This is a genomic window from Sphingobium sp. SA2 (genome assembly GCF_032227065.1).
In the GTDB taxonomy this organism is placed as follows: Bacteria; Pseudomonadota; Alphaproteobacteria; order Sphingomonadales; family Sphingomonadaceae; genus Sphingobium.
The window spans coordinates 610,001-663,810 of record NZ_JAPMXX010000001.1 but is presented as its reverse complement, the minus strand read 5'-3'; the positions used below and the strand labels follow the sequence as shown (position 1 = coordinate 663,810).

At 60.3% G+C, this 53,810-nt stretch carries 63 protein-coding genes, 1 tRNA gene, 2 rRNA genes and 2 pseudogenes (2 of these 68 running past the window's edge); 31 read left to right on the top strand and 37 right to left on the bottom strand.

The window, feature by feature from the left end; translation table 11 throughout:
* The 3 genes from OVY48_RS03345 to OVY48_RS03335 form a co-directional block, all read left to right on the top strand.
* Window positions 1-1,195, top strand: partial view of an OmpP1/FadL family transporter gene (locus OVY48_RS03345; protein WP_036526777.1) — the 3' portion only. The gene continues 113 nt to the left of window position 1, outside the view; the window shows 1,195 of its 1,308 coding nt (coding positions 114-1,308); the start codon falls outside the window, past its left edge; the stop codon is at window positions 1,193-1,195.
* The gene (locus OVY48_RS03340) at window positions 1,195-2,871 is read left to right on the top strand and encodes a long-chain-fatty-acid--CoA ligase (protein ID WP_409592838.1); all 1,677 of its coding nucleotides are present in this window, start codon (window positions 1,195-1,197) and stop codon (window positions 2,869-2,871) included. The genes OVY48_RS03345 and OVY48_RS03340 overlap by 1 nt, the downstream gene beginning before the upstream one ends.
* 81 nt (window positions 2,872-2,952) lie before the next feature.
* Window positions 2,953-3,423: a MerR family transcriptional regulator gene (locus OVY48_RS03335; protein ID WP_017503287.1), complete on the top strand. Its 471-nt coding sequence runs from the start codon at window positions 2,953-2,955 to the stop codon at window positions 3,421-3,423.
* Window positions 3,424-3,482: 59 nt separating this feature from the next.
* Here OVY48_RS03335 and OVY48_RS03330 read toward each other — a convergent pair whose 3' ends face one another.
* Window positions 3,483-3,755 carry a hypothetical protein gene (locus tag OVY48_RS03330; RefSeq protein WP_017503288.1) on the bottom strand — a complete coding sequence of 91 codons (273 nt, stop codon included), beginning with the start codon at window positions 3,753-3,755 and terminating at the stop codon, window positions 3,483-3,485.
* Window positions 3,752-4,633: a DUF6796 family protein gene (locus OVY48_RS03325; RefSeq protein ID WP_313921850.1), complete on the bottom strand. Its 882-nt coding sequence runs from the start codon at window positions 4,631-4,633 to the stop codon at window positions 3,752-3,754. The genes OVY48_RS03330 and OVY48_RS03325 overlap by 4 nt, the downstream gene beginning before the upstream one ends.
* Between OVY48_RS03325 and istA (OVY48_RS03320) the strand changes: the two genes are divergently transcribed.
* From istA (OVY48_RS03320) to OVY48_RS03305, 4 genes and pseudogenes are all read left to right on the top strand, one after another.
* Window positions 4,533-6,047, top strand: a complete 1,515-nt coding sequence (gene istA / locus OVY48_RS03320; RefSeq protein WP_313921615.1) for an IS21 family transposase — start codon at window positions 4,533-4,535, stop codon at window positions 6,045-6,047. The genes OVY48_RS03325 and istA (OVY48_RS03320) overlap by 101 nt on opposite strands.
* Window positions 6,034-6,681, top strand: a complete 648-nt coding sequence (istB, locus tag OVY48_RS03315; RefSeq protein ID WP_313921849.1) for an IS21-like element helper ATPase IstB — start codon at window positions 6,034-6,036, stop codon at window positions 6,679-6,681. The genes istA (OVY48_RS03320) and istB (OVY48_RS03315) overlap by 14 nt, the downstream gene beginning before the upstream one ends.
* Window positions 6,682-7,110: 429 nt before the next feature.
* Complete coding sequence (locus tag OVY48_RS03310; protein WP_037473055.1) at window positions 7,111-9,204, top strand: recombinase family protein; 2,094 nt, start codon at window positions 7,111-7,113, stop codon at window positions 9,202-9,204.
* Window positions 9,205-9,208: 4 nt separating this feature from the next.
* Window positions 9,209-9,313, top strand: a pseudogene (locus tag OVY48_RS03305) (ATP-binding protein); the annotation flags it as partial.
* 69 nt (window positions 9,314-9,382) lie between these two features.
* Here OVY48_RS03305 and OVY48_RS03300 read toward each other — a convergent pair.
* The 6 genes from OVY48_RS03300 to OVY48_RS03275 form a co-directional block, all read right to left on the bottom strand.
* The gene (locus OVY48_RS03300; RefSeq protein WP_313921848.1) at window positions 9,383-10,378 is read right to left on the bottom strand and encodes a DUF2493 domain-containing protein; all 996 of its coding nucleotides are present in this window, start codon (window positions 10,376-10,378) and stop codon (window positions 9,383-9,385) included.
* Between the two features lie 372 nt (window positions 10,379-10,750).
* Complete coding sequence (locus OVY48_RS03295; protein ID WP_130754541.1) at window positions 10,751-11,125, bottom strand: DUF6915 family protein; 375 nt, start codon at window positions 11,123-11,125, stop codon at window positions 10,751-10,753.
* A 12-nt stretch (window positions 11,126-11,137) separates the two neighbouring features.
* On the bottom strand, window positions 11,138-11,626 hold the full coding sequence (locus OVY48_RS03290; RefSeq protein WP_313921847.1) for a DUF6878 family protein: 489 nt from the start codon (window positions 11,624-11,626) through the stop codon (window positions 11,138-11,140).
* Window positions 11,627-11,784: 158 nt separating this feature from the next.
* Window positions 11,785-12,048: a DUF6117 family protein gene (locus tag OVY48_RS03285; RefSeq protein WP_313921846.1), complete on the bottom strand. Its 264-nt coding sequence runs from the start codon at window positions 12,046-12,048 to the stop codon at window positions 11,785-11,787.
* Between the two features lie 30 nt (window positions 12,049-12,078).
* Window positions 12,079-13,092, bottom strand: a complete 1,014-nt coding sequence (locus OVY48_RS03280; protein WP_313921845.1) for a DUF2493 domain-containing protein — start codon at window positions 13,090-13,092, stop codon at window positions 12,079-12,081.
* Between the two features lie 76 nt (window positions 13,093-13,168).
* Window positions 13,169-13,672, bottom strand: coding sequence for a DUF736 domain-containing protein (locus OVY48_RS03275; protein ID WP_119749426.1), 504 nt, complete (start codon window positions 13,670-13,672; stop codon window positions 13,169-13,171).
* A gap of 347 nt (window positions 13,673-14,019) precedes the next feature.
* On the opposite strand from OVY48_RS03275, the gene OVY48_RS03270 reads away from it, so the two are divergent.
* On the top strand, window positions 14,020-15,453 hold the full coding sequence (locus tag OVY48_RS03270) for a DUF6880 family protein (RefSeq protein ID WP_313921844.1): 1,434 nt from the start codon (window positions 14,020-14,022) through the stop codon (window positions 15,451-15,453).
* Between the two features lie 17 nt (window positions 15,454-15,470).
* Here OVY48_RS03270 and OVY48_RS03265 read toward each other — a convergent pair whose 3' ends face one another.
* From OVY48_RS03265 to OVY48_RS03225, 9 genes are all read right to left on the bottom strand, one after another.
* Window positions 15,471-15,677: a hypothetical protein gene (locus tag OVY48_RS03265; RefSeq protein WP_313921843.1), complete on the bottom strand. Its 207-nt coding sequence runs from the start codon at window positions 15,675-15,677 to the stop codon at window positions 15,471-15,473.
* Window positions 15,678-15,827: 150 nt separating this feature from the next.
* Complete coding sequence (locus OVY48_RS03260) at window positions 15,828-16,115, bottom strand: type II toxin-antitoxin system RelE/ParE family toxin (protein WP_313921842.1); 288 nt, start codon at window positions 16,113-16,115, stop codon at window positions 15,828-15,830.
* Entirely contained in the window at window positions 16,115-16,384 is a 270-nt protein-coding gene (locus tag OVY48_RS03255) for a type II toxin-antitoxin system ParD family antitoxin (RefSeq protein ID WP_043150469.1), read from the bottom strand. The genes OVY48_RS03260 and OVY48_RS03255 overlap by 1 nt, the downstream gene beginning before the upstream one ends.
* 104 nt (window positions 16,385-16,488) lie before the next feature.
* Window positions 16,489-16,812 (bottom strand): hypothetical protein, encoded by a 324-nt coding sequence (locus OVY48_RS03250; protein ID WP_313921841.1) that lies wholly within the window; start codon window positions 16,810-16,812, stop codon window positions 16,489-16,491.
* A 44-nt stretch (window positions 16,813-16,856) separates the two neighbouring features.
* A complete protein-coding gene (locus tag OVY48_RS03245; RefSeq protein WP_313921840.1) occupies window positions 16,857-18,524 on the bottom strand; it encodes an ATP-binding protein in 1,668 nt (555 codons plus the stop codon).
* Between the two features lie 127 nt (window positions 18,525-18,651).
* Complete coding sequence (locus OVY48_RS03240) at window positions 18,652-19,056, bottom strand: hypothetical protein (protein ID WP_152542604.1); 405 nt, start codon at window positions 19,054-19,056, stop codon at window positions 18,652-18,654.
* Window positions 19,057-19,125: 69 nt separating this feature from the next.
* A complete protein-coding gene (locus OVY48_RS03235; RefSeq protein WP_313921839.1) occupies window positions 19,126-19,338 on the bottom strand; it encodes a hypothetical protein in 213 nt (70 codons plus the stop codon).
* Window positions 19,339-19,439: 101 nt separating this feature from the next.
* Window positions 19,440-20,636, bottom strand: coding sequence for a DUF932 domain-containing protein (locus OVY48_RS03230; protein ID WP_313921838.1), 1,197 nt, complete (start codon window positions 20,634-20,636; stop codon window positions 19,440-19,442).
* Window positions 20,637-20,758: 122 nt separating this feature from the next.
* Window positions 20,759-21,430, bottom strand: a complete 672-nt coding sequence (locus OVY48_RS03225; RefSeq protein ID WP_313921837.1) for a hypothetical protein — start codon at window positions 21,428-21,430, stop codon at window positions 20,759-20,761.
* Between OVY48_RS03225 and OVY48_RS03220 the strand changes: the two genes are divergently transcribed.
* Complete coding sequence (locus OVY48_RS03220; RefSeq protein WP_130754522.1) at window positions 21,429-22,397, top strand: MucR family transcriptional regulator; 969 nt, start codon at window positions 21,429-21,431, stop codon at window positions 22,395-22,397. The two genes, OVY48_RS03225 and OVY48_RS03220, sit on opposite strands and share 2 nt — an antisense overlap.
* A gap of 109 nt (window positions 22,398-22,506) precedes the next feature.
* On the opposite strand, the gene OVY48_RS03215 is transcribed toward OVY48_RS03220, so the two are convergent.
* The 5 genes from OVY48_RS03215 to OVY48_RS03195 all read right to left on the bottom strand — a co-directional run bounded on the left by OVY48_RS03215 (window position 22,507) and on the right by OVY48_RS03195 (window position 30,637).
* Window positions 22,507-22,743, bottom strand: coding sequence for a hypothetical protein (locus OVY48_RS03215; RefSeq protein WP_119750480.1), 237 nt, complete (start codon window positions 22,741-22,743; stop codon window positions 22,507-22,509).
* A gap of 55 nt (window positions 22,744-22,798) precedes the next feature.
* On the bottom strand, window positions 22,799-27,115 hold the full coding sequence (locus OVY48_RS03210) for a strawberry notch-like NTP hydrolase domain-containing protein (RefSeq protein WP_313921836.1): 4,317 nt from the start codon (window positions 27,113-27,115) through the stop codon (window positions 22,799-22,801).
* Window positions 27,116-27,238: 123 nt separating this feature from the next.
* A complete protein-coding gene (locus OVY48_RS03205) occupies window positions 27,239-29,308 on the bottom strand; it encodes a ParB/RepB/Spo0J family partition protein (RefSeq protein WP_313921835.1) in 2,070 nt (689 codons plus the stop codon).
* Window positions 29,305-30,255: a toprim domain-containing protein gene (locus tag OVY48_RS03200; RefSeq protein WP_313921834.1), complete on the bottom strand. Its 951-nt coding sequence runs from the start codon at window positions 30,253-30,255 to the stop codon at window positions 29,305-29,307. Before OVY48_RS03200 ends, OVY48_RS03205 begins: the two co-directional genes overlap by 4 nt.
* A 4-nt stretch (window positions 30,256-30,259) precedes the next feature.
* Window positions 30,260-30,637 carry a sigma factor-like helix-turn-helix DNA-binding protein gene (locus OVY48_RS03195; RefSeq protein ID WP_313921833.1) on the bottom strand — a complete coding sequence of 126 codons (378 nt, stop codon included), beginning with the start codon at window positions 30,635-30,637 and terminating at the stop codon, window positions 30,260-30,262.
* Between the two features lie 272 nt (window positions 30,638-30,909).
* Between OVY48_RS03195 and OVY48_RS03190 the strand changes: the two genes are divergently transcribed.
* From OVY48_RS03190 to OVY48_RS03165, 6 genes are all read left to right on the top strand, one after another.
* Window positions 30,910-31,491, top strand: a complete 582-nt coding sequence (locus OVY48_RS03190; protein WP_313921832.1) for a helix-turn-helix transcriptional regulator — start codon at window positions 30,910-30,912, stop codon at window positions 31,489-31,491.
* A gap of 55 nt (window positions 31,492-31,546) precedes the next feature.
* Window positions 31,547-31,882, top strand: coding sequence for a hypothetical protein (locus OVY48_RS03185; RefSeq protein ID WP_313921831.1), 336 nt, complete (start codon window positions 31,547-31,549; stop codon window positions 31,880-31,882).
* 50 nt (window positions 31,883-31,932) lie between these two features.
* On the top strand, window positions 31,933-32,373 hold the full coding sequence (locus tag OVY48_RS03180) for a hypothetical protein (protein WP_313921830.1): 441 nt from the start codon (window positions 31,933-31,935) through the stop codon (window positions 32,371-32,373).
* Entirely contained in the window at window positions 32,277-32,945 is a 669-nt protein-coding gene (locus OVY48_RS03175; RefSeq protein ID WP_313921829.1) for a RadC family protein, read from the top strand. The genes OVY48_RS03180 and OVY48_RS03175 overlap by 97 nt, the downstream gene beginning before the upstream one ends.
* Before the next feature lie 156 nt (window positions 32,946-33,101).
* Window positions 33,102-33,476 (top strand): MarR family transcriptional regulator, encoded by a 375-nt coding sequence (locus tag OVY48_RS03170; RefSeq protein ID WP_313921828.1) that lies wholly within the window; start codon window positions 33,102-33,104, stop codon window positions 33,474-33,476.
* Window positions 33,477-33,525: 49 nt separating this feature from the next.
* Window positions 33,526-34,119, top strand: coding sequence for an alpha-ketoglutarate-dependent dioxygenase AlkB (locus OVY48_RS03165; protein WP_313921827.1), 594 nt, complete (start codon window positions 33,526-33,528; stop codon window positions 34,117-34,119).
* Window positions 34,120-34,129: 10 nt separating this feature from the next.
* On the opposite strand, the gene OVY48_RS03160 is transcribed toward OVY48_RS03165, so the two are convergent.
* Window positions 34,130-34,321: a DUF6961 family protein gene (locus tag OVY48_RS03160; RefSeq protein WP_313921826.1), complete on the bottom strand. Its 192-nt coding sequence runs from the start codon at window positions 34,319-34,321 to the stop codon at window positions 34,130-34,132.
* 338 nt (window positions 34,322-34,659) lie between these two features.
* On the bottom strand, window positions 34,660-34,935 hold the full coding sequence (locus tag OVY48_RS03155; RefSeq protein ID WP_313921825.1) for an HU family DNA-binding protein: 276 nt from the start codon (window positions 34,933-34,935) through the stop codon (window positions 34,660-34,662).
* A gap of 193 nt (window positions 34,936-35,128) precedes the next feature.
* Between OVY48_RS03155 and trxC the strand changes: the two genes are divergently transcribed.
* Together trxC and OVY48_RS03145 are read left to right on the top strand one after the other, a co-directional pair.
* Window positions 35,129-35,584 (top strand): thioredoxin TrxC, encoded by a 456-nt coding sequence (gene trxC / locus OVY48_RS03150; protein ID WP_313921824.1) that lies wholly within the window; start codon window positions 35,129-35,131, stop codon window positions 35,582-35,584.
* Window positions 35,554-35,910: a hypothetical protein gene (locus tag OVY48_RS03145; protein WP_313921823.1), complete on the top strand. Its 357-nt coding sequence runs from the start codon at window positions 35,554-35,556 to the stop codon at window positions 35,908-35,910. The genes trxC and OVY48_RS03145 overlap by 31 nt, the downstream gene beginning before the upstream one ends.
* On the opposite strand, the gene xth is transcribed toward OVY48_RS03145, so the two are convergent.
* Both xth and OVY48_RS03135 read right to left on the bottom strand, forming a co-directional pair.
* Window positions 35,880-36,701, bottom strand: a complete 822-nt coding sequence (gene xth / locus OVY48_RS03140; RefSeq protein WP_313921822.1) for an exodeoxyribonuclease III — start codon at window positions 36,699-36,701, stop codon at window positions 35,880-35,882. The two genes, OVY48_RS03145 and xth, sit on opposite strands and share 31 nt — an antisense overlap.
* 75 nt (window positions 36,702-36,776) lie before the next feature.
* On the bottom strand, window positions 36,777-37,073 hold the full coding sequence (locus OVY48_RS03135; protein WP_313921821.1) for a GNAT family N-acetyltransferase: 297 nt from the start codon (window positions 37,071-37,073) through the stop codon (window positions 36,777-36,779).
* A 398-nt stretch (window positions 37,074-37,471) separates the two neighbouring features.
* Between OVY48_RS03135 and OVY48_RS03130 the strand changes: the two genes are divergently transcribed.
* Window positions 37,472-37,645 carry a DUF6771 family protein gene (locus tag OVY48_RS03130; RefSeq protein WP_313921820.1) on the top strand — a complete coding sequence of 58 codons (174 nt, stop codon included), beginning with the start codon at window positions 37,472-37,474 and terminating at the stop codon, window positions 37,643-37,645.
* 58 nt (window positions 37,646-37,703) lie between these two features.
* On the opposite strand, the gene OVY48_RS23845 is transcribed toward OVY48_RS03130, so the two are convergent.
* The 5 genes from OVY48_RS23845 to OVY48_RS03110 form a co-directional block, all read right to left on the bottom strand.
* The gene (locus OVY48_RS23845) at window positions 37,704-37,889 is read right to left on the bottom strand and encodes a DUF6961 family protein (protein ID WP_409592830.1); all 186 of its coding nucleotides are present in this window, start codon (window positions 37,887-37,889) and stop codon (window positions 37,704-37,706) included.
* Window positions 37,886-38,086, bottom strand: a complete 201-nt coding sequence (locus OVY48_RS03125; protein WP_313921819.1) for a DUF5818 domain-containing protein — start codon at window positions 38,084-38,086, stop codon at window positions 37,886-37,888. The genes OVY48_RS23845 and OVY48_RS03125 overlap by 4 nt, the downstream gene beginning before the upstream one ends.
* Window positions 38,086-38,508 carry a hypothetical protein gene (locus OVY48_RS03120; protein WP_313921818.1) on the bottom strand — a complete coding sequence of 141 codons (423 nt, stop codon included), beginning with the start codon at window positions 38,506-38,508 and terminating at the stop codon, window positions 38,086-38,088. The genes OVY48_RS03125 and OVY48_RS03120 overlap by 1 nt, the downstream gene beginning before the upstream one ends.
* Window positions 38,509-38,518: 10 nt before the next feature.
* Window positions 38,519-38,704 carry a hypothetical protein gene (locus OVY48_RS03115; RefSeq protein ID WP_313921817.1) on the bottom strand — a complete coding sequence of 62 codons (186 nt, stop codon included), beginning with the start codon at window positions 38,702-38,704 and terminating at the stop codon, window positions 38,519-38,521.
* A 150-nt stretch (window positions 38,705-38,854) separates the two neighbouring features.
* Window positions 38,855-39,046 carry a DUF6771 family protein gene (locus OVY48_RS03110; RefSeq protein ID WP_037472503.1) on the bottom strand — a complete coding sequence of 64 codons (192 nt, stop codon included), beginning with the start codon at window positions 39,044-39,046 and terminating at the stop codon, window positions 38,855-38,857.
* Between the two features lie 76 nt (window positions 39,047-39,122).
* On the opposite strand from OVY48_RS03110, the gene OVY48_RS03105 reads away from it, so the two are divergent.
* The 6 genes from OVY48_RS03105 (at window position 39,123) to OVY48_RS03080 (ending at window position 44,111) form a co-directional block, all read left to right on the top strand.
* Window positions 39,123-39,713 carry an SOS response-associated peptidase family protein gene (locus OVY48_RS03105; RefSeq protein ID WP_313921816.1) on the top strand — a complete coding sequence of 197 codons (591 nt, stop codon included), beginning with the start codon at window positions 39,123-39,125 and terminating at the stop codon, window positions 39,711-39,713.
* Window positions 39,714-39,788: 75 nt separating this feature from the next.
* Window positions 39,789-40,202 (top strand): translesion error-prone DNA polymerase V autoproteolytic subunit, encoded by a 414-nt coding sequence (locus OVY48_RS03100; RefSeq protein ID WP_313921815.1) that lies wholly within the window; start codon window positions 39,789-39,791, stop codon window positions 40,200-40,202.
* Window positions 40,199-41,470, top strand: coding sequence for a Y-family DNA polymerase (locus OVY48_RS03095; RefSeq protein WP_313921814.1), 1,272 nt, complete (start codon window positions 40,199-40,201; stop codon window positions 41,468-41,470). Before OVY48_RS03100 ends, OVY48_RS03095 begins: the two co-directional genes overlap by 4 nt.
* A gap of 175 nt (window positions 41,471-41,645) precedes the next feature.
* Window positions 41,646-42,038, top strand: a complete 393-nt coding sequence (locus OVY48_RS03090; RefSeq protein WP_083216991.1) for a polyhydroxyalkanoic acid system family protein — start codon at window positions 41,646-41,648, stop codon at window positions 42,036-42,038.
* Window positions 42,039-42,116: 78 nt separating this feature from the next.
* On the top strand, window positions 42,117-42,923 hold the full coding sequence (locus OVY48_RS03085) for a S1/P1 nuclease (RefSeq protein ID WP_313921813.1): 807 nt from the start codon (window positions 42,117-42,119) through the stop codon (window positions 42,921-42,923).
* A gap of 360 nt (window positions 42,924-43,283) precedes the next feature.
* Window positions 43,284-44,111, top strand: coding sequence for a 23S rRNA (adenine(2030)-N(6))-methyltransferase RlmJ (locus tag OVY48_RS03080; protein WP_069064226.1), 828 nt, complete (start codon window positions 43,284-43,286; stop codon window positions 44,109-44,111).
* Window positions 44,112-44,194: 83 nt separating this feature from the next.
* Here OVY48_RS03080 and OVY48_RS03075 read toward each other — a convergent pair.
* Window positions 44,195-44,368: pseudogene (locus tag OVY48_RS03075) on the bottom strand (integrase); the annotation flags it as partial.
* A 198-nt stretch (window positions 44,369-44,566) separates the two neighbouring features.
* On the opposite strand from OVY48_RS03075, the gene OVY48_RS03070 reads away from it, so the two are divergent.
* Window positions 44,567-44,812, top strand: coding sequence for a type II toxin-antitoxin system ParD family antitoxin (locus OVY48_RS03070; RefSeq protein WP_069064224.1), 246 nt, complete (start codon window positions 44,567-44,569; stop codon window positions 44,810-44,812).
* 2 nt (window positions 44,813-44,814) lie between these two features.
* Entirely contained in the window at window positions 44,815-45,117 is a 303-nt protein-coding gene (locus OVY48_RS03065) for a type II toxin-antitoxin system RelE/ParE family toxin (RefSeq protein WP_313921812.1), read from the top strand.
* 314 nt (window positions 45,118-45,431) lie between these two features.
* On the opposite strand, the gene istB (OVY48_RS03060) is transcribed toward OVY48_RS03065, so the two are convergent.
* Together istB (OVY48_RS03060) and istA (OVY48_RS03055) are read right to left on the bottom strand one after the other, a co-directional pair.
* Window positions 45,432-46,160: an IS21-like element helper ATPase IstB gene (gene istB / locus OVY48_RS03060; protein ID WP_313921616.1), complete on the bottom strand. Its 729-nt coding sequence runs from the start codon at window positions 46,158-46,160 to the stop codon at window positions 45,432-45,434.
* Window positions 46,147-47,661 carry an IS21 family transposase gene (gene istA / locus OVY48_RS03055; RefSeq protein WP_313921615.1) on the bottom strand — a complete coding sequence of 505 codons (1,515 nt, stop codon included), beginning with the start codon at window positions 47,659-47,661 and terminating at the stop codon, window positions 46,147-46,149. Before istA (OVY48_RS03055) ends, istB (OVY48_RS03060) begins: the two co-directional genes overlap by 14 nt.
* Before the next feature lie 95 nt (window positions 47,662-47,756).
* Here istA (OVY48_RS03055) and OVY48_RS03050 point away from each other — a divergent pair, with 95 nt between their 5' ends.
* From OVY48_RS03050 to OVY48_RS03030, 5 genes are all read left to right on the top strand, one after another.
* Window positions 47,757-48,209, top strand: coding sequence for a hypothetical protein (locus OVY48_RS03050; RefSeq protein WP_313921811.1), 453 nt, complete (start codon window positions 47,757-47,759; stop codon window positions 48,207-48,209).
* A 63-nt stretch (window positions 48,210-48,272) separates the two neighbouring features.
* Window positions 48,273-48,647 carry an IS66-like element accessory protein TnpA gene (gene tnpA / locus OVY48_RS03045; protein WP_313921603.1) on the top strand — a complete coding sequence of 125 codons (375 nt, stop codon included), beginning with the start codon at window positions 48,273-48,275 and terminating at the stop codon, window positions 48,645-48,647.
* Window positions 48,644-48,991 carry an IS66 family insertion sequence element accessory protein TnpB gene (gene tnpB / locus OVY48_RS03040; protein ID WP_096064158.1) on the top strand — a complete coding sequence of 116 codons (348 nt, stop codon included), beginning with the start codon at window positions 48,644-48,646 and terminating at the stop codon, window positions 48,989-48,991. The genes tnpA and tnpB overlap by 4 nt, the downstream gene beginning before the upstream one ends.
* A 63-nt stretch (window positions 48,992-49,054) precedes the next feature.
* Window positions 49,055-50,683: an IS66 family transposase gene (tnpC, locus tag OVY48_RS03035; protein ID WP_313921664.1), complete on the top strand. Its 1,629-nt coding sequence runs from the start codon at window positions 49,055-49,057 to the stop codon at window positions 50,681-50,683.
* Complete coding sequence (locus OVY48_RS03030; protein ID WP_313921605.1) at window positions 50,683-50,979, top strand: hypothetical protein; 297 nt, start codon at window positions 50,683-50,685, stop codon at window positions 50,977-50,979. The genes tnpC and OVY48_RS03030 overlap by 1 nt, the downstream gene beginning before the upstream one ends.
* Window positions 50,980-51,074: 95 nt before the next feature.
* On the opposite strand, the gene OVY48_RS03025 is transcribed toward OVY48_RS03030, so the two are convergent.
* The 3 genes from OVY48_RS03025 to OVY48_RS03015 all read right to left on the bottom strand — a co-directional run.
* Window positions 51,075-51,151 (bottom strand) — tRNA-Met (locus OVY48_RS03025).
* A gap of 106 nt (window positions 51,152-51,257) precedes the next feature.
* A 5S ribosomal RNA gene (gene rrf, locus OVY48_RS03020) occupies window positions 51,258-51,372 on the bottom strand.
* 163 nt (window positions 51,373-51,535) lie between these two features.
* Window positions 51,536-53,810, bottom strand: a 23S ribosomal RNA gene (locus OVY48_RS03015) (it continues 521 nt past the right edge of the window).

Sequence of the window (53,810 nt, the reverse complement as noted above, 5' to 3'; positions counted from 1 at the left end):
GTCCAGAGGTGCCGGACGAGCCTTTTCGGGCGAGGTCGCCGACCAGGGCGTACAGTCCCTCTGGTGGAATCCGGCTGCGATCGCAGGCATGGAAGGAGTCGATGCCCACCAGGCCGTAAGCGTAATCCTTCCCAAAGGGTCGGTTGACAATGTCAACACGCTCATTGTCCGTCCCGGGCAGTCGGCTGCGGCTGTAGGCGGGAGCCAACGCTCTCGTGATCCGATCAATAATGGCGTACTACCCTCCGGCGCGATAGCCGTCGGCCTGACATCACGGCTCGCTTTGGGGCTGACCGTCGCCTCCCCTTATAGCTTCACAACCAATTATGATGCCGACAGCTGGGCACGGTATAGCGCCGACAAGACCAAGCTGCGAACATACGACATCCAGCCATCGATCGCCTACCTCGTTACGCCAAATCTCAGCATCGGCGCCGCGCTTAATATCGAATATGCCGACGCATCATTGTCCAACTATCTGCCGAACCTATCGCCTCTTCTCGCCGACGGCCACCAGGAGCTGAAAGGCAATGGTTGGGATCTTGGCTGGTCGGCCGGGCTGCAATATCGCGCCGGCCCCATGCAACTGGGCGCCAGCTACAAGTCGAGCGTGAAGCATAATCTCGACGGTTCGGTGACGACGACCGGTCTTCTTGGTCCGCTCGCCGGGCAAAACAGCGTAGTGAATGCAAACGCCACGTTCGAGACCCCCTGGCAGGCGATCTTCGGAGCGCGCGTGGCGGTGTCGCCCAAGGTCACCCTCAACGGTCAGGTGACCCGCATGGGTTGGTCGAAATTCGACGCTATCCGGCTCGGCGCGCCGCTCAACGTTTCAATCCCGGAAAATTACCGGGACACTTGGAGCTTCGCAGGCGGCATCGATTACGCGGTCACACCAGCCTGGACCGTTCGTGCCGGCGTTCAACACGCCCAGACCCCGACGCGCAACGGCAATCGGGACGCTCGAGTGCCTGACAGCAACCGTTGGAATTTCGCTGCCGGCACAAGCTATGCCGTGTCTTCCCGGTTCACGCTCGATGCGGGCGCAGCGTATATTACGTTCAAGGATACGACTATTGATCGCACGACAGCGGCCTATGCCGGCACGGCCGTGCAGACGCCGATCCTGATGGACGGCAAGCTCGAGGACGCGCACGCCGTCGTGCTGTCGCTCGGCGGACGTTTCCACTTCTGATGCTGGAGATCGCCATGCCCCAGCCCGCCATCAGCGCCTTCCCGTCGATACCGGAACCGGCAATTCCGCCACGGCTCCTGACCGACCTCCTCGACAATGCGTTGAACCTTTATCCCGAACGCGTCGCCATCGACTTTCTCGGGCGAACCTGGACTTATGCGCAGGTGGGGCAACTCGTTCGCCGTGCAGCACGTGGATTGCAGGATCAGGGGCTGCGCAAGGGCGATCGGTTCGGCCTGTGCCTGCCGAACTGCCCCTATTTCGCGATATTGTACTTCGCGGCGCTGCGCGTGGGTGCGATCGTGGTCAACTTCAACCCGCTCTACACGGAGCGCGAACTGGAGCATCAGATCCGGGACTCGGGAACGCGCATGATGGCGGTACCGGACGTCCGGATAATCCACGAGAAAGTGCAAGCCGTCGCGCCACGTGCCGGGCTGGACAAGATCGTGTTGTGCAGCATGAGGGATATGCTGCCCTGGCTGCAAGGCCTGGGCTTTGCGCTATTCAAGCGAAAAGACCACGCGCGGATACTCGACGAAGGCCTTCATGTCCGGCTCAAGGCGCTTCTCGCCCATGATGCCGAACCTGACGCGGTAGAACGTCACCCTGATGATGTCGCGGTCCTTCAATATACCGGAGGCACAACCGGCGTGCCCAAGGGCGCAATGCTGACCCACGCCAACCTCACGGCGAACAGCGCCCAGATGGTGGTGCATGTGGGAGGACTTCGCCCGCAGCAGGAGAGAACTCTCGGCGTCCTGCCCATGTTTCACGTCTTCGCACTCACGACGGTGCTCAACTTCTCAGTCGAAATCGGCGCCGAAATCGTCCTGCTGCCACGGTTTGAGATGAAGCAGGTTCTCAACACGATGAAGCGCAAGCCGCCGACACAGTTCTTCGGCGTGCCTACGATCTATGTTGCCCTGAACGCGCTTCCGGACGACGAGATACCCGATCTCTCGGCCGTGCGCGCCTGTATATCCGGCGGCGCACCGCTCCCGCTCGAGGTACGCGAGGAGTTCGAGGCACGCACGCGTGCCAGGGTCGTGGAAGGATATGGGCTCTCCGAAACCGCCCCGATCATCGCCTGCAACCCGTTGTTTGGGACGGTGAAGGACAATAGCTGCGGCCCAAGTTTCCCCGGCACCATCATCGAGATCCGAGATCCGGAGAATCCCTCGCGGGTTCTTCCCCAGGGAGACCGCGGAGAAGTGTGCGCCCGCGGCCCTCAGGTGATGAAGGGCTATTGGCAGCGCCCTGCAGAAACCAGTGCTGTCTTCGTCGATGGCGCGCTACGAACCGGCGATATCGGCTATTTTGATGAGGATGGCTATCTCTTCCTCGTCGACCGCATCAAGGACATCATCTTCTGTGGCGGATATAATGTATATCCCCGGATCATCGAGGATGCGGCCTACCAGCACCCGGCGGTAAAGGAGGCGATCGCAATCGCGATCCCTGACGCCTACAGAGGTCAATCTCCCAAGTTGTTCATCGCGCTGCACGAGGGATCGAACCTGACCGTCGATGAACTCAAGGTCTTTTTGCAGGATCGCCTCAGCAAGATCGAGATGCCCAAGGCCTTCGCATTCCGGGACAGCCTGCCCAAGACGTTGATCGGCAAACTTTCGAAGAAGGATTTGATCGAGGAGGAGAACAAAAAGCTCGCCTGAGCCTCTATCCCCTGTCAAGCTACGAGGCTTATGCGCTTGAGTGGTAGGGTAGCCGTGATTGGAGGACAGGGAGTGGATGGCATGGGGAACTCGCTCCACCTCGCCGAGGACGATGAAACGCTTAAGGACGCGGATCGCGACAACCCCACGCACAAGGGGAGAACCCGCGCAAAGGATGCGGATTTACAAGTGTACGGCATCCAGGATGTCGCTCAGGAACTCGGACTGACACTTCGCACGCTACGCTTCTACGAAAAGGAGGGGCTTATCGCCCCTCAACGGGTAGGCAGTACCCGGGCATATTCCAGGCGTGAGATCGGACGCATACAGCTGATTTTGCGCGGCAAACGCCTTGGCTTCTCCATCAAGGAAATCAAGGAGTTTCTCGATCTCTACGATGCCGATCCCGAGCATAAGGAGCAAATGGAGCGATTGATTGCCCGCATCCGGGAAAGGTTGGTCGACTTGAAGACGCAGCGCTCTGCGCTCGACCTGACAATCGACGAGCTTACAACCATCGAAGTGGAAGCGATGGCAAAGTTGCAGCGATAATTTGGTCATCCCATTCTCTAACCGAGCGGTAACGCTTGATCGCGGCGCCCCCGATCCAATCAAGCCGTCAAGCGACGAGCGCCGCGCCGATCGCTAAGGCCGCCCCAGAACCGCGCCATGATCATCCAGGCGATGCCCGACGCGGTCATCGCCCCGCCGACCTGCCATGGCTCGAGGCCAAGCACGCGCGCGATGGGGCCCGCGAGCGCCACGAACGACATCATCGCCATCGAGCAGACGAAGGTCTCGAACATCAGTGGCTTCATGCTGAAAGCGCCTGATGCTTCCTCCCCCACTTGTTCGTCGCCTGTCGCTGTCGCAGCTTCGGTCATGCTGCTTCGTCCCGTGATGCGACCGGCGAACGGCCACCATTCCAGAGCAGCGCCGTCGAGACGGCATAGACAACGAGCCAGCCGAGGTTGAACGCGGCGCCGTCAAGCCAGGTGTGCGCCGGCTCGGGCAGGATGCGCGCGATCAGCATGCCGATCGCGACCAGCGAGACGGGATTGGCCAGCGCTGCGAACCAGCGTGGCCAGGCGGTGCGGCCCAGCGCGATGACGATCCCGAGGAGCAGCAGCGCCAGGCCCAGCGTCACGATCGGCATCAACCAGGCGATGAGCAGGACATGGTAGAAGTGCTGGCCGAGATCGAGCAGCGCGCCATGGGCCGCGGCCGGCGTTTCGAGGATCGTCTTGTAGGCCATGCCGACATAGTAGAAGCCCGCATGGCCGAGCGGAGACCAGGCGTTGCCGGCGACCAGCAGGACGAAGGTCAGCCAGCGCCACCAGCCCATCGCCGGACGCAGCCCTTCGAGCAGATGCCAGCAGCCCGCGAGATAGAAGACGATGCCGGCATCGGCCACCAGCGCGCCCGCGGCGAGCCGCGCCTCGGAGGATGGAAGCATCAGCGCGACACCGTCGAACTGGATGCGATCGGCATAGGTCTTCAGGATCAGCGGATAGTCGTCGGGACTTGCCCTAGCCCCGATGATCAGCGCTGTGGATCGGCGTGCAAAAAGGACCCCGTTAGCGGGGTGATCGGCGTCTAAAAGGGACCCCTCATTTCGATGGTTTAAGCAGCCGGCTGGATTTTCAGGCGGCGAGATCGGGATGTTGGTTTTGGAGACAGTTTTACGGATCCGGCGCGAGTATGCCGGAGGCAAGGCGATCAAGGCGATCGCACGGGATCTGCATGTGTCGCGGAAGGTCATCCGCAAAGCGGTCCGAGCGCCGGAGGGCGCCTTTGATTATCAGCGCAAGGTTCAGCCGCTGCCCAGGATCGGTCCGTTTCAGGAGCGCCTGAACACGCTGCTGGAAGAGAACGAGCTGCGCGGCAGGCGTGACCGGCTGCGGATGACGCGGATCCATGACCTGCTGGTGCGCGAAGGCTTTGAGGGTTCTTACGATGCGGTGCGGCGCTATACGACGCGCTGGAAGATCGAGCGGCGCAAAGATGCCGGCGATGGTGTCACGGCCTTCATCCCGCTGATGTTCAGGCCAGGCGAGGCCTACCAGTTCGACTGGAGCCATGAAGATGTTGAGATCGCCGGGGCACCGATGCGGGTGAAGGTCGCGCATATGCGACTGTGTGCCTCACGCGCGGTCTATGTCCGGGCTTATCCTCGTGAGAGCCAGGAGATGCTGTTCGACGCGCATGCGCGCGGCTTTGCTTTCTTCGGCGGCGTGCCAGGGCGCGGCATCTACGATAATATGAAGACGGCTGTGACGAGCGTGTTCACCGGCAAGGAACGCGTCTTCAACCGGCGGTTCCTGATCATGACCGACCATTATATGGTCGAGCCCACGGCCTGCTCGCCTGCGGCGGGATGGGAGAAGGGTCAGGTCGAGAACCAGGTGCAGACGATCCGGGGTCGCTTCTTCCAGCCCCGGTTGCGGTTCGCCAGTCTCGAAGAGCTCAATGGCTGGCTGGAGGCCGAGTGTCGGCGCTGGGCGGAACGGCAGCCCCATCCCGAACAGGGAGAGCTGACCGTGGCGCAGATGCTGGAGATCGAACGATCTGCGCTGCAGCCGATGCTGGGACCGTTCGACGGCTTCAATGAGAGCGAGCATGCTGTGACCGGCACCTGCCTGATCAGCTTCGACCGCAATCGCTACTCGGTGCTATCGACGGTGGCACGACGCACGGTGCAGGTCCGCGCCTATGCCGATCGCATCGTCGTTCGCTGCGGCGAAGAGGTTGTCGCTGAACATCCTCGCTACTTTGGGCGCAACCGCACGATCTATGACCCCTGGCATTATCTGCCAGTGCTGGCCCGCAAGCCTGGCGCGCTGCGGAACGGTGCCCCCTTCCAGGACTGGGATCTGCCACCGGCGCTTGCCCGCCTGCGCCGCAAGCTGGGTAATGGCGACGATGCCGATCGCCGGTTCGTCCGTGTACTGTCGGCCGTACTGACCGATGGCCTGGAGCCTGTCGAAGCCGCTGTGCATGAGGCACTGGCGACGGGCACGGCAAGCGACGACCTGATCCTCAACATCCTGGCACGACGCCGGGAACCGCCGCGTCCGCTGACGATCATCACCTCCGAGGATAGCGCTCTGCGCCATCCCCCGATCGCCGACTGTGCCCGTTACGACCAGCTGAGGACCTTCGATGCAGCGGCATGATATGATCGAGGCCATGCGCGGGCTTGGACTCAAGGGCATGGCGGGCGCGTTCGACGATGCCGTCATCACCGGCCTTCAGCGCCAGCGCACCACCATGGAGATACTGACCGATCTCCTGCGAGCGGAGGCGACGCATCGTCATGCCGCGTCGATCCGATACCGGATGGCCGCTGCCAGGCTGCCAGTCGTAAAGGACATCGATGCCTTCCGGTTCGAGGGTACCCCGATCAACGAGGGGCTTGTGCGTTCATTGCACAGCGGCGCGTTCCTGCCCGCACGGCGCAATATCGTCCTGGTCGGCGGCACAGGCACAGGAAAGACCCATCTGGCCATCGCCATCACCGCCAATGTAGTGCGCTCCGGCGCCCGAGGCCGCTACTTCAACACGGTCGATCTGGTGACCCGCCTCGAAGAGGAGGCCAGGATCGGCAAGAGTGGCGCTCTCGCCGCCCAGCTATCCCGCCTCGATCTGATCGTGCTCGATGAACTGGGCTATCTGCCGTTCGCCCGATCAGGCGGCCAGCTGCTGTTCCACCTGATCAGCAAACTCTATGAGCAGACCAGCGTCATCATCACCACCAACCTCGCCTTTGGCGAGTGGCCCACCGTGTTCGGCGAGCCAACCATCCAGTGATACCCCTGATATCGACGGGCTGATCCGCCATGTAACGGTGACGTGCCCTCAGCATCCGCTCTTCGGCGAGCGGTTCGAAGTTCTGAAGCTGGTGTCTGATCGCGGGCCGGCTTGGATGACTATCCGGGTGCCGCATGGCGGGCAGCGAAACATCCTTCGCTCCGTCACCGATCTGGCTACCGCTCCGCCTGACTCGAAATCCGCGCCGTTGGTCTCAGGCTCCATCCTAATGCGAGTCGTTGCGCTGGCAGAGGCGTTGCGCCGTTCATCACAGGACGAGGAATGCCAGAGTGAACATCAGCTCTCCCCGGAGACGGCCAAAGATCCAGATATGGTCGAGCCTGCCGCCAGCAATCCAGCGTCAGCTGGCGGCGACGATAGCGCAGGCTTTGTGCTCGCGCCCAACTGCCCGCTACGCCGGTGACACCGATGTTGAGAGATTATGCCGTAGATGAACGGATAAGCACCACGCAGCAGGCCAAGCTGGCCTATGTCTATGTCCGTCAGTCGAGCGTCGGCCAGATCCGCCATCACCAGGAAAGCACGGCGCTTCAGTATCGGCTTGTCGACCGCGCGCTTGGCCTTGGCTGGCCGCGCGAACGGGTCGAGATCATCGACGACGATCTGGGGAAATCCGGCGCGGAGGCTCAGCACCGATACGGCTTCCAACGCCTAATCGCTGAAGTTGGCTTGGGTCACGCCGGTCTCGTTCTGAGCTACGACGCGTCGCGCCTCGCACGCAACAACAGTGACTGGCATCAACTGCTTCAGCTCTGCTCGATGTTCAGCGTTCTCATCGCCGACAGCGAACGAATATATGATCCTGGACTTTACCATGATCGGCTTTTGTTGGGTCTCTCGGGGATCATGAGCGAGGCTGAGCTGCATCAGATCCGCATGCGCCTGCACACGGGGGAACGGCAGAAGGCGGCGCGCGGCGAACTGCGTATCCCGCTTCCGGCAGGGCTGATCTACGCGCCCGCCGGAGGGATCATGCTCAATCCCGACGCCCAGGTTCAGGAGCGCATCAGACTTGTGTTCGACAGCTTCATGCGCCTGGGAAGCGCAAAGGCAGCAGTGCGCTATCTGCGCCAGGCCGATCTTGCCCTGCCGGTCAGGCCGTTGAAGGGACCGGCGCCACACGAAATAGCCTGGCGCGATGCAACCGATGCGCGTGTGCGCAATATCCTGAAAAACCCTGTCTATGCGGGAGCCTATGTCTACGGACGCCGGTGTGCTGCGCCCGAAAAGCGAAGCGAGGGGGCCAATAACCCGACGCGCGCTGTTCCGCGCGAACAGTGGGAAGTCTGCATCCAGAATGCTCATCCAGCGTATATCAGTTGGGAGACGCATATGGCGATCAGCGACAAGCTCACGGACAATGTCGGCAACTTCAAAGCCGGGCATCGTGGCATGCCTCGGAAGGGAAAGGCGCTGCTGCAGGGTATAGCGATGTGTGGCAGTTGCGGACGGCGCATGGCACTCAACTACTCTGGCCCTGACAGCAACCATCCGGTATATCGGTGCCGTTCCGAACGAGCGACCTGCGTCGGTCAATATTGCCAAGAGGTGCGTGCGCCGCGGGTTGAGGCTGAGGTCGAACGGCAGTTCCTTGCAGCGCTCACCCCTGACCAACTCGCCATCGCGTTGGCCGCGCTCGACGCCATCGACGCGGACGTCCATGGACTCGAACGGCAATGGACACTCAAGCGCGAACGCGCCGAATATGAATGCGAGCGTGCCCGGCGCCAATATGACGCGGTCGAGCCGGAAAACCGCCTCGTTGCCCGTTCGCTCGAAAGCATCTGGGAAAGCAAGCTGCGTGAGGTCGAAAAGGTCGAGCAGGACTATCGGCGGTGGAAGACGGAGCAAACCGTTGCGTTGAATGCCGACGATCGCGCCCGTATCGCAGCGTTCGGCATCGACCTGCCTGATCTTTGGGAAAGAATCGAGAACAGCGAACGCAAGGCGATGCTCCGCCTCGTGATCGACAAGGTCATTCTAGATCAGCGGCGGGCGAAAGGCATGGTGTGGATCCGCATCATCTGGCAGACGGGCGCAGCGACCGAACACTGGGTCATGCGGCGCACTCAATCCTATGCTGAAGCTGCTCATGCCGACGTGCTAGAACAGCGGATCCGAGAGCTCAACGCCGCTGGCATGATGGACGCCGAGGTCGCTACCGCGCTCAACACAGAGGGTCTGCGGAACAGCCTGGACGGGCTGTTCGACCACAACACGGTGCACCTGTTGCGCCAGCGCTGGAATATCCCCACCGTAAAGATCAACGGCGTCGAGCATAATCCGCCCCGTTGGCCGGATGGCAGCTACTCGATCCAAGGTGCCGCGACCGCGCTCGGCGTCACTGAGCAGACGGTGTTCAAATGGCTGAAACGCGGTAAGCTTCAGGGCCGGCAACTAAAGAAGGGACAGCCGTGGCAGGTGGAACTGACCCTCCAGCAAATAAAGGCGCTCACAGCGCCAAATTACAGTATGACCCCTTCCAGGAAAGCAGCATCATGAAACGTTCGGCGATCCCAAGATGACCACCGCGCTCCTCGACCGCGTCACCCATCATTGCGACATCGTCGAGACCGGCAATGACAGCTGGCGCTTCAAAAACCGCAGCTGATCCCCCCCAGCACCGATCAATTAGAAGATGTTTTGCGCTGCGCGCGCCTCCGGTCGGGCTACGCCCTCCCTACGCCGCGCGCAGCGCAAGGAAGCCCGTCACATCAACGCTCCGCCATCCTGACAGGGGGTCCCTTTTGCGCGCCGATAAGGGGTCCCGTTTGCACGCCGATTGACACCCTGAGCCTTCGCACACCACCGCCTCGACTGGCTGCAGCGCCAGGAGTTGCTCATTGCGCGCGAACCCGGCCCTTTGTCCCAGCTTGCGGTTGAGGGTGAAGGCTATCAGCGGTGTGCCACTGCGCGCCGCCCAGGATGCCGCGATCGCATCGCATCCCTTGTCCTGCGCGCTCGTCGCCAGCACCATTGTCGGAATGCGCTGGCGTATCGCATCAAGGGTCGTGGTGATCTGGTCATGATCCTCCCAGACTTGCCCACCGGAGAATATGACGATCGGTCCCTTTGGGGAATGGCTTGCGGCTTTTTTCTCCCTGCGGGCGGTCAGGAAGTCCTGGGCGGCAACCACCGAGGCGGTGCGCTTGCTCGACACCAGCGATCCCTGCGGTGAAGACCAGGGCCGCCCTGTTTCATTATGATAACTTCCTGCGGCATGGTCGCGCATGCAGGCCACCGCATCGCGCGCCTCGTCGAGGGACTGGCAGATGGTTTGCGCTTCTTCCAACTGCGCCATCAGCACCTCGCTGCCGTCGGCATCGCGGACCAGATCCCGGACCTTGAGCGCTGCCTTGTCCGCCTCGCCATCGAGCTGTCCTGCAACCTTGTGGAAGCTGTGCACGATCCCCCAGGCGATCCGTCCGGCTATGCTTTCGAGCCTTGTGTCGCGCAGGACGTCAAAAAGAGTGCAGATCATCAGTTCGGTCGCCTGCTGCACCTGCCAGGGATCGGGCATCCCGGCATCGCTCTCCTCCTCGGCATGCCCCATGCGGAACCCGTCGATCGTCTCGGTAAAAGCCTGGCTGAAGCGGTCGGACACCTGCCCGGTTTCGAGCCCCAGCAGGTCGGCAATTTCGGGGAAGGAACGGACGGTACGGAAAATCCTTGTCATGAAAACCTCCTCTTTACAGTTTGAGATTTTCTCTTCGGCACGGGCTCCGAGCAGCGGGGTCAAGGATCGGGCGTAGCCCGACCGCGCAGCGGCGGTGGGGGTCACGATTTTTTCTGGCGGCCACTAAGGCTGGATCGACAGACACAGGTCAGACCCGCCGGAAAAAATGGTGGGGCCCTGCCGTCCTTGAGGCCGGTGCTGACCCCGTGCCACACTAAAAAGAGTTGAGAGAAGAGAGGAGGCTCCCGAATCTGGGGCTCGATGCCCCTGATTCGGGAATGGGTCCTGGGATGACCTGGCGATATTACGCCATCAGCGAGCCCCGTTTGAATATGAACTCTTCAGGGGTATCGCGCTCAAATATGCCAAAGTTCAGGCCGCCGTCGGAGTGATGGAAAAGGGATCGACCAGGCTATGGATAGGCTGCGCTCGTCCCATCCATGGTTCGGGCTTGATGGCGCGAACCCAGTCGGCAAAGGATGGAATAAATCCCAGATCCTCGATGACATGCTGTTCGGCAATCAGGCGCACGGGAACAATGCGGCCTGTCGAAAGGGTGATCGTTGGCCCAAAAAAATGCTCCGCCATGAAAATGCCTTCGGCATGATGGCGCAGGCTTCGGTGCCGATAGTCGGCGATGATCAGTTTTGAAGGCTCATCGAACCATTGATGAAGCGGCAGGAAATCTTCGGCCTCACCGCCCCATTTGCGTACGCTCGAAAGCGCATGATGATAGCAATGTCCCATGACGCGCCTCCTTTAGAAATGGTGGGTAAATTCTTCCGTGGCGGTATAGCGGTCATAATGGTCGAGCCGGATCGTTCCGGCAGCGACGTCGAAGATAAATTCACCAAAGGCCCCGTCTCCATTTTCCCAGCCCGGATGGGCAGAACCCAGTAAATGATAGGTGATATTTTCCAAGGCCTGGCCCAGCGGAACAGTCTGCGATTTAGGGATATCTTCGCCCCAGGGCAGTACCAGCATGTTCACCGGCACATCGGTTATCGGAAGGCTAATGCCCTGTGCATCGCGCGCCTCCATCTCTTCGATCTGGCCACTATCGCCCGATCCATCAAAGCGGATGAGCACCATGCTCATGCCAGCAGCCGACAGTACGCCAAATATGCCGGTCTTGTTCACCGGCAGAAGCTGGGCCTCCTGCGCCTCCCGGCGCGCCCACCTGGCCATGACGTCGTCTACCACCACAGGCGACACAGACGCATCGCCCCATTCTGATCCTTCTTCCATGCGCAGCCTCCTTCATAGCCACGCGATGATCCTGTCATCGCGCCACATCCCCCCTCCTCCGCTCCTATCCTGGGGCCGTAAGCTTGCAGTCGCTCACCTGAGAGCAATGCCCCGACACTCGCCTTAGACGCCGGCCCGCCACGCGCTCAGATCTGCGATCAGTATGTTTCAGGATTTCCCGGTGGCACATAGGCGAGGTAGGGATCGCCTTCCCACAGATGCCCGAAAGGCGTCATAATATAAGCCTCTCCATCCCGTCCAACCGCGCACAGAACATATTTTGGTTCGCCCGTCACGGAATCGGTACATTCCACCAGCGCAAGATTGCCGTCTTCCGCTGCCCGCAGCAGCGTTTGAAAATTCCGCCGGTACGCATCAGGTATCGCCATATTGGCCTCCCAAAAAAAGGGACGGTCGCTCATGCGCCGTCCCCGGTTTGGTAGATTGAACGATCAGGCAGCGGCGTTGCGCCGGCGCCTAGCGCCAGGCCTGCCCACGGCCTCTAACGGGGCCTGATCTGCCTTGCGGAAGGCATGGATTGGAATGCCCGCCTTGCGCAGCACCTGGTAGAGATTGGCCTGAATGCCCGATCCTTCGCCCAGCACCGCTTCGACGGGTTTCAGTTCTACCATCTTGCGGTTGCGCAGGAAGGGCGCTTTACGACCTGACCCCGCCAGGGTGTAGGCGACCAGCGGCACGCCGCGGTCACCGGCCCAGGCCGCGACGATCGCGTCGAACCCCTTGCGCTGGGCTGTTGTCACCAATGTCATGTGCGGCACCCGCTTGCGCACCAGATCGAGCCGGTCCCATATCGGTTGCCAGTCATGCCAGTCGGCATGGCCGGAGGCGACCACAATCGGGCCTTTGGGCAGATAGCGCTCGCGCGCAGCCAGATCACGGGCGCGCATGAAATCCTGCACCGCGATCTGGGTGGCGCTGGATGCAGGCGACGCCCGCGTCCCCCGGGAGGGCGACCAGGGCCAGCCCGACTGAGCGCTATACACATGGGCGGCATAGTCGCGCATACATTCGATCGCTTCGCGCTGCTCGGTGGTCGATTGGCACAGCAACTGCCGTTCTTCCAGTTCGCTGTTGAAGACTTCGGAAAGATCGGGCCGCCGCAGCATGTCGCGTAGTTCATCGACCAGCGCGTCCTCGCGCCGCTCTAGTCTGGACGCCACGAAATGGAAGCTGTTGACGAACCCCCAGGCGATCTCGGCGGCAAGCGGTTCGAGCCGCGTACCAGAAAACAGGTCGAAGATGGTGGCAATGACGGCCCCGCATTCGGCCTGCGCGGCAAGCGGTTCGGGCATGTCATGTTCGCTTGGGCTTTCGCCCGGCTCGATGATGCTGAGCGGGATCGGATCGCCAAAGGCCCGCTGAAAATCGGGACTGGCGGTGATGGCGGCATAAAGCGTTTTAAGATCAGCAAAGCTGTCGACGCTGCGGGCATTATCCTGGGACATGGATTGTCTCCTGGGTGATGGCATGACAAAAAAATGGCCGGAGAAGCGAATGCTTCCCCGGCCACAGTGCGGATGATCAGCCGTTCAGCCGTTCAAAGTCGGCTTGCCTGTCGAACCCCGCGTCGGCACCGGCCAGCGACCCGTCCATGCCAGCGGTGCTAGCGCCAAAGCCGCTCTCTTCTGCCCGATCATAGCCAGCGTCACCGCCACCCATCCGGTCATAATTGGCCGCGCCAAAGCCAGTGCCACCAAAGTCCGAGCGCAGCGTGTCGCGCCGCCAGGCGATCGAATAGCCGCCATTGTCGGTCGGGAAAAAGGCAACCGGCAGCGGTTCAGGCAGGCTGGGATCATCGATATTGCCGGCGAGGAATATTTCGCCCGACTTTTTGGCCACCGCTTCCCACAGCGCACCGACCTGCACCCAGCGCCGCGCGACGTTAAGCGCGAGGATTTCATAGACCGGCGCACGCGGATTCTGGCTATCGACTTTGCGCAGGCCGATGCGGGGGAGATCGATGGTGCGGGTGGCGACACGGCCTTCCAGACGACCATTGACGATACGAACTTCTCCGATGTTCATTGACTTAACCTTTCCAGATCGTCGCTCGAAACCCATTTCCGGCGACAATCTTTCCAGATCCTCCTCTCCTCTGATCCTGCCCTCGCCCCCTGCGCCATTGGTAGGGGCGACCCACTGCCATTCGCCTATGCCCCCATTCTTCACGCCGCGCCGCGCTTCCTTTCCACGCATACCCCCGCCCCACGCGGCAGGGATGCGCGCCCGTCAGGGCCAAGACCCGCGCAGCGGGGCTTGGGGCGCCAGCCCGCCAGCCCGGTGCCCGCGCACCGCGCGGGCAGCCGCCCATTCCCAGTCCCAATATCATTCCACGCTTGACGTCCCTCGTCCCAGCAAGACAAAAATGGCCCATGGCCTCATCCAAAACCCTCAATCAGACCAACCTCGAAGCGCTGGGCGCGCAGCGCCTGGCGCAATTGCTGCTGGAGCTTGTGACGAGGGACGCGCAGGCCAAACGACGGTTGCGGCTGGAGCTGGCCAGCGTCAGTGGCAGCGGGGACGTTGCCGACCAAATCGGCAAACGAATTGCGACCATCGCCAAAGCGAAAGCCTTTGTCGACTGGCACAAGGTCAAGCTGCTGGCAGCGGACATAGAGGCACAGCGGCGAGCAATTATGGATCATGTCGCACCCCATGATCCGGCAACTGCATTGGATCTGCTCTGGAAACTGGTTGCGCTGGCAAGACCGGTATTTGATCGCTGCGATGATAGCAGCGGTCAGATCGGTTCGATATTTGCTACCGCATTGCCTGACCTTGTGCCACTGGCTGCGGCAGCAAAACTGCCAACTGCACGGCTGGCAGACAGAGTGTTCGATAGCGTGTGCGACAATGGCTATGGCCAGTTCGACGCGCTCATCACGCTGATGGCGCCGGTTCTCGGGAAGCCGGGACTGCTACTGCTCCAAGGCAAGTTTGAGGCGATGGCAAGCAGCCCGTCAAAGCAACAGACGCAAGCTGAACGACCTATGATCGGCTATGGATCAGGGGGCGCCATCTACGAGGATGATATGGAGATCCGGCGTCACGCCCGCACAGTCCAGACCGCGCTGCTGGAGATTGCCGATGCGTTGGGTGATGTGGATGCTTTCATAGCCCAATATCCCGTCGAACAGCGCGACAATCCCGCCGTCGCCGCGGCGATCGCCGAGCGCTTGGGCGACGCGGGCCGGACGGACGAGGCGATGGCGGCTATCGAGCACGCGCAGGCCGTAAGGCAGAAAGGTGGCCACTGGCCGGATTGGGACCGGGTGCGGATTGCTATCCTCGATTCCCTGGGCCGCACCGACGAGGCGCAGGCCGAACGATGGGATAGGTTCGTCACGGCGCTCGACGCCCAATATCTGCGGGCCTATCTCAAACGCCTGCCCGATTTTGATGATCTCGACGCGGAGAAGAAGGCGCTGGCCCATGTCCGCGCCTTCCCGTCCTTATCCCACGCCCTGCATTTCCTGCTCGCCTGGCCTGATATCGAGGGCGCGGCAGCTATGATGCTGGCGCGCGCTGACGAACTGGATGGCGATCCTTATGAACTTCTCAACCATGCTGCCGAAGCACTGGAAAGCCGCCATCCGCTGGCGGCCACATTGGCGCTTCGCACGATGGTCGATTTCGCGCTGGAGCGGGCGCGGGTCAAACGCTATCCGCATGCCGCCCGCCATCTGGAAAGCTGCGCGCATCTTGCCCGCAGAATCGATGATTATGGCAATCATCCCGACCATGAAACCTATGTAGCAGCACTCCAGGCACAGCATGGACGCAAGCGCGGTTTTTGGGAGGACTGATCGCAGCCCATTTCTGTTCAAGCGACCAGCGCGACAATATATTCCTGAAACCTGGGCGCACGACTGGTCGTGCGAAAGGGCTGCAGAGGGTTCGCCGTGCGAAGGATGAACTGGCTGACGCCGGTCTGCCGCTGGCGTTGCAAGGCGACGGCGTAAGAGTTTTCGAACGAGGACAGTCGCTGGCGACGCGGCGATAGCGATGCCGCAGGATCGGTGTTGGACATTGGGACTTCTCCATCAGGGGCTTTTTGCGCCGATGACTAACCAGCCAGCATCATCTTGCGGCATGACGGTTCGACTCCTGACAGGAAGGAAGTCGGTCCAGCTTAATGCGCGAGCACCGGCCGCCACGACCGGGCGATGCCACATCAGTCTTACGACAGGATAGTGCTCACATCCCGGGCACCGTGGAGAATGCGTTCAATGCGGACACTCCCCGGCACAAGCGTGTAGAAAATCACATAACTGCCATATACTCTGGACCGCAGATCCGGGCGAAGCTCGGAACGCACCGTGCCAGAGCCAGGAAAATAGAGAAGCTTTGTGCAAGCCGCTTGGAGTTCATCGATGAATGTCAACGCCCGATCAACATTATCCCGGGCAATGAAACTGGCAATATCTGTCAGATCAGCGTCGGCTGCCGGTGAAAACGAAAGATGCATCACTGCTCCTTGTTGGCAGCGGCAATGTCAGCAATGCGTGCCCTTGCATTTGCGAAGGCTTGCTCCGCAGGTATGCCAGTCCCGCTGCTCGCACCCAGATCGATCTCGGCGCGTAGCGCCTCAAGCCGCGCCTGTCGCATGGCGTCCTGCTCCTCTAGCAGACGCAGGCTGTCGCGAATGACCTCACTGGCCGATGCATAACGACCGGTGTTCACCTGTTGCTTGATGAAGCCCTCGAAATGGGTTCCTAAGGTGAAGCTGGATGGCATAGTCATACTCCTTTCCGACCCAGATATCATTTTATGATATAATTCTGCAAGAGCCGCGCTCGACAGAATGCTGACAAGCAGGTGACGAGAGGCGAAGTGCTCCCTCAACCTGCATCGAACGTCGGCCAGCAAGAGGATGGTGGTTCATCCCGGTCGAACAGCAGCCAGGACGCTCCGTCCGCATTGGCTGCCGAAAGCAACGCCCAGAGTTGAGACGAGATGTCCGGCGGATCGGCGGCCTGGCAGGCCGCGATGCCGCAATGAACGAAGAATCCGTAGAGATGGGGTTCGATAACCAGATCATCATGCGCGACATGCAATCGGCCGTCATCGTCGCGCGGCGCTGCCCTGATCAGCTTTTCGATCTTCTGTCGCTCGGCGAGCGGAATATGCATGGTGGACAGGGTAAACATCGCGGATCGTCGCATATCAAGCCTCCCCAGAGCAGGAATTTTTGGAGGGTGCGAAGGCGTCATGGCGCCGGTTCCAATGTCAGTTCGACGCCCGTACGGGTCGCTGTAACCTTGAGAGTGCGGTCCGGCGGTATCAGCCATTGCACCTTGTCGGTAAGCCTGTCGCGGATTTGCCGCAGCAGAGCCTCCTCCTCGCTCAGCAGCAACGCATAAGCGTTGTTACGCGCGCTTCGTTGAAAATTGTCCTGCTGGGTTTCCCAACTGTCGCAATCGCTGTCATCCGATGCTCTAAAAAGGCTCTGTTCCATTTGCCAGGCCAGATCATCGGGTGAAACGAAGGCGTTGCTTCCAATAAGGATGATCGCATCATCGAGATCATAGCCTTCATTGCGACACACCAGCAGTTCAAGCGGGAAGCATCGCTTCGTAAGCGTCGCACCAGGCAATGCGCAATCGGCGATCCCCAGTTCGAGCGTGATTGCGTCGGCCCGTCCCGATGTGCAGGACGGATCTAGTTCGGTGTCGGCCTCATACATATGTTCGAGGCCATTTTGTTCGATCACAAAGGCAAGAGTCTGAAGGCGGGGCAGCCTGTCATACCAGTCATAGCCAGAAAATTCCGGCGCGATCCGCACCGTGCGCACGCCGAGCTTGTCCGGCGCATTCAATATCGGCGCAGCGCCTTGCTGAAGGTCTATCTCCAATGCGGGCACGACCAGCATATCAGGCGACGATATGGGTTCGCCCTGATCGCACCCCATGCTTTCGGCGGTCATCGGCGCCCAGCATGGAAGCCAGGGCGCTGCATGCGGTAGCATGATGCCCAATGCCCTGGCACGCTTCCATTCCGTAAAGCCCAGTCGATGGTCGCCATTGTCGCAGATCATCCGATAGATAGCGGCTTCTGCAGCGATCTTGAGCGCGTCGAGCCCTGCATTACGGACCATTTCCTTGCGCGCAGGCAGAACCAGTTGCAGATCGGGCGCGTCGATAATGTCGACCTTCACGCACCATTTGTCGATTTTGCCCACCTCCGACACGAACGGCAAATCGCAAGGCACGGTGACACCGTGAAAATTAATACGGGCCATGTCGACCGGCTGGTAGCCGCGCCAGCTGAAAATGCCGATGCGGCAGCCCTGCCAGGTTTCGACCCGAACAGCCTCGGCGAGGAAATCCTCGCGTGGCAGAGGCGTGCCCGACAAAGTTACCGGCAGCGGAAAATAGCGTGCGGCGTTGCGGGCGGCGGTAAGCAAATTCTTGGTCCATGCGTCCGGCAAGGCGATGCGCAACTGCGTACCGCCGGTTATGGCGCAGGGCTGGATCGCGAGCGGCTCTGGGCTCTGCCAGCCTTGTTCGGGGATCTCGACCATCCAGCCCGTGCCCGCGCTGCGCGACCAGGATCGTACTTCAACTTGACGTCCTGCAAGGCTGAACATGCCCATGCCGGCCGGATCTTCGCGGTGGGCAACCGTATCATTCCAGCCTGAATAGCCAAGAGTCAGCAGCGCAACCGGGTCATCGATGCCCGAACCGTCATCACTCACGACAAGGATGGGGGCACCATCGGAGCCTTCAAGATCCAGAGTTACAGCGGTGGCGCCAGCGCGGCGGCTGTTTTGCAGCAGTTCGTTCAGCACATCGTGGATCGTGCCATTGAACAGACGCGTGACGCGTGTGATGAGGGACGCGCCCACCTGTGGGGTGATCGTGAGAGGTAAAGCCATGATATGTGTCTCCTTGGACAGGCGGTCATTTTCCGCCCCTTCTCAAAGTCCCCCTCCCCTCCGATCGCAAATGCGCTGCTGCCAGGCCGATCCACGCAAAGCGACATGCCGTCGGCGTGCTTCATGCTCACCAGTCATGCACCAGCAATTGCGGCAGCGTTGGACCATCGCAGTCGAAATGCAGCAGATCGATGCCGCGCCGCCGCGCAAAGAGGATGGCAGCCATCAGATCGGCAGGCAGGGCGCGCTCGCAATCGGCTGACATAGAGCGGGTCGACAGAAACCAGCCATGGGCGTTGCGCGCCACGGTGGTTGGCGCTTCATGGGCGTGGCCATTGCACCAGCTGTCAAGCAACAGCGCCGTGTTCATCGAAAGATGCGCGGTGGAAAGCAGCTGATATTTGCCGATCATGCCAATTGCGGGCGTGGGCGACTGTTCGGCGGGCCGGCTGCGCAATTCAGGATGGGTGCGGGCCGGCATGGACGATCCCGCCAGTAGCGAGGCAAGGCCGCGCTTTGCAGAGGAAGGCATAGGAAAACTCCTGAAATATATGGTGTAGGAGATGTGTCTGCGCGGCGACATGGCGCGCTAGACACACGGTCAGGCCAGCGATGATGTCGCCGTGCGCCGAAGATCCGGCACCCGACTATTGTCGTAAGCGCTCTCGCCCGACAATTGCAGCGCCTGCTGCTCGGCGCGATACCAATCGGGTGCATCGATCCGGTATGTTTCACAGGCATAGAGGTCGTTTCCGCTGAAGAAGTGGATATCGATGCGAAAGCTTTGGAGCGAATGCTGGGACGAGGTCCGCATGATGGCGTCCTTTCAAGGGCGAGCGTGATGGTCGCCTTTCAACGACCGTCACTGATGTGCGAATGGGAGATTGCGCGACGCGGTGCCGGGCTCAGCCGGGGTCAATGCGCCCGTTCGAGAAGCCTGCGTCCCTTCGTCTCAACGTCGAGACGGCTGTCCTGATTGGATTTGGACCGGGCATGGGCGGTGATGCCCTGGACAAAGTCGAAAATGCTGGCAGGCGGATGACCTTCTTCGGCCAGCACGGTAGCGATGATCTTGCCGGTTTCGGCCTTGGAAAAACCCTGACCTCGCAGGAATGTCTGGCGATCTTCGTCGGTGCGGGCAACGATACGCTCGCGCGCGGCGCGAATGCCCTGGATGAAGCCGCTGGCGGAGGAATCAGCGAAGTTTTCAAGTGCAGGCGCGGCTTCATGGGCGAAGCGATTGGCCGCAAACTTGGAGTGGCGGATCGAGATTTCCTCGAAATTCTCGACACCCCACAGATTGCGATTCATGCAGACGGCGCGCAGGTAGAAAGTGGAAATGCCCAGCGTCTTTGACCCGACTTCCGAATTCCAGCAGTAAAAACCGCGGAAGAACAGGTCCGGATCGCCATTGGCAAGACGTCCGGCCTCAATCGGGTGGGTATCATCCACAAGGAACAGGAAGACATCGCGATCGGATGCATAGAGCGTCGTCGTGTCGCGGGTTACATCGACAAAGGGGTTATAGTGCATCGAAGACCAGTCAAGGATGCCGGGCACTTTCCAGCGCGTATCGCCCACGCCGTCGCCCGCGATCTTCATGACCGCGGCGACCAGCTCATGATCCCAGATGCGCCCATAATCAGGACCTGTAACCGCGCGTAATTCAGCGCGGCCATTTTGCGTCTGAAGCAGCTTCACCTGTTCGCCGCGATGCGCCAGCAGGCCATGCTGGAGATTGATGCCAGCAAGCGCTGCGGGCAGCGAGCGCAGATAGGAAGCGGGTGCACCGACCAGGCTGGAGAGCTGGCCAAAGGACCAGTTGGTGGGCGCGATGGGCATATCCTCGCCCGGCACGAACAGGGTCAGGCGTTCCGGATTATCGGCACGCGCCTCGACCCGGAGCGATCGGCTTTCGACGATCCGTGTCGTCGCTCGCTCGGCCCGCGTGCGGACATGGTCGTAAAGGTCTGTCAGCGACAGGAATTTCTCGTCATCGGGCCGCGAAAACCATTCTGATGAGACACGGCTGACATTATGGCCGCGGGAAATATCGACGCGATAAGCACCCGTTACCGGCGCACTGTCGATAGGGATTGCAAGACTGGACATGGGAGGCTCTCCTCATAGGGTCATGAAGCCAGGGCAGCGCCACTGATCCTCGCAAATCCCTTCCCCCCTCCCCTCCGCATGTCTCGCCATGGACCTGTGTCCCACAAACAGCGTGTCACCGTTCAGATCACCGCACCGCTCAGGGCCGCCGACAAAACATGATGGGTGCTTTCAAATTCGAGGCGATCAGGAAAGATGGCGCACCACCCGCCGCGGAAATGTCCGACGCGCGGTCTGGAACAGACTTCCGCCCATTCAAAGCCGATCGGTGCCTGTGCCAGGCTTTGGGCACAGCATCGCTGGATCAGCTTTGCGATCGGCGCAGGCTGAAAATCCGTCATCCCGCAAATCACCACTATTCGCATGTCCCGATTATCGCGATCGACGTCGATCTGGAGATCAGCACCAAAGTCGGGGAAATCGGGATTGTCGAAAATGGTGAGCAGGCCTGACCATGGATCGCCTTCATCAAGAGGGGGAAACAATGTAGTGAGTGCGGCGGAGGGCGCGTCTGGCTCGACGTCATCGCGCAACGACATTACGGCGTACCAGGCTTGGCCCAATGTTTCGGCCTCTTCCACATGACATATGAACGCAAAACTCCCCTGAATATATATGTCCGCCATTGTCCATAAGCTCCTGTACCGGTTTACCTGCCCAAGCTGTTTGCCTGCACAGACATGGCTCCCCCTCCCCTTTGACAAATCACGGCCCGGATGGCTAAACTCCTGTTTTTGAGCCGCGGCTCCTGCAGCGCCGACATTCTCACCATGTCTTGGACAGGATATTCCCATGACCGATGCCGACCAGCCCGACTATACGGTTCTGACCGTTCAGTTGCTCAGCGCCTATGTCACCAATAATATGGTGCCAAGCGCCGATCTGGCAGGGTTGATCCAGTCGACACGTGCAGCGCTGGTGGCGCAAACATCCGCAGTGGAAGCAGAGCCCGTGCTGGAATACACGCCTGCGGTCAGTGTTCGCAAAAGTCTCGCCTCCCGCGAGCATCTCATCAGCCTCATCGATGGCCGGCCTTACAAAACGCTCAAGCGGCATCTGGCCTCGCACGGCCTTAAGCCAGCGCAATATCGTGAGCGCTATGGTCTTGCGTCAACCTATCCCATGGTTGCACCGGCCTATTCCGAGCAGCGCCGGGAAGTCGCGCAACGGCTCGGCCTTGGACAGCGTGGAACTGCTGCAAAAGCCGCCGCTGCGAGCGCTGCTAATGTGTCGCCGGCAACGAGCGAGCCGACCATCGCAAATGTCCCTACCGAACAAGTGTCTGCGCCTGTGACGGGCAAGGGGCGGAAGGTAAAGACGCCTAAGACGACGGTCGCAACAAGCCGGGCAAGGCCCACAAGCAAGGCTGTATCTGCGCCCATAGCATCAACCACCGATGAGAAGATGTCCGCAACCGGCGCTCCAAAAGACGCCATAGCGACATCTGCCGACATTTTACCACCCAAGGCATCGCGCAAGGTGAAGGCAGCAGGAGACCAGCCCGTCGCCAAGCCTGCGCGAAAAACGCCTTCCAAAGTCAGCATATCGGCGACATCTATTGATGCGATCGCCCCTCCGGTTGACACCGTCAAAGCCTCGAAGCCTGCGAAAGCGAAACGTCAATCGAGCGTCACCGCGAAAAAGACGCCAGCGGAACCCGCACCTAAAGCTCGCTCTGCAAAAACCGTAAAATCTTCTCGCAAGACCCTCGGTATCAAAACGCCCGACGTACAGTCCGCGCCGAAAACGGCGGAAAGCTGACCTGGTCCGAGACATTGAGATAAGCAGGACAGCCGCCGGGGTGCTTGGGTTCCATGAGCTTCGGCGGCCAATGTCTGACCTCAGGATTACTAACTACAAGTCCAGATACTCAGGCTGTCTGCATCTTTTCAATCGCAGCGGCAAAATCCTGGATGTTTCCAATCGCCATCGCCATTCTGCGCAGTGCTTCTTCGCGCGTGTCGCAATCCTCGGGGGTACCCAACTCAATCATCAGAAATGTGAAGAGCGTATCGCTAACTGCGCGAACCTGCTCGATATCTTCGACATGGGCGAAGTCACCCTCGCAATAGGCGTCGGCGCATGTACGCTGAAACGGATTGAACATAAGTTTCCCTTGTCAGATAAGCGGATACGGCATTACCATGTCACACATTGCCGTCTCAGCGTCGCTCCGCGATGATCGCGTCGAGTATTTCGACAGCCCTGTCGACGGGAATGAAAAGCCGCGTGCGATACTGGATGATCTCGCTGAACACACCGCGCGCTTTCAGCCAGGCGCGGTCACCAGTATCATAGTCGCGGATTTCAAGGCGACGGGCACTGTTGACGAGAACTGAGGCGAGACGCGCTTTGCCAAGACCCGGTATGGCGACGTCGTCCCCAGCTTTTACGGCAGTAAGCAGGTCTCTGGCACCGAGCCTTATGCCCTGTTCCAGTCCAAAGGCCGCTTGCAGTTTTTCAACCGCGCCCGGACGAATGATCCGGCCCAAAATGGATGTGCCCGCGCCATTATCGATACGCCACACGCGCACATCGTCCTGTGGTAGCCTGTTCCAGACAGGCAGAAGAAGGCCCATCGCGACCCAGATGGTCTCGACGTCAAGCCGTCCTTCTGCGGCGGCCACCTCCTCGTCCCAGACAGTCTTGAATGTCTCGGCATCGATGCAGGCCCAGTGACTATGTACGAGCGATGCCCGATCGATCCGCGTCGATCCGGTGGGCCGGACAAGCTGGCACATGGGAATGGGTCGCCCTTCTTCATCGGTGATCGACCAGGAGGGCAATTGCAAGGCGACGCGCCCGGAGCGGCTGTTGCGCAACCAGGCCATGTCGTCCATGCCCTGATACCGTTGGTTCAGTATGTGCCATGTGGTGACGCGAGGCTGGATGTGAAGCTCAAGGCGCAACAGACAGGTCTGCGCGCCGGTCACCGGATCTGTGCGCAAAATCTGCTCAGACAAAGTCTCGATCCGCTCGGCGCGAATAGTCTCGACGCCAAGGTCAAGCGTGCCCGCCGCACGAGCGGCGTCCACCCTCGCCTCAATGAGACCCATATATTCCTCAAAGATTGCATTCTGGATCGCGATCCGCAGCGCCAGGATGCGATTAAGCCAGCGCTGGATGGGCGGGAGGGTTTCAAGCAGGTTACCGCCCTCATCGACGAGCTTGAGACCAGTCAGTGTGACGAAGTCGCCCATCGTCACGCTGGAAAGCTTGCCTGCGAAAAGCAGCCGATACCATTGCCCAAGCGCTTCACGCGCATAGTCGCTTTCAAGATTGTCGGCCGGATCGAACATATTCTGGCCGCCCGTCTGACGCTGCCCGCGAGTTAGCGCGCCAAGGCTGTCCAGCCTTCGTGCAATCGTGCTGATGAAACGGCGTTCGCCCTTGCAGTTAGTGGTCACAGGCCGGAACACCGGTGGGCATGCCTGGTTTGTGCGATGGGTGCGTCCAAGCCCCTGGATCGCGACATCGGCACGCCATCCCGGTTCCAGAAGGAAATGGATGCGGCGTTTGTCCGCGCTCTTGCTGGCAAGATCGGCATGGTAGGAGCGCCCGGTCGATCCGGCGTCGCTGAATATCAATATGGGCTTGATCCCGTCCATAAACGCCCGTGTTTCGCTGATATTGGCATGTGTGCCGCGCCGCTCGACCTTCTGCCGCCCGCTGCTATCAACGATAATCCGGCGTGACCGCCCGGTAACCTCGGCGACCTTGTCCGCGCCAAAATGCGCGATGAGCGCGTCCAGGGCAGCAGGGATGGGAGGGAGCGCGCACAGATCCTCAATCATCGTGTCGCGCGCATCGAGCGCTTCCTGGCAATGGACGGGCTGCCCGTCGGCATCGATCATCGGTTCAGAGCGCAATTCGCCGTCGCTGGCGCGGAAGACCCGCATCTGCCGGGTGGGAAAGGCCGATGTGAGATAATCAATCAGAGTCTGAAGCGGCGACAGGTCCAGATTCAAATTGGCGCGATCTTCCCCACGTAAATCGGCAAGACGGCGTTCCAATATTGCCTCTGCTGTCGTGACGAGTTGCACGACAGCCACATGGCCAAGGGCTATCTCGCCCTCTATGGCCTTGATCAGGCTCGGCACCTTCATCGCAATCAACAATTGCGAGAAGAAGCGCTGCTTGGCACTTTCAAATCGACTGAGTGCCGCGCCTTTGGCCTGGCCATTTAGCGTTTCCCCCGTCATCGCATCGACGACACCAGAAGCGCCCAATATCTTGTGCAGATTGGCATGGATCACCGCCCACCCATCCGCGAAAGCATCATAGATGGCGATCTGGTCAGGGCTCAATCGATGTTCGAGCGGATCATATTCTACCCCGGCAAAGCTCAGCGCCCGCGCAGTGTAGAGGCCGGTGGCTTTGAGATCGCGCGCCACAATCTCCATCGCGGCGATCCCGCCCCCGTCCATCGCCGCCATGAAAGCATTGCGGTCGGTAAAGCCTGTGCCCGGCCCCCACAGGCCAAGGCGCGAGGCATAGCTGAGATTTTCAGGCTTTGTGGCACCCGTCGCGGACACATAGGCTATCCGCGCGCGGGGCAGGGCATTTTGGAGGCGAACGCCCGCCAGGCCTTGCTCTGACCCCTTCGCCGTTCCAAAATCGCCTTGCGTGCCTGCAGCGTTGCCCATCGCGTGGGATTCATCAAACAGGATGACGCCCTCAAATTCAGCATCGGTCCAGCCCAATATCTGCTGCAGGCGTGAGATATTGTCCTGACGGACCGAGCGCAGCGTTGCATAGGTGAGGAAGAGAATGCCAGACGTCATGGCGATCGGCTCACCGAGCGGGAAGGCATCGAGCGGCTGGATATCGATCGGCAGGCCGCCAAGGGCGCTCCAGTCCCTTCGGGCGTCTTCGAGCAGGGCAGCACTGCGCGAAATCCAGATGGCACGGCGATTACCCCTGTTCCACTGGTCAAGGATCAGGCCCGCCCCTTCCCGGCCCTTGCCAACGCCTGTGCCATCGCCAATGAAAAAGCCCGTCCGATAGGCGCGCCCTGCGGGATCTTCATGGAGTTGATCCCCTGCTGCATTGGGCGTGAATGTGCCGGGCAAATCTCGTGAAAAGGCTTCGCCTGCATGGATGACGGTTTCCAGTTGCGCCTCGGACAGGGCAGCGAGCGCACTTGGTTGTAATAATGGCTGCCAGCGCGGTACGGGCGGCAATACTGATCCCATAGCGAGGGATTCGACCAGCTTGTCGGGATGGGGTGTCGCACCGTCGATCGCAATCCGCGCAAGCCGCCAGGGCGCATAGATGCCAACAGGCTCGCCTACCGGCAGAGGCGTGTCGCGTACGGCGTAGGAAAGCGGAACAGCATTGGCATTGTTTGCTGCTATACGCGTCGGCGCGGCGAGCGGCGTGGCGGACAAAGTGCGAAACAGCGATGCTGCCTCATCCTTTGCCTTTGGGCGAGGGGGATGCAACGCGACGGCAGGACTTGGTGGCTGTGGCAATGGCGGGGGTGGCAACAATCCGGGTGGATCGAGCCGGGCAGGCAGCGTCAGGACGAGATCAAGCGCTGCGTCCAGATTATCGGCGACGTGACTTTGTCCCTGACCATGCCATCCCTTGTCGAATAACAGCAGTCGCACGGCGATACCGGTGCCATGTTTGGCAAAGGGGCTGCCCAGGATGGTGATTTCAGCGCGTGGCGGGATCAATTGCGCGATCGTCGCATAGGCGTTTGCGCCGCTGCCATCAGCAGCAAAGCCAGGAGGCATGATGGCGACACAGCGACCGTGCTGGCGCAGTCGAAGCAGGGCCGAGCGCAAATGCCGCGCCCCTGCCTGTCGGTCATCACCGCGCCCTTCGCTGCGACCGAAGGGCGGATTGATCAGGACCACAGAAGGGTCATCGCCCAGAGGCATCAGGTCATGGATATATTCCGCGTCATGGCAGGTGACAGCCTGCCCGATGGCAAGCGCGAGCAGCGCCGCGCGGTCGGGATCGCGTTCATTGAGCGTGAAGGTGCAGCGTCCAGGCGGGATGGATCCAAGCAACATTCCCGTGCCTGCCGATGGTTCGAGAATATGATCCTCTGGCCCAAGGCGTGCCGCCTGGACCGCCAGCCAGGCGAGGGTCAGCGGCGTGCTGAACTGCTGCATCGCGATCTGCTGTTCGCTGCGATAGCTATGCGTGGGCAGGCTGGTTTCAAGACGGCGCAAATCGGCGTAACAGGCAGCCGGATCTCCGGAACTGACGATGCCACTATTCCCCCGTCGCAGGACCAGTATCAGGGCGATTTCAAGCGCGTCATAGGCTTGGCGCATCGACCATGCGCCTTGCGCATCGCTCGCGCCAAAGCTGGCGGTCATCAGCTCTCGTAAGGCGTGGCGGTCCGGTATCTGCGATTGCGCCAGACTGTCGGCGAGCCTTGTCGCGACATCGAACAGGCGTTGCGGGCGTGCACGCGTTGCGACGGGATCAGGCTGCTGCGTAGCGAACAAAGGAAGAGTCATAAAAATCTCCAGGGCTCGGACCCGATCGGTCCACGCCTCGTCCGCTCCCCTTCCCTCCCAGGACGGCGGACAGAAAAAGGGACCATGACGACACATCATGGTCCCCAGCATTATTCCCCAGGCTCAGGCCGCCTGTGCGACGCGGTCCTCTCCAGCATCTTCGTCAGGCGCCGCAGCCAGCGCTTCCGCCGCAGCATCTCCATCGACACTGACCGGCCCGCTGCCACAATCGGCATCGCCATCTCCGGTGAGACTGGCTTCAGCTTCACCAACCGGCACAAAGCGCATGGCGTCCGGCAACCATTGCAGCGCGCGTTCCTTGACCTCTGCCTCGACGATGAGATCGCCGCTGAACAGTCGCTCGGCCGAGAGCGCAAGATCATGCTTCTTCGACGCCGCGTAGCGGGAACTCAGTTCCAGGCCGCCGACCGTTTCGAACGCCTGGAGGATCATCGCCTTGCTGACCCGGTCGAAATAGTTGCGCGCGGTCGGTCGCCACCAGGCCGTAACATCGATCCCGAACTTGACCCCGAGATGGTCGAGAAACACGCTGCCGGTCCGCCCGGCAGGCACCGCCTGGACCGTCCGGGCAATTGCCGAGCTGAACCAGGCAGCCCGTGCCTCCTGGCTCAAAGCGCAAAAGGCGTCATAGCGTGTCCGCACATCGGCATGATTGATCCAGCATCGATCAAGATCTTTTTCCAGCTTGAGCCACTGGCCGGCGGCAGGCGTATCGCTCTCATAGCCATGAAGCGGCGATGCGGGGGCATTGGCGCGCAGGTCGGTGGCCCGTTCCGCGCTGCCATAGGTCCGCGTTGCCGCGTCAGCCATGAAGAAGCTGGCGAGATCGAGCGCGAACCGCGGATCGCTGGCGATATGGACGCGCAGAAGTTCAGCCTTCATTTCGGCCAGTTCTTCTGCAAGGCGCTGGCTGATCTTTGGCTGGCCCGGCGCCACCTGTGCTGGCGCGCAATCCGCATCCGCATCCGCATCGACTTCATCATCATCACCGGTCGAATCCTGCGCATCGTCGGCCTGTTCAGTCGGAACATGATAAAGCTGTTCGTGGACGCGCGGCTGACCGTCGGAACCGATCACCACATAGGCCAGTGCGGACGCCTTTTGCTCCTCGGTCAGGATCGGCGCCCGTTGCCGGATTGCCTCACATTCAGCATTCAGCCGATCATAGCGCGCTTCGACCTCCTCCTCGGTCTCGTCGGTTTCGGCCGGGTTCTCGAATGCTTCCAGTTCCACTTCGATATCAGCAAGCCGCTGTTCCTGCTCTGGCGTCAGCGGTGGCTGTTCGCCCTCGATGGGCTTGAGATCCCAGGTTGCGCTATAGGCAATATGGGTGGTCGGCACGATGCGGACATCGCCAAAGCCTTCCCGTTCCCGGATCGCTTGCGCCGCCTGCGCCAGCCTATCGGTCGCCAGTTGATCGAGCAGGTCGCCATCAATCCACATCTCGCTCGCATCGTCGGTGAACAGGTCGCTGTCGATCCGGCCACCGGCGGCCACATAGGCCTCGCGACCGACAAGCAGGGCTTTAGGGTCATTGCCACTATTGCTGCCTTGGGCAAGCTGGCGCCGGATCTCGTTTAGATTATTGCGGTAATAGCTCTGCCCCAGAGTTTCGAATATCTGCGCCTGGCGCACGGCATCGGGACTGCTGGCATAAGCTATGGCAATCTCAAGGCTGATCTCGCCGTCGCGCAGGGCGTCAAAAATGCAGGGTGCCAGATCCGCAAGGCGCAGCCGTCCCAGTACGAAGCGCTCGGTCAGGCCAAAACGTTTGGCGATCTCGGCCGGGGTCTTGCCTTCGGTTTCGACAATATCCTGGAAAGCCCGGCAGGTGTCCGCTGGGTTCATGCTGAGCTTGAAGAAATTTTCCTCCAGGCTGGTGGCGATCGCATCTTTCGCGTCGCGCAGGACCAGCACCGGCACCTGATAGTCTGGCCCGAAGACGCCCTTTTCGATGAGACGATGCACCGCATCGAGGCGCCGTCCGCCCGCGGCGATACGATAATGGCCTTTCTTGCGCGCAACCGGCACGCCGATCAGATTCTGCCTTATGCCCTTGGCGGCGATATTGGCCTCAAGCTGGGCGTCGGCGACAGCATCGCTGGACTTGCGGACATTGGATGGCGACTTGCTGAGGTTCGCCGCGGCAACGAGAATGGGAAGCTGGTTCATCGACTGGGATCTCCAGGCGCCAAAGACCCGCCCATCGGGTCTTCCTGCGCCACATCATCCAATCCCCCTCCCTCCCTTGCCTGCTGGACATCGTTCCAGTCATTATAGCCTGATGGCGGCCGGATATGCGTGACCGTCCTCGTTCCGTCGCCATACGCCGCCAGCGCACGCGCTGCAGCGATACGGCCCGCACGGTCGTTGTCGGGAAGCAGAATGAGCCGGTTAATCGACGCGGGGATGGCAATAGTGTGCAAGCGCTCACTACCAAGTGTGGCCCAGACCGGAATGTCGAGAAGGTACATGGCCGACAGGGCCGTCTCGATGCCCTCGGCAAGGCCAAGAATATTGGTAACTGGAGCCAGCATGACGGCACCATGGCCGGGTCGGCCCAGCAAACGACGGGCCGGTTGTACGTCGGCAGCGAGACGGGAATAGCGACGATCAAGAAATGTCCGGTGGATGGCGACAATTTCTTCTCTGTCGCGCACGGCAGCAATCATGGCAGGGCGAAACTCAAGCCCCGTGTCGGTTCGCAAGGGCGTTCGCGGATGAAAACGCAGCCATTCTCCCAGATTGGCGATGGAACGCGACTGCAGATAGGCCTGCGCCAGCGTGTCAGCGATCGGTCGGCTCGCATGCCAGATGTCCCTCGCCTGGCGCCGGAAACCGGATTGGAAATCGCGCGTCGAATGATCTGGCTCATGACAAGCTGCCAGCGCCTGATAGTCGATCCGTGCGATTGCGCGCAGGACATCGCTGGCATGGCAGCCTGCAAAGCATTTGAAGAGCAGAGCTGTCTTGCCCAGTCGGACAGAAAGGCTGGGATCATGATCGTCATGGGCCGGGCAAAGGCACAGACCGCCAGAAGACGTCCAGCGGCCGCCCAGATGTTTGACCAGCAGCTTTGCGCGCGCTTCCATGATAAGCCGGTCGATGGGAGCCGTCATTTCGTCAAAGCCTGTTGCGCGCAAGTATCGCTACGGCTCGCCGTAAATGGCGACGAACCCGGCGGGGGCGCATCTCGAAGGTTCGCGCAATGTCGTCAATCTGCATGGCATAATGTACGCGCAGCAAGAGAAGGAGCCGGGTCAGGGTTGGCATATGTTCAGCGCAGCGTGCGGTTATATCGGTTTTGCCGGAAGACAAGGCCGATTGATCGTAATACCATGCGGATCGGTCCCGCGACCGTTGTGTGGTCAGAAGATCATCCTGATCCGCTTGATCCTGGTCGTCGAGCCAGACAAATATAGTGCCTATGAGAGCCTCATCCCTGCGGTAACGCAGGCAGGCGAATATATGGCACGCGAGGCGGACGATAAGTGCGTTCATGGTGGATATCCGTTGGGACGTTCTGGCCGAAACCTGCTCGATCATCCCCTGTCCATCCCCTCCCCTCCATGCCCGGAGGTCTGGATGGCGGCATCCCGCCCCCGGCTGGACGGGATATAGCTGTGCAAATTTACTTCAATTCGTCTCAAAATACGGGGCTGAATGGTTGCGTTTGCGTTGCAATTTCATGACATTGTGAGCGGGGCCGCAGAGGAAATATTATTTGCGACTGATCTGCCATGGATGCGTCGCAAGGCTGGAGACAGTGCGCGATGATGACCAAACCACCCGTTCCGCCGGACATTGCGGCCTTTGAGACGAGGCTCGCGAGCCTGACGGGTCGGCAACGACAATGCCTTGCCCTGGTGGCGCGGGGCTATTCGAGCAAGGAGATTGCTACGCATCTGGGTAATAGTCATGGTCGTGTCGACAAACATATATTGGCAGCGCGTGGCAAGTTGGGCGGTATTGCCCGGCAGGAGGCGGCACGGCTAGTGGCTGCCTATGAAGAGAGTCTCGTCGAGACGTCTCAGAGGGCCCAAAAAATGGGCGCCCAATCTTTGGGCCTGCCATTCCCGGCTGCGTCTGGCCAATTTGATTCCACTGACGATCAAGTGGACGCAGATATTGCCGATGCCGATTTATTGGCCGCACAGCAGGAGAACTACCATAGTTCGGTACGCTTTCCTCTGATGGGTAATATTCTGCCATTCCGCACAAGCGGGAGGCCCGACAATGACCTGAATTCGAACATGACGTTGATTGCTCTGGCGATCATGGCGGCGCTTGCTCTTGTGATGGCAGGATCGGCCGCGTCTCTGCTCTCGGCGCTCGACGCCCTGGCACGCCACTAAAACCAACATTTTTATGTTGCCCCTTATGCACCCGCCTTTGCGGGAAGGAGATCCTATGCGCGCTAAACGACAGACCATCGCCAAATCGGTTGCCGAACGGCTATTTGCCGCCGAAGCGGCGCTCGATATTGCTGCTGCCCGGATTGCCGAACTCAACGCGTCGCTACCCCTAGCCCGTCTCGATGCCCGTTTCGCGGCCGCGATCGGCCAGGAAGCTATCGCGACATCTGCCGCTGCCGTCATGCTGATTGCGCAGACCCGCGAGCAGATGGTCATAACCCACGCCCATCTCAAACGGGCCAGCGATGATGTTGGCCTCGGGCAAACCGCCTATGGCGACCTTTTCAAAGTTGTCTCGCACGATCAGCCTGCCAATCTGCGCGTCGTCTGACCCGCAAGAGACGATTGACGCAATGCGGCCACCTGGATTCAATGAAGGTCATGACCCGGCAAATCGCGTTCCTGACCCTGCTCATTGTCAGCACCCTCTATGCCGCATGGCGGGGCGGCACGCCCGAAAGGATCGGCGCTGCAGCCCTGCTGGGCGCTGCCTGTCTGTCCGTAGGGCTTGTCGACCCGTTCGGCGACCGGTTTCATCATATCGAGATCGCCATTCTCCTGGTCGATTTCGCTTTATTGAGTGTGTTTATATGGCTTTCTCTACAAAGCACACGGTTCTGGCCGCTCTGGGTCGCGGCGATGCTGGGCGCAGAGGTAACCGTGCATCTGATGCGCATCTTGATGCCGGCGATTGTACCACGTGCCTATGTCGATGCGCTGGCGGTGTGGAGTTGGGTGGCACAAACCATGCTCATCGGCGCGACCTTTCGGCATCGCAGCCGGATAAAACGGCGCGGTGTCGACAGGCCCTGGAAGAGCTGATCGCGCTCACCTGTCCGGCGCGCGCGCCCGAACTGGCGCAGCGGCTGGTCGACAGGTTCGGTTCTTTTGCCGCAACTCTTTCTGCGCGGCGCCAGGACCGGATGCGCCTTCTGGATGGCGCGCTATGTGTCGAGCGGACATTTGAGTGCCTGCAAATGTCTATCCAGCATATTCTGTGCGGAAAACTCGCCGGTAAATCGATACTCTCGAACGAACAGGCACTGATGGACTATCTGCGCGCCACCATGGCATTCGCGCCGGTCGAACAGTTGCGGGTGCTTTTCCTTAACGCCGTCAATGAGATATTGGCAGATGAAGTGCTGGCTACCGGCACCATCTCTCATGTCCACGCCTATCCGCGCGAAATCATGAAGCGATGCGTCGAGATAGGCGCGACCGCAATTTTTCTCATTCATAATCATCCATCGGGCCAACCTCAGCCTTCACGGGCTGACCGGGCCTTCACCAGGAAGATTGTCGATGCCGCACGCTGCCTGGATGTCGCGGTCCATGATCATCTGGTCATCGCCCGTGCCGGGCATGTGAGCTTCCGCCAGGCGGGGTATCTTTAGCCCCACGCCCCGCCGCGCCGAACAGCAGGCGTAGCCAGAAAGGCGGCAACCACTTCAGGCGAACCGCAATGATCAATGTGGCTGTCAAACATGGCCCGCTCGTCCACGGGCCGAAGAGAGGAGCGAAGGGTCAGTATCCAAAAAAGGAGGCATGACATGACGCAAATATATCCCCCCGACAGACGTATCGATATGTGCCGCAGGCTTGTGGTCATGCGGCAGACGATTGGTGAGGCTATTGGCTATCGTCTATGCCCCAGCCCTGTCTGGGACATGCTGCTCGATCTTTACCTGGCGCAATATGAGAAGCGGGAGGTCTATCTCTTCTCCCTGTATACGGCCGCCCCCGACATTCCGCAGTCGACCGCCCACCGCAAGATCGCCGAGATGGAAAAGCGGGGGCTGGTGACGCGGGACATTCCTCGTCCTGATGGGCGACGCGTCGCGATTTCGATGACGGACCAAGGCCTTGCCATCGTCGACCGTCTGCTTGATCGGATTATTGAGTTATGGGAAGGCGGGAAATCATAAATCACCTATGCGATTGCCTTTTAAGCGCAGCGTCCCAATTTAGGCGTGGATGGCCAGCCTGTTTTCCGACCTGTTCGAGACCCCGAAAATTCCGGGCCTCTCCTATCGTGACAACCTTCTCTCTCGCGACGAAGAGTTGAGGTTGATCGCCGGGATCGACGCGACGGCGCTTGAGCCATTCCGTTTTCAGGGCTGGTTCGGCAAGCGCCTGACCAGTTCTTTTGGCTGGCGCTATGATTTTGATGATGCACGCTTCGGGCCGACGGATCCCATGCCTGATTGGCTGCTGCCCATACGCGACAGAGCCGCCGCCTTTGCGGGCCTTGACCCCGCTAGCCTCGCCCAGGCGCTTCTTATCAGGTACGATCCTGGTCCCGGCATAGGTTGGCACCGCGATCGCCCGGTTTTCCACCATGTGGTTGGTATTTCGCTGGGCGTTTCTGCACCTTTACGTTTTCGGCGGCGCAAGGCCGGCGGGTTCGATCGCGTCACCGTCCCGCTAGCACCGCGTTCGATCTATCACCTCCATGGCGAAGCGCGGTACCAATGGGAACATAGCATAGTCGAAATGGAAGAGACCCGCTGGTCGATCACTTTCCGTACGCTCGCTGATAGACTGGCGGGCCGGAACATAATCAGATAGCTGCCCACCTTCAATGCTCCATGGTGCCCGCATCGAGAAGCTGGTCTATGCGCGTCGCAATGTCGAGCCAACGCGCAAAACCGGCCTGATCTCCCGCCAGCGCCAGCGTTCTCACCCTTTCTGCAACGAAGTCGCCGGCATTCGCGCCATGTTCCCACTCGACCGCCAGCGCCTCAGCCCAACGTTCAAGATCGGCCCTCACAGCAGCGACTGCGCAGATGCTGCTGCACGTGTCTTGTTCCAGGGACCGCTCGTGCGCGTAATCTCGATAAGGTCGTGACCGAGAACGAGGTTCTCGTCTTGTGGCCCGGCATCCCGTCAGGATTGGTGAAGTGGGTGAAGACGGTAAGACAGCGATAGCGCGGGTTCACCACCATATCGTCCCGCACGGGATTGGTGAGATCTGCGACCATTCCTAAACGTTGCGGATTGTCACCCTACTCCTGCATCTCGCGGGTCAGGCGCGGAAAGCCCACCCTATCGACCGTATCAGCCGACGAAGCCCGCAAGCATCTTGGACGGACGCTTACCAGCCACACATTAGCCGTTCAGCTTGTCCTTCACCGCCTTGGCGGGCGTGAAGCCGAGCTTTTTGGAAGCGGCGATCTGGATGGTAGCGCCGGTGGACGGGTTGCGACCTTCACGCGCTGGCGTGTCCTTGACCTTGAACTTGCCAAAGCCGTTCAGGGCAATTTCTTCGCCCGCTGCTGCAGCATCGGCGATCGCGGCGAAGACCGCATCGACCAGCTTGCGGGCATCCGCCTTGGAAAGGCCGTTGTCGCCGGCGATCTTCTCCGCGAGATCTGTATTGTTCATGGGCTATATCCTGTTTCGTTTGGATGACGAACTTAGACGAGTGAGCAAGCCAACGTCCAGCCAGGCCGTTATAGCTTTTTGGCAGCCTATGGGCTTCATCGTCCTCCCAGGACGTGCTTGCCTTCGAGGGCCTGACATTCGGGGTGTCCGATCCCATCTATGGCATCCAAGACGATGCATGATGGAGACCAGAATGGCCACGGCGCCCAATGATGCCCTGATCGTCATATGTCCGGCTTGCGCAACGGCGAACCGGTTGACCCGCGGAAGGCTGGCCAAAGGCGGAAGCTGCGGCCGATGCAAGCAGTTCCTATTCTCCGGTGAGCCTGTCACACTGACCGCAGATAATTTCGACGCGCATGCCGCGCGGTCCGATATTCCCCTGCTCGTCGATTTCTGGGCAAGCTGGTGCGGCCCGTGCCGTCAGATGGCCCCAGCGTTCAGCGCTGCAGCCGGACAACTTGAACCCTATATGCGGCTGGGCAAGCTTGATACCGAGGCGCATCAGGCAATTGCGGATCGCTATGCCATCCGGTCCATTCCCACGATGATCCTTTTTCGGGGTGGCCGCGAGATTGCGCGGCAGTCGGGCGCCATGCCGCAACAGGCCATCGTTGCATGGGCGCGCGAGGCGGCAAGGCCGGGGTGAGCCGGGAGCCCGCAACCCACCCGGCAACGCCCGATGGTCGCTATTTTGTCGTGCACGGCCGCCTATGGCGGCTGTCCAATCCCGCGTTGGACGAAGACGTCCGAGCTTCGCTGGTATCGGATCTGATGCAGGCGCGCAGAGCCGTGCGGGACGCCCGAAAGGATGGCGATGCAGCGGCCGAGCGTGAAGCGCATGCGGCGGTGGACATTGCCAAACGCGGACTTGGCGAGCGTGGCCCAGTCTGGTGGACTGATGGTGCACCTGACTATAATCGCCATATGGCGCGTAATACGCCCTATGCCGACTGGTTTACCGCTCTCGACTGACGCGCCTTGCGCACCGGCTTGTCGGCCAGTTCGATCCAGACCGGGGCATGGTCACTTGTCTTTTCCCATCCGCGCGGCGCTGTTTCGACCTGCGCGCATTCAAGCCTGCTCCGTGCCTTCCCATTGAGCAGAATCTGGTCGATCCGAAGGCCTGCGTTGCGCTCGAAGGCCCCGCGCCAATATTTCCAGAACGTATAGACGGTCTGATCGGGGTGCAGTTCGCGCAGAGCGTCGCTCCATCCCTGCTCCAGCACATGGCGGTAAGCTTCCCTCACCTCTGGCGCGAAGAGCGCATCGTCCCGCCACCGCTCGGGCGAATAGACATCCAGATCGGTTGGCATCACGTTGAAATCACCGGCGATGACCACCGGCGCATCTATAGCGACGAGCGAGGCGAGATGGTCGTGAAGTCGCTCGAACCAGCGCAATTTGAAGTCGAACTTGGGTCCAGGACGTGGATTGCCATTGGGTAGATAAAGACCTGCCACCAGAACCCCGGCAACAGCCGCTTCGATGTAGCGGCTTTGCATATCGTCAGGATCGCCCGGCAGCCCGCGGCGCGTCCCATGAATTTCACCGACCCGGCTCAAGATCGCAACCCCGTTCCACCGGCTTTGCCCATGCCAGACCGCGTCGTAACCTGCATCACGGATCGCTGTTTCGGGAAATTTATCTTGCGGCGCCTTCAATTCCTGCAGACAGACGATGTCGGGCTCGGCTTCGCCCAGCCATCGCAGGAGAACAGGCAGACGCCCGTTGATCCCGTTCACATTATAGGTCGCGATCTTCATCTTTGAGATTACGCAATGGCCGCCGTTGAGGCGTAGAATTGGTCAAAAGTCATGCTGTTCCAGGTATCCCCCCGATCAGCCCGGCGCGTCGAGAGCGAGCAGATCCTGCTCCTCGGGATGGCGATCGAAATAGCCGGCGACAAATTCGCATAGTGGCACGACCTTCAATCCTTTCGCCCGCACATCCGCCTGAGCACCTGCAATCAGCCTGCTGGCAATGCCCTGCCCTTCCAAGGCCTCAGGAACCTGCGTGTGCGTGAAGACCAATGCGCCATCGCGCCGTTCATAGGCCGCAATAGCCGTGCCGCCATCAACCTTCAGTTCATAGCGGCTCCCGCCTTCATTATCGCGGACGTCCTGCGTCTCAGCCATGGTCGGGTTCTCTTTCTTTCAGGTCTTTTGCATCGGCGATTTTCGCAGAGCCTGTCGATAGATCGAACAGATGGACAATGGCGAGGTTCCGCTAGCGCTGTCTGCTGACGAATGTGACCTGGCTTTTGCGCTCCGATGCCGTGCAGCCGCATAGTTTGCTCGAGAAAACCGAGCTGCAGCGCTCATGAATAGCTGCTTCACCCGTCATTCATCGCAACATGCTATTTCATGCCTGTCGCTTCTTCCCCCTTTGGAGCGGCACCTCCCTGAACTTCGGTCCCGCCGCGAGCCTTGCTCTGGCGGGGCTTTTTTTATGCGTCCCCTGCTTTCATCACGATCGCCTTGGGAGTGTCCCCTTGATGATTGCTTGTCCGCACGCGACCACTCATAGGGCCCGCATGGACCAGGAAACCTCCGAGCTGATCATCCGTGTCATTGCCCGCGCCCCGCAATGGCTTCGCCACGACCTGTCGTCAAAGGACCTCAATGCCCGCGGACGGGCCGAAGAAACGCTCGCCGCCATGATCGCCGATGCGCTGTCCCATGGATCGCTCCAGGATCAGGAGGGCTAACGCCTGCTGCGAACACCGCCTGCCATGCTACGAATGTAATGGCCAGGGCGATGATCGGCTATTGGACAGGCGACCGCATCATCATGTCCATCCGGCGTGCAATATCTTTCCACATTGCCACGCCAGCCATGTCTCCCGCAACGGCAAGGGCACCGATCCGTTCGGCCACTCTGCGCGGTGCGTGCTCACCATGCTGCTTCATCAGTATGGAGACCGCCCCCCACAAAAGCTGGTCTTGCGTCATGCCAGGGTGATCCGTTCGACCGCAATCAGATCGAAACCGTCGCGCACGCCGATGATGGCAACGCGCTTGCCCAGCAGAGGTCGCCAGGCCTTGGTGATCTCCAGTCGCCACTCGCCTCCATCGGCTACACGCAGCACCGGATAGAAGTCGCCTTCCAGAAGAATGCCGGTCAGCTCATGGCGCGTTCCCCTTGGCATCAGCGACAATGTCCCCGCGCATAACGATCCCATCGCAGGACAGTGCCGGACCTGATCATCGCGCAGCTTATGTCGCCCGTGCCGGGCAGACTGCACCATGCGCCTGTGCGACCGCCCCGCGCCGATCCATTTGAGACGCAGCGCATGGCCGGCGCCGATACAAGAATATGGCCGGTCCGCGCCTTGCCTTTCGCGCCGCCCAGCAAGCGCACCAGCCGGTCTCGCGCTGCAATAGCCGATGCCTTGGGACAGGGGTGCCCCTGTTTGCATGTGCCGTCCATCTCGCGCGCCGCGATACCGGCCAACCGTATCTTTGGACCTTCCGCACACCAGATAGGGCCGTCCCCGTCCCAGACACGGGTCGGCGTACAGGCAAAGGCCTGCCCGGATGCCAGAACGACCGCGGATAGGACGGCAAGCATGAGCCTCGCTTCAGCCTTCGGCCAGGATGGTCATGACGCTGTCGAGACTGCCTTTGACGACGATATAATTTCCCTTCTCGAAATTGACCGCACTGGTGTCGTGCTCACCGCGGTAGCGCCGAACGAAGCTGACCCGATCGACATTGACGGCCACGAAATCGCCGTCCACCGTTTCCAAACGCACATATCCGTTCATACCTGTTCCCGATCGCCTAAACCGAGACGCTAGCGTGGCGGTGCCGAATTGCACAGCCGCTATGCCGTCTATTGCTCAAGATCAGGAAAGCAGCAGACTATTCAGCATCGCTGACCATGTGCATCACGCGGATGTACGGCAGGCTTTGCGTCACAGGGGCAGCGTCATCTGGCGGATGTCAGGGATTGTGGGGGGATGCTCGATAGCCGCGATGACGCTTTGCGCCAGTTCCACCGCGGCCTGTTCGCGCAGGCGCTCGTTGGGTGCAGTGAGGGCGACGCGTGCCCAGGCCGGGGCGTGAAGCAGGCTCTGCGCGAGCCAAAGAGAATCAGGGTGAGTCATGGGTCTGATCGTAAAGAACATATCAGGAACGACGCAAGAGGCTTGCGATGAAATTGGCGATCGCTAGGCTGCCTGGATGTGCAATCATTATCGAACCGACCCCGACAAGATCCCCGGTTGGCGGGACTATGCGGGGTTCGATATCCGCCAGCCCAACGCCGCGTTCGCGACGGACGTCTGGCCCAAAAAGCCGGGTATGATCGTTCGCAACGATGACGGGGCGATCCGAAGCGATGTCATGTCCTGGGGCGTGCCAACCCACGTCAAAGGCAAGAGCGGAAAGATGCTTGAAAAGCGCGTCACCAATGTGCGGAATCTCAGCAGCCCATTCTGGAAGTCGATGCTGGCCAATCCTCTGCAGCGGTGCCTCGTCCCCTTCTCGACATTTGCGGAACCCAGGACCGGGGAAGGTCGCGCTGAGTGGTGGTTCAACGTGATCGACCAGCCGATCGCGGCGTTCGCTGGAATATGGCGGCAGAGCGACCAGGGTCCGGTCTATGCGTTTCTGACCTGCCAACCCAATGCGCTGGTCGCGGCGCTCCATCCCAAAGCCATGCCGGTCATAGTTGAGCCCGGCGATTATCAGGCATGGCTATCGACCGATTATGACGGTGCCTGTGCGATGGCGAGGGCATATCCTGCCGCGCGGATGGCCGTTCAAGACTAGAACATAAAAAGAACAAATCACCGTTTCGGACAATCAGGCTATGCTGGATCGGGTCTCTGATTCGTGGCCTATTTGATGTTTGAACCCATACCCATTTGCCTTGCCATGCCCGATCTGCCGCTGCTGCTGGTGAGCCTGCCGGCAGGCTTTCCTTCGCCTGCGCAGGACGACATGGAGGAACCCATCAATCTGGCCGACTGGCTGGTTGAGCATCCGGCTGCAAGCTACATCATGCGCGCCGATGGATATTCCATGACCGGAGCCGGGATTACCGACGGCGATCTGATCATCGTTAGCAGGGCAAAAAAGCCTGTTGCAGGTCATATCGTCGTCGCTGTGATCCATGGCGATCGCACGTTGAAGCGCCTGAGACGGCGCGATGGGCGCTTGTGGCTGGTCCCGGAGGCCGATGGCTTTCCTGACATCATCGTGGATGAATATGTCGAGATATGGGGCGTGGTCGTCGGACTGGCCCGCAAATATGGATGAGCGCGCCTGTCGCCCTGATTGACTGCAACAATTATTATGTGTCGTGCGAAAGAGCGTTCGATGCCAGCCTCATTGGTGTCCCAGTCATTGTCCTCTCCAACAATGACGGCTGTGCGATTGCCCGTTCGGGTGAAGCCAAGGCCCTGGGCATCAAAATGGGGGATCCTGTCCATCTCATCCGCAACAAGATCAGGCAGCATGGCATCCGCGTCCTCTCATCCAACTATGCCCTCTATGGCGATATGCAGCGGCGCGTCGTGGCGGCGATAGAGCCATTTGCGCGGGATTTCGAAATCTACTCGATCGATGAAACCTTTGTCGATTTTGCGGGCTTCGAGCATCTGGATCTGGCCGCGCACAGCCGCGCCATGCGCGCGCAGGTCCGGCAGTGGACCACGATACCCACCTGTGTGGGCATCGCTTCAACCAAGACGCTCGCAAAGCTGGCGAATGCGGCGGCGAAGAAAAACCCGACATTTGATGGCGTCGCCGACCTGCGCGACGAAGACTTATGCCGTTGGGTACTCGACCAGTTCGACGTGGACGATGTGTGGGGCGTCGGCAGGGCAACGGCGGCCAAACTGGCAGGCCTGGATATCTGCACTGCCGGGCAGTTGCGCGACATGGCCCTCAAGCAGGCCCGCGCCATCGGCGGTGTCGTGCTGGAACGGCTGGTCGCTGAATTGCGCGGTGTTCCGGCGTGCGCCATCGAAACCGTAGCGCCTCAGCGCAAGGGCATGGCTGTCACCCGATCCTTTGGTACGCCTGTCACCGATATGGACATGCTGATGGGCGCCGTTGCGCAATATGCGATGCGGGCGGGAGAAAAGCTTCGGCAGCACGGCCTGGTAGCAGGACGCCTGACGGTATTTTTCCATACCAATCGGCATAAGCAGGACCGGCCGCAATATTCTGCGACGCGGACGCTCACCATGCAGCCCATGACCAACGATGGCCTCATGCTTCTTGCCTACGCCCGGCGCGGCATAGAGAGCGCTTGGCGAGAGGGCTATGGCATCACCAAGGCGGGCGTCATGCTGGAAGACCTCATCGACGCTGATAGACGACCGCGAACGCTGTTCGAGGACGATAGCGGAAGGCGTGATCGGTTGATGGTCGCCATGGATCAGGTCAACATGCGTTTCGGGAAGTTCGCGGCCGTTCCGGCCAGCCAGGGGTTCAAGCGCGAATGGGCGGCCAGATCGGACAGCAAGTCGCCCAACTACACCACCCGCATTGCCGAGGTGCCCGCCGTAAAGGCGAGATGAGCAAGGTTTACTGCCGGGGGTCCCTTGTCCGATGTGGCTGGATATCGCCCAACCGGCTGATCTCGAGCGATGAACGATCCTGGCAGTGAACGGTCAGCGCTGCCCACGATTGGGCGTGCAGGCAGTCCCTCCCCTTCCCGGTCAAGCACCACCCCCCTACCCCAGCGCCAGCCTCATGATGCGGACCCACGCGACAGAGCCGGAACCACATCCTTGGTCCAAGCGTCCATGGACCATGGCATCTCCGACTGTAATTGACATTCCCCACACTCTTGGTCGCGACGAGGCCATACGGCGCATGGAGAGGGGCGTTGGCAAACTGGCCTCGCACATCCCGGGCGGCGCAGCCACTGTGACCCATTCATGGCCCAGCGCTGAGCGTCTTGCATTGACGGTCGCAACCATGGGCGTCGAAGTGCCCTGCACCGTTGATGCGGAAGACAATCGGCTGCGGGTGACGCTCCATCTTCCTGGCATGCTGAGCCTGATGTCAGGGCCGATCGCCGCCATAGTAGAGAAGCAGGGCGAACGGCTGATGCTGGACGATAGGGCCGACAGGACGATCTAGGTTCGCGCCACGCGGAGAGAAACGCCATCTACAGCAAACCATCTTTCCCTGGAGAGGAAATGCCGCCAAGGAACAGCCATGCGCATATACTCCCTTCTCGCCATCCCATTGCTTTTGACCACGCCCGCTCAGGCGTGGGGTCCTGTCGGTCACCGCATAACAGGTGCCATTGCCGATGAGAATTTGAGCGGCGTCGCGCGCGCCCATGTCCATCTTCTGCTAGGTACGCAGGATCTCGCCGAGGCAGCGACCTGGCCCGACGACATGAAATCCGACCCTGCCGAATATTGGCAGAAGAAGGCTGGCCCCTGGCACTATGTGACGGTCAGGCAAGGGGACAGCTATCAAAGCAAGGACGCGCCGCCAGAGGGCGATGCCATGAGCGCGCTGGATGGCTTTACGGCTACATTGCGCAATCCTAAATCGTCGATCGAGGACAAGCGGCTGGCCCTCCGCTTCATCGTGCACATCATCGGCGATCTGCATCAGCCATTGCACGCGGGCGGTGGGGATGACCGGGGCGGCAATGATGTCAAGGTGACCTGGTTCGGCCGCTCGACCAACCTTCATTCGGTGTGGGACTCAGCGATGATCGCGCAACGGTCCTTGTCCTATTCCGAATATGCGCAATGGCTGTCGCGCACGATCTCGCCTGAGCAGGTGATCGATTGGAGCGATCCTGCGCCTTCGGTGTGGATTGCGGAGAGCATCGCGCTACGCAAGACGATCTACCCCGCCGACGCCAGCATGTCCTGGGACTATGCCTACAAACATCGATCGGAGATGGACGATCGACTGAAGCGCGGAGGTATAAGGATCGCGGCCTACCTGAACTGGGTGTTCGAGCCCAGACATAGCGCCGGTCCAGCCGGACGGACTAAATGACTACCTCGATACATAGTGTGAATGTATTGAGGCATTTGGTGAGCGGCTATGTCATTTCCGACTTCGCCCGGGCCATGGCCGAGCTTGCTCCTGTCCGGCGGCAGTTAACTAATCCAAGTCATCCTACATTGAGCGGGCGCAAGTCCGTTACGTTGTTCGAACATTTCCATGCGCGCGGAGCCCTGCGTCTCCGCCTCTGGTAGCGATCGCTAACGCGGACTTGAGGCGTCGTACAGAAGTGTATTGAAGGTTTCCACACGACTTCATACTAGCGCCGGATTGGTTTCTTCAATCGCTTCGCGCTCGGCAACCGTGCCCGGCCTCAAATATAAATGTAGATCGTCAAGCATTCGGGTCGCAATGAATTATCGCCATTCCTTCCATGCCGGCAATAGCGCCGATGTCGTCAAGCACAGCCTGCTAATTGCCCTCGTGCGGGCCTTGCAGCAAAAACAGAGCGCGCTGACCCTGATCGACACCCATGCAGGCTGCGGGCTGTACGACCTTGACGGAGAGGATGCCCAACGCACCGGCGAGTCCACGCAGGGCGTGCAGCGGGCTTTTGCCGACTCGAACGCCTTGCTGAACGACTACCGCGCCGTCGTACAAGCGGTAAATGTCGGGACCGAGGCACATTTTTACCCGGGCTCGCCGCGGATTCTGGCGCAGCTTCTTCGGCCGCAGGATTTCCTGATCCTGAACGAAAAACATCCCGAGGATGCCTATACCCTGCGCGGCATGATGCGCGGCACGACCGCTGCCGTACATGAGCGCGACGCTTACGAGCTTTGGCTGGCGATGGTGCCACCCCGCACCGCGCGCGGCGTGGTGCTGGTCGATCCGCCTTATGAGCAGGCAGACGAACGCGAACGCATCACAGCCACACTTGCCGCCGCTCACCGCAAATGGGCGCATGGCGTGACGGTGATCTGGTATCCGCTGAAAGACCGCGCCACGCATGGGCGGTGGAGGGAGCAATTACGCAAACTCGGCATTCCCAAATTGCTGCGGGTGGAGCATTGGTTATACGATGGCGACCAGTCCGGCTTATACAACGGCGCGGGCCTTTATATCGTCAATCCGCCCTACGCCTTCACGCAGGTGCTGCCGCCTCTGCTGGAAGCCTTGCGCGCCGCGCTGGCGCCGAAAGGGCATAGGGGCGAGATCACAACTGATTGGTTGGGCTAGTGGCCTGGCCTGTCCTTTCGAGCTTTTCCGAACCAGTTCGACAATGCGCCAGGCATCTGAACATAGGTTGGGACGAGCCTGTAGATTGCAAGGTCGAACAGCGCCCGATCCCTGAGGCGGCGGCGCTGATTAAGGCAAAAGCGGATCTCCCAGATTTGCTTTGGCTTCAGCGCCCGCTTGGCGCCGACCGCGCGCCCAGCGTTCCAGACCGGGCGCTTGGGGGATGCATTAAAGGTTTCAGACATTTTCCTGATCATTCTGCAATTGGCCAAAATTGGCCATTCTGAAGAACGGCTGCAGACCTCCGGGGGAGATTAGCGCGGCTTGGAGCAAGCCGCGCTTGGGGAATCGTAGAAGGCGTCGGCTGCACAATGGCCACTCTTCGCGGGGGCAGGTCAGGCGAGAATTGACAACCTTTGCCAATCTTTGCTATTTTCTTGCCCTTGGAGGTTGCCATGGCTACGATGAACATCTCACTGCCCGATCCGATGAAGCAATGGGTCGAAGCGCAAGCTGACACTGGTCGGTATAGCAATGCCAGTGACTATGTGCGCGATCTCATCCGCCGGGACCAAGAACGCGCCGACAAAGTCGCGGTCGTGCAGCGCCTTGTCGATGAGGCCCGCGCCAGCGGTTTGAGCGACGAGACGATGGCGGACATCCGGACGCGAGCGATCAGCCAGGCTGGCTTGCAAGCCTGACCGTGCCTCGCTTTCGCTTAACGCGCGCCGCAGCCGACGATCTGACAACCATCTTTCTCGAAGGCATCAAGCAGTTCGGACTACCTCAAGCCGATACCTATCTTGAAGGGCTGAGCGCGATATTCGCGTTTCTTGCCGAGTATCCCCAGGCTGCTCGATTGCGGGAGGAAATATCGCCTCCCGTCCGCGTACATCCCTACAAGGCACATCTGGTGATTTATGACGTGGGAGATGAGCACCAAGTCATCATTCTGCGTGTCCGGCATGGCAGGGAGGATTGGATGTCTTCGAACTACGACGGCTAGCCGTGCAAGGTACGTGCTTGCGAACAATCCGCAGAGATCCCCACCCTACTTGGCATTTCTCCTGCCGACCAACATCCGCTATTCGGCGGTAGGGTGCCGAACGTCGGCTTGCTCCGACACCTGGCATTCGGCAGAGATGTCAATCGGCGTGCAAACGGGACCCCTTATCGGCGCGCAAAAGGGACCCCCTGTCAGGATGGCGGAGCGTTGATGTGACGGGCTTCCTTGCGCTGCGCGCGGCGTAGGGAGGGCGTAGCCCGACCGGAGGCGCGCGCAGCGCAAAACATCTTCTAATTGATCGGTGCTGGGGGGGATCAGCTGCGGTTTTTGAAGCGCCAGCTGTCATTGCCGGTCTCGACGATGTCGCAATGATGGGTGACGCGGTCGAGGAGCGCGGTGGTCATCTTGGGATCGCCGAACACGGTGGGCCACTCGCCAAAGGCGAGGTTGGTGGTGATGATGACGCTGGTCTGCTCATAGAGTTTGCTGATCAGGTGGAACAGCAGCTGGCCGCCTGATCGGGCGAACGGCAGATAGCCCAGTTCATCGAGCACGATCAGATCGAGGCGGGATAGCTGGGCGGCGAGAGCGCCACTCTTGCCGATCCTGGCCTCCTCTTCGAGGCGGGTCACCAGATCGACCGTGTTGAAGTAGCGGCCTCGGGCGCCGGAGCGCACTACATTGGCGGTGATGGCGATGGCCAGATGGGTCTTTCCTGTGCCTGTGCCGCCGACCAGGACGATATTGCGCCGTGCGGGCAGGAACGCGCCGCTGTGCAATGAACGCACAAGCCCCTCGTTGATCGGGGTACCCTCGAACCGGAAGGCATCGATGTCCTTTACGACTGGCAGCCTGGCAGCGGCCATCCGGTATCGGATCGACGCGGCATGACGATGCGTCGCCTCCGCTCGCAGGAGATCGGTCAGTATCTCCATGGTGGTGCGCTGGCGCTGAAGGCCGGTGATGACGGCATCGTCGAACGCGCCCGCCATGCCCTTGAGTCCAAGCCCGCGCATGGCCTCGATCATATCATGCCGCTGCATCGAAGGTCCTCAGCTGGTCGTAACGGGCACAGTCGGCGATCGGGGGATGGCGCAGAGCGCTATCCTCGGAGGTGATGATCGTCAGCGGACGCGGCGGTTCCCGGCGTCGTGCCAGGATGTTGAGGATCAGGTCGTCGCTTGCCGTGCCCGTCGCCAGTGCCTCATGCACAGCGGCTTCGACAGGCTCCAGGCCATCGGTCAGTACGGCCGACAGTACACGGACGAACCGGCGATCGGCATCGTCGCCATTACCCAGCTTGCGGCGCAGGCGGGCAAGCGCCGGTGGCAGATCCCAGTCCTGGAAGGGGGCACCGTTCCGCAGCGCGCCAGGCTTGCGGGCCAGCACTGGCAGATAATGCCAGGGGTCATAGATCGTGCGGTTGCGCCCAAAGTAGCGAGGATGTTCAGCGACAACCTCTTCGCCGCAGCGAACGACGATGCGATCGGCATAGGCGCGGACCTGCACCGTGCGTCGTGCCACCGTCGATAGCACCGAGTAGCGATTGCGGTCGAAGCTGATCAGGCAGGTGCCGGTCACAGCATGCTCGCTCTCATTGAAGCCGTCGAACGGTCCCAGCATCGGCTGCAGCGCAGATCGTTCGATCTCCAGCATCTGCGCCACGGTCAGCTCTCCCTGTTCGGGATGGGGCTGCCGTTCCGCCCAGCGCCGACACTCGGCCTCCAGCCAGCCATTGAGCTCTTCGAGACTGGCGAACCGCAACCGGGGCTGGAAGAAGCGACCCCGGATCGTCTGCACCTGGTTCTCGACCTGACCCTTCTCCCATCCCGCCGCAGGCGAGCAGGCCGTGGGCTCGACCATATAATGGTCGGTCATGATCAGGAACCGCCGGTTGAAGACGCGTTCCTTGCCGGTGAACACGCTCGTCACAGCCGTCTTCATATTATCGTAGATGCCGCGCCCTGGCACGCCGCCGAAGAAAGCAAAGCCGCGCGCATGCGCGTCGAACAGCATCTCCTGGCTCTCACGAGGATAAGCCCGGACATAGACCGCGCGTGAGGCACACAGTCGCATATGCGCGACCTTCACCCGCATCGGTGCCCCGGCGATCTCAACATCTTCATGGCTCCAGTCGAACTGGTAGGCCTCGCCTGGCCTGAACATCAGCGGGATGAAGGCCGTGACACCATCGCCGGCATCTTTGCGCCGCTCGATCTTCCAGCGCGTCGTATAGCGCCGCACCGCATCGTAAGAACCCTCAAAGCCTTCGCGCACCAGCAGGTCATGGATCCGCGTCATCCGCAGCCGGTCACGCCTGCCGCGCAGCTCGTTCTCTTCCAGCAGCGTGTTCAGGCGCTCCTGAAACGGACCGATCCTGGGCAGCGGCTGAACCTTGCGCTGATAATCAAAGGCGCCCTCCGGCGCTCGGACCGCTTTGCGGATGACCTTCCGCGACACATGCAGATCCCGTGCGATCGCCTTGATCGCCTTGCCTCCGGCATACTCGCGCCGGATCCGTAAAACTGTCTCCAAAACCAACATCCCGATCTCGCCGCCTGAAAATCCAGCCGGCTGCTTAAACCATCGAAATGAGGGGTCCCTTTTAGACGCCGATCACCCCGCTAACGGGGTCCTTTTTGCACGCCGATCCACAGTTTTGCGACGAGTTCACGCGCGAGACCAATAGGCTAAGGGGCGATGCAGGTGCAGCCATAGCCAGCGCTCAGGCAGAGATCAAAAAGATCGACCGTGATCTGGATATGCTGGTGAACCTGATCCTGCGCGGCGGCGCGGCTGACAAGATCAACGCCAAGATGGTTGGATTGGAAGCACGCAAGAAGGAACTGGAGCGCGACCTCGCCCAGGCCCAGGAGCCCCCTCCCCTGCTCCATCCCAACATGGCCCACCATTATCGGGCTCAACTCGACAATCTCTATCGAGCGCTGGAGCATGAGGACGAGACCAAGCGCTTCGAGGCGGCTGAGGTCATCCGGTCGCTCATCGACGCGATCATATTGGTGCCTGAAGGTGGCGAACTGAAGATTGATGGTAACCGACCGGTTGAGGCCGCCTGCCTTGCTGTGATGTGAGCGCGTAAGAGACGTCCATAAGGACGTCGTTATGGACGTCCTGAGCCAAAGCGAGGGACGGCGGTGGAGATATTGGGCCGGGAACGGCGTCGTCGGTGGAGCAACGCGGAGAAGCTCGAGATCGTCGCCGCTGTGGGAATGAACGGAGAGACGTTGGCGCGCGTCGCGCGGCGCTACGATGTGTCGCGAAGCCAGATCTATCAATGGCGCCATCTGTTCAGGAAGCGAGGGTTGCTGCCTGCGGCGGACGGGCCGACCTTTTTGCCGGTTGATATCGGGGCGCCCATGCTGAGCGCGGAGCCCGTGCTCGATGACCGGGTGGTGGTCTCGCCCTTGATCGTCGAGCTGTGTCTGGCGCAAGGACGGCGGCTGCGCTTCGATGCCGGCATCGAGGCTACTGCCTTGACCCAGCTTATCCGGTCGGTGGAAGCTGCATGATCGGACCGGGCACCGGCGTAAGGGTCTATCTCGCCTGCGGCGTCACTGACATGCGCAAAGGGATTTCGGGTCTTGCAATGCTGGCCCAGACCGTGCTGCGACAGAAGCCGGCCAGTGGTGCCGTATTCGCCTTTCGGGGACGGCGCGGCGACAGGCTGAAGCTGCTTTACTGGGATGGTCAGGGATTTTGCCTCTATTACAAGATCCTGGAGCGCGGCCGTTTTCCCTGGCCCTCTGCGGCTGACGGGGCGGCGCGACTGACATCGGCCCAACTCGCGATGCTGTGGGAAGGGATCGACTGGAGGCGTCCGAACTGGGGTGCGCCGCCTACACGCGCGGGGTAACTTTTCTTCTGCAAAAGCGGCTGTTCTGCTAGGCTTTGCGGCCGATTTCCTGTATAAAAAGCCATGCTCAACGCGGCATCCGATCTTCCCGAAGACCCGGCCCTTCTCAAGGCGCTGATCGCCCAGTTGCAGGCCCAGAACAAGAAGCTGACGACGACGCTGCGCGCCCATGACCTGGTCGTCCAGGCACTGCGTTTGCAGATCGCCAGGCTCAGGAAGCAGGCTTTCGGCAAATCCTCCGAGAAGATCGAACGCGAGATCGAGCAACTCGAGTTCGCTCTCGAAGACGTGCTTGTTTCGGTCGCGCAACAGGGCCTCGTGACAAGTGGCCTGGACGATTCCGAGGCGCAAGCGGCGGTCGCGTCTGCCGAGACCACCCCTGGGCCGCGTCCATCTCGGCGCCCACGCGTCTCGGCGGATACGCCGCGCCAACGCCACGAACTTGACCCCGGCAGCACCTGTCCGGAGTGCGGCGGCGAGCTGCGTCTCGTCGGCGAAGACGTGAGCGAGATCCTCGAGATGATCACGGCAAAGCTCCAGGTCATCGAAGTCGTCCGCCCGAAGAAGTCCTGCCGTTGCTGCGAGAAGATGGTCCAGGTGCCAGCCCCGAGCCGACCGATCCCCGGTAGCATGGCCGGAGGAAGTCTCCTGGCTTACGTGCTGATCTCGAAGTTTGACGACCATTTGCCGCTGTACCGGCAGAACGAGATCATCGCGCGCATGGGTGCCGACATCCCACGCAGCACGCTGGCCGATTGGTGTGGTCGCTCGATGCGGATCCTGCAGCCGGTGATCGACCGGATCGAGGCCTCGGTCCTGGGCAGCGACATCCTGCACGCCGACGATACACCGATCCGCGTGCTGGCTCCGGAACGACGCGCCAAGGGTATCGGCAAGGGTGTGATGCAAGGCCGGATCTGGGGCTATGTCTGTGATCAGCGGCCTTGGGCCGGCACCGCGCCGCCTGGCGTCCTCTACCGCTATGCGCCCAACTGGAAAGCCGAGCACGTGCTGGCGCACTTGGGCAGCGCAAGCGGTATTCTTCAAGCCGACGCCTACAAAGGCTATGCTAAGCTCTACGAACCCGTCGCGGATGGTGAGCCTCGCTTCCGGGAAGCGGCCTGCTTTGCGCATTGGCGACGCGATTTTCATGACATCTGGACGTCGCAAAAATCCGAGATCGCACACGAGGCGCTCGAGCGTATCGGGCAACTCTACGACATTGAGCGCAAGATCGCGGGCAAGCCTGCCGATATCCGCCAGGCAATACGCCAGGAGTTGAGCCGACCCAAGCTTGAGGCTCTGCATAGCTGGGCCGAGAAGCAACTCACCCGTATCTCGACCAAGGGAGACCTGGCGAAGGCCTTTCGCTACGCCCTGGGGCGCTGGCACGCCTTCAGCCTCTTTATCGACGATGGACGCGTCGCCATCGACAACAACGCTGCCGAGCGGGCTGTCCGGCCCATATGCCTGGGCAAGAAGAACTGGTTATTCGCCGGCTCCGAAACAGGCGCCGAAACCCTCGCCCGCGCCATGACGCTGATCGAAAGCGCCAAAATGAACGGTCTCGATCCACAAGCATACATCACCGACTTGCTCAATCGCATCCACGATCACAAGATCAACAGGATCGACGAGCTGTTACCCTGGAACTGGGTGCCGCTCACCATCCCGCTAGCACTGGCCGCCTGATGGCCGCCGTCACTTCCTTGCTCACCCTCGACTATGTCGCCAAGATACTCGACGAGAACGTGGAGTTGCTGGAAGCCATCGTTTCAAACGACGACAACCTCACCTACGGCGCCATCGTCAGCGTCCACACCGGTCTGGACGAGTCCATCACCGCGCTGACGGATCACGGCGTGGAAGAACTGACGGACATGCTTAGCCAAGCACGTCTCACGACCAAGGCCTGGCACCAATTCCTCGATGACTTTATCGACGATCCCGAGCTCGCCGCGCGCTTCAAGGCCCATAAGCCGCGGTAACAATCGGACGGTTACGATCGAACAGCGTCGAGTGGCGCAGAATGCACAAAGCCCCGGCGCTTTGGCGTCGGGGCTTTGTGGAATGTCGGTTTCGGTGGTTGCGGGAGTAGGATTTGAACCTACGACCTTCAGGTTATGAGCCTGACGAGCTACCGGGCTGCTCCATCCCGCGACACGTGGTTGCCCCTTGGTTTTGGGGTAACGCAAAAAAGGCGGCTTTGGGGCCGCCTTTTTTGACAATGTGAATGGGTTTTTGCTGATTTTGCGCGAGCTTCAATGCCTGGCGACGCCCTACTCTTCCAGTGCTTGAGCAATAGTACCATCGGCGCAGACTGGTTTCACGGCCGAGTTCGGGATGGGATCGGGTGGGTCACAGACGCTATGGTCACCAAGCAATGAAGCTGGCGCAAAATCAGGGTTTATAATCGATACCGTGCACGGTGTTTTGCGTGTGTCGTGATTTCTGGCTGGCTTAAGAACCACGCCATCTCATTCAAGCTACCTGTTGCCAGTGCTGTCATTGATGGTGGGACTCTGCGATTCACGAATGAACCGTTTAAGCGCGAACAGAGCAATTAGGACTGGTTAGCTTCATGGATTACTCCACTTCCACATCCAGCCTATCAACGTCGTGGTCTACGACGGCTCGATGAAATCTTATCTCGAGGGAGGCTTCCCGCTTAGATGCTTTCAGCGGTTATCCCGTCCATACATAGCTACCCAGCTGCGCTCCTGGCGGAACGACTGGTACACCAGAGGTATGTTCAACCCGGTCCTCTCGTACTAGGGTCAACTCCTCTCAAATTTCGACGCCCACGGCAGATAGGGACCAAACTGTCTCGCGACGTTCTGAACCCAGCTCACGTACCACTTTAATTGGCGAACAGCCAAACCCTTGGGACCTGCTCCAGCCCCAGGATGTGATGAGCCGACATCGAGGTGCCAAACGATTCCGTCGATATGAGCTCTTGGGAATCATCAGCCTGTTATCCCCGGCGTACCTTTTATCCGTTGAGCGATGGCCCTTCCACGAGGGACCACCGGATCACTATGACCGACTTTCGTCTCTGCTCGACTTGTCAGTCTCGCAGTCAGGCGGGCTTATGCCATTGCACTCTAACAGACGGTTTCCAACCGTCCTGAGCCCACCATCGCGCGCCTCCGTTACTCTTTAGGAGGCGACCGCCCCAGTCAAACTACCCACCACAGAGGGTCCCTGTACCGGATAACGGTACGAGGTTAGACATCAGAAAACAGCAGGGTGGTATTTCACCTATGGCTCCACATCAACTGGCGTCGATGCTTCAAAGCCTCCCACCTATGCTACACAGCTCTTTCCTAATGCCACTCTGAAGTTGCAGTAAAGGTGCACGGGGTCTTTCCGTCTAACCGCGGGTACTCCGCATCTTCACGGAGAATTCAATTTCGCTGAGCATATCCTGGAGACAGTGGGGAAGTCGTTACGCCATTCGTGCAGGTCGGAACTTACCCGACAAGGAATTTCGCTACCTTAGGACCGTTATAGTTACGGCCGCCGTTTACCTGGGCTTCAATTCAGTGCTTGCACACCTCCTCTTAACCTTCAGGCACCGGGCAGGCGTCAGGCCCTATACGTCGTCTTGAAGCCGACTTAGCAGAGCCCTGTGTTTTTGCTAAACAGTCGCTACCCCCTGGCCTGTGCCCCCCATAAGAGCTTGCGCTTATATGGGGCCTCCTTCTTCCGAAGGTACGGAGGCAATTTGCCGAGTTCCTTCAGGATACTTCTCTCAAACGCCTTGGTATACTCTACCATTCCACCTGTGTCGGTTTAGGGTACGGTCTATACGGAGGGGCTATTTCCTGGGACGATTTCACAGCCTGGAGCAATCCAATAAGCCCAGACCATTTACACCATCCGTCACACACCTCCAGGCCCACGAATATTAACGTGGTTCCCATCGACTACCCCCTTCGGGCTCGTCTTAGGGGCCGGCTTACCCTGCTCAGATTAGCTTTAAGCAGGAACCCTTGGAATTTCGGCGACAGTGCATCTCACACTGTTAATCGCTACTCATGTCTGCATTCGCACTTCCGATACCTCCACGACCCATTACCAGATCGCTTCAACGGCCTACGGAACGCTCCGCTACCGCGTGATCGTAAACGATCACACCCTAAGCTTCGGTGCATCACTTTAGCCCCGTTACATCTTCGCCGCAGGATCTCTTATTTAGACCAGTGAGCTGTTACGCTTTCTTTAAAGGATGGCTGCTTCTAAGCCAACCTCCTGGTTGTTTTGGAAATCCCACATGCTTTCCCACTTAGTGATGACTTGGGGACCTTAGCTGTAGGTTAGGGCTGTTTCCCTTTTGACGACGGACCTTAGCACCCGCCGTCTGTCTGCCGGACTAGACTCGTTGGTATTCGGAGTTTGGTTAGTGTTGGTAGATCTCGCGACCCCCGCAACCATCCAGTGCTCTACCCCCAACGGCAATCATCCGACGCTCTACCTCAATAGATTTCGCGGAGAACCAGCTATTTCCCGGCTTGATTGGCCTTTCACCCCTAAGCACAACTCATCCGACAATTTTTCAACATTGAACGGTTCGGTCCTCCAGTGCGTGTTACCGCACCTTCAACCTGGTCATGCATAGATCGCCGGGTTTCGGGTCTAATGCATCAAACTGAAGTCGCCCTATTCAGACTCGCTTTCGCTGCGCCTACACCTAACGGCTTAAGCTTGCTTGATACACTAAGTCACAGACCCATTATGCAAGAGGTACGCGGTCAGGTCTCAAGGACCCTCCCACTGCTTGTAGGCATCCGGTTTCAGGTACTGTTTCACTCCCCTC

Coding starts and splice junctions, on each gene's coding strand:
- OVY48_RS03200 (WP_313921834.1), bottom strand. CDS start 30,255: ATGACGGCTCCCATCGACCGGCTTATCATGGAAGCGCGCGCAAAGCTG.
- OVY48_RS03210 (WP_313921836.1), bottom strand. CDS start 27,115: ATGACTCTTCCTTTGTTCGCTACGCAGCAGCCTGATCCCGTCGCAACG.
- OVY48_RS03130 (WP_313921820.1), top strand. CDS start 37,472: ATGGACCAGGAAACCTCCGAGCTGATCATCCGTGTCATTGCCCGCGCC.
- OVY48_RS03155 (WP_313921825.1), bottom strand. CDS start 34,935: ATGAACAATACAGATCTCGCGGAGAAGATCGCCGGCGACAACGGCCTT.
- OVY48_RS03095 (WP_313921814.1), top strand. CDS start 40,199: ATGAGCGCGCCTGTCGCCCTGATTGACTGCAACAATTATTATGTGTCG.
- xth (WP_313921822.1), bottom strand. CDS start 36,701: ATGAAGATCGCGACCTATAATGTGAACGGGATCAACGGGCGTCTGCCT.
- tnpB (WP_096064158.1), top strand. CDS start 48,644: ATGATCGGACCGGGCACCGGCGTAAGGGTCTATCTCGCCTGCGGCGTC.
- OVY48_RS03295 (WP_130754541.1), bottom strand. CDS start 11,125: ATGGGACATTGCTATCATCATGCGCTTTCGAGCGTACGCAAATGGGGC.
- OVY48_RS03245 (WP_313921840.1), bottom strand. CDS start 18,524: ATGGCTTTACCTCTCACGATCACCCCACAGGTGGGCGCGTCCCTCATC.
- OVY48_RS03225 (WP_313921837.1), bottom strand. CDS start 21,430: ATGGGAATATCCTGTCCAAGACATGGTGAGAATGTCGGCGCTGCAGGA.
- OVY48_RS03325 (WP_313921850.1), bottom strand. CDS start 4,633: ATGACCTTCCGCGACACATGCAGATCCCGTGCGATCGCCTTGATCGCC.
- OVY48_RS03205 (WP_313921835.1), bottom strand. CDS start 29,308: ATGAACCAGCTTCCCATTCTCGTTGCCGCGGCGAACCTCAGCAAGTCG.
- OVY48_RS03085 (WP_313921813.1), top strand. CDS start 42,117: ATGCGCATATACTCCCTTCTCGCCATCCCATTGCTTTTGACCACGCCC.
- OVY48_RS03135 (WP_313921821.1), bottom strand. CDS start 37,073: ATGGCTGAGACGCAGGACGTCCGCGATAATGAAGGCGGGAGCCGCTAT.
- OVY48_RS03165 (WP_313921827.1), top strand. CDS start 33,526: ATGGCCAGCCTGTTTTCCGACCTGTTCGAGACCCCGAAAATTCCGGGC.
- OVY48_RS03090 (WP_083216991.1), top strand. CDS start 41,646: ATGATGCGGACCCACGCGACAGAGCCGGAACCACATCCTTGGTCCAAG.
- OVY48_RS03120 (WP_313921818.1), bottom strand. CDS start 38,508: ATGCTTGCCGTCCTATCCGCGGTCGTTCTGGCATCCGGGCAGGCCTTT.
- OVY48_RS03290 (WP_313921847.1), bottom strand. CDS start 11,626: ATGGAAGAAGGATCAGAATGGGGCGATGCGTCTGTGTCGCCTGTGGTG.
- OVY48_RS03300 (WP_313921848.1), bottom strand. CDS start 10,378: ATGACAAGGATTTTCCGTACCGTCCGTTCCTTCCCCGAAATTGCCGAC.
- istB (WP_313921616.1), bottom strand. CDS start 46,160: ATGCAGCGGCATGATATGATCGAGGCCATGCGCGGGCTTGGACTCAAG.
- OVY48_RS03170 (WP_313921828.1), top strand. CDS start 33,102: ATGACGCAAATATATCCCCCCGACAGACGTATCGATATGTGCCGCAGG.
- tnpC (WP_313921664.1), top strand. CDS start 49,055: ATGCTCAACGCGGCATCCGATCTTCCCGAAGACCCGGCCCTTCTCAAG.
- OVY48_RS03285 (WP_313921846.1), bottom strand. CDS start 12,048: ATGAGCGACCGTCCCTTTTTTTGGGAGGCCAATATGGCGATACCTGAT.
- istB (WP_313921849.1), top strand. CDS start 6,034: ATGCAGCGGCATGATATGATCGAGGCCATGCGCGGGCTTGGACTCAAG.
- OVY48_RS03340 (WP_409592838.1), top strand. CDS start 1,195: ATGCTGGAGATCGCCATGCCCCAGCCCGCCATCAGCGCCTTCCCGTCG.
- OVY48_RS03190 (WP_313921832.1), top strand. CDS start 30,910: ATGATGACCAAACCACCCGTTCCGCCGGACATTGCGGCCTTTGAGACG.
- OVY48_RS03235 (WP_313921839.1), bottom strand. CDS start 19,338: ATGCGGACCTCGTCCCAGCATTCGCTCCAAAGCTTTCGCATCGATATC.
- OVY48_RS03250 (WP_313921841.1), bottom strand. CDS start 16,812: ATGCGACGATCCGCGATGTTTACCCTGTCCACCATGCATATTCCGCTC.
- OVY48_RS03125 (WP_313921819.1), bottom strand. CDS start 38,086: ATGCCAAGGGGAACGCGCCATGAGCTGACCGGCATTCTTCTGGAAGGC.
- OVY48_RS03110 (WP_037472503.1), bottom strand. CDS start 39,046: ATGACTCACCCTGATTCTCTTTGGCTCGCGCAGAGCCTGCTTCACGCC.
- OVY48_RS03115 (WP_313921817.1), bottom strand. CDS start 38,704: ATGAACGGATATGTGCGTTTGGAAACGGTGGACGGCGATTTCGTGGCC.
- OVY48_RS23845 (WP_409592830.1), bottom strand. CDS start 37,889: ATGACGCAAGACCAGCTTTTGTGGGGGGCGGTCTCCATACTGATGAAG.
- OVY48_RS03105 (WP_313921816.1), top strand. CDS start 39,123: ATGTGCAATCATTATCGAACCGACCCCGACAAGATCCCCGGTTGGCGG.
- OVY48_RS03270 (WP_313921844.1), top strand. CDS start 14,020: ATGGCCTCATCCAAAACCCTCAATCAGACCAACCTCGAAGCGCTGGGC.
- OVY48_RS03070 (WP_069064224.1), top strand. CDS start 44,567: ATGGCTACGATGAACATCTCACTGCCCGATCCGATGAAGCAATGGGTC.
- OVY48_RS03310 (WP_037473055.1), top strand. CDS start 7,111: ATGTTGAGAGATTATGCCGTAGATGAACGGATAAGCACCACGCAGCAG.
- OVY48_RS03280 (WP_313921845.1), bottom strand. CDS start 13,092: ATGTCCCAGGATAATGCCCGCAGCGTCGACAGCTTTGCTGATCTTAAA.
- OVY48_RS03030 (WP_313921605.1), top strand. CDS start 50,683: ATGGCCGCCGTCACTTCCTTGCTCACCCTCGACTATGTCGCCAAGATA.
- OVY48_RS03195 (WP_313921833.1), bottom strand. CDS start 30,637: ATGAACGCACTTATCGTCCGCCTCGCGTGCCATATATTCGCCTGCCTG.
- istA (WP_313921615.1), top strand. CDS start 4,533: ATGTTGGTTTTGGAGACAGTTTTACGGATCCGGCGCGAGTATGCCGGA.
- OVY48_RS03220 (WP_130754522.1), top strand. CDS start 21,429: ATGACCGATGCCGACCAGCCCGACTATACGGTTCTGACCGTTCAGTTG.
- OVY48_RS03260 (WP_313921842.1), bottom strand. CDS start 16,115: ATGCATCTTTCGTTTTCACCGGCAGCCGACGCTGATCTGACAGATATT.
- trxC (WP_313921824.1), top strand. CDS start 35,129: ATGGCCACGGCGCCCAATGATGCCCTGATCGTCATATGTCCGGCTTGC.
- OVY48_RS03265 (WP_313921843.1), bottom strand. CDS start 15,677: ATGTCCAACACCGATCCTGCGGCATCGCTATCGCCGCGTCGCCAGCGA.
- OVY48_RS03255 (WP_043150469.1), bottom strand. CDS start 16,384: ATGCCATCCAGCTTCACCTTAGGAACCCATTTCGAGGGCTTCATCAAG.
- OVY48_RS03230 (WP_313921838.1), bottom strand. CDS start 20,636: ATGTCCAGTCTTGCAATCCCTATCGACAGTGCGCCGGTAACGGGTGCT.
- OVY48_RS03080 (WP_069064226.1), top strand. CDS start 43,284: ATGAATTATCGCCATTCCTTCCATGCCGGCAATAGCGCCGATGTCGTC.
- istA (WP_313921615.1), bottom strand. CDS start 47,661: ATGTTGGTTTTGGAGACAGTTTTACGGATCCGGCGCGAGTATGCCGGA.
- OVY48_RS03335 (WP_017503287.1), top strand. CDS start 2,953: ATGGGGAACTCGCTCCACCTCGCCGAGGACGATGAAACGCTTAAGGAC.
- OVY48_RS03275 (WP_119749426.1), bottom strand. CDS start 13,672: ATGAACATCGGAGAAGTTCGTATCGTCAATGGTCGTCTGGAAGGCCGT.
- OVY48_RS03185 (WP_313921831.1), top strand. CDS start 31,547: ATGCGCGCTAAACGACAGACCATCGCCAAATCGGTTGCCGAACGGCTA.
- OVY48_RS03180 (WP_313921830.1), top strand. CDS start 31,933: ATGACCCGGCAAATCGCGTTCCTGACCCTGCTCATTGTCAGCACCCTC.
- OVY48_RS03330 (WP_017503288.1), bottom strand. CDS start 3,755: ATGACCGAAGCTGCGACAGCGACAGGCGACGAACAAGTGGGGGAGGAA.
- OVY48_RS03100 (WP_313921815.1), top strand. CDS start 39,789: ATGTTTGAACCCATACCCATTTGCCTTGCCATGCCCGATCTGCCGCTG.
- OVY48_RS03240 (WP_152542604.1), bottom strand. CDS start 19,056: ATGCCTTCCTCTGCAAAGCGCGGCCTTGCCTCGCTACTGGCGGGATCG.
- OVY48_RS03215 (WP_119750480.1), bottom strand. CDS start 22,743: ATGTTCAATCCGTTTCAGCGTACATGCGCCGACGCCTATTGCGAGGGT.
- OVY48_RS03145 (WP_313921823.1), top strand. CDS start 35,554: ATGGGCGCGCGAGGCGGCAAGGCCGGGGTGAGCCGGGAGCCCGCAACC.